The sequence below is a fragment of the Embleya sp. NPDC050493 genome, from assembly GCF_044458105.1.
Taxonomy (GTDB): Bacteria; Actinomycetota; Actinomycetes; order Streptomycetales; family Streptomycetaceae; genus Embleya.
The window spans coordinates 284821-342369 of sequence record NZ_JBITHP010000007.1; the positions used below are offsets into that span (position 1 = coordinate 284821).

Sequence of the window (57549 nt, forward strand, 5' to 3'; positions counted from 1 at the left end):
CATGCTGGAAAGCGTCGGCGTGCCCGTGGTCACCATCGAGCCCGACGCCGGTCGTCCCGATCGCCCGTTCTACGTCCGCGCCGACACGACCGCCAGCACCGTGGCCCTGCTGGATCACCTCAAGGCCGCGGGCGCGCGGAGAATCGTGTTGCTGTGGGCCGAGTCGACCTGGTCGTGGGCCTTGGAGACCCGGGCGGCCTACGAGTCCTGGTGCTGGGCGAACGGGCGAGGACGACTTGTCACGCCGGTGCCGCTGGTGGCTTTGGAACTCAGCGCCTACAGGGCGACCATCGAACTCCTGGACGGCGAAGCGCCGCCGGACGCCGTGTTCGCTTCCGCGGAAAGATACTCGACCGGTGTATTGCAGGCATGCCGGGAACGAGGGCTGCGCGTCCCCGAGGACATCCTCGTGGTCGGCGGCGTCGACGGCTCGACCGCGCGCTTGAGCGACCCTGCCATCACGGCCGTCGACCCTCGGCCGACCCGGTTGGGGGCGGCGGCCATACACATGCTCATGGAGCGCATCCAGGGTCTGACCGTCACCGAGCCGATCACCGTTCCCAGCGCGATCCACCTCAGGGCCAGCTCCACCAGGGCCAGGGCGGAGCCGTAGACACGAGGGCCGCGCGGAACCGCTCGGCCGGAGCCGCGAATTCCGTGCATCCTCGGTCGAACACGCGGGTGACGACGAGCAGGTACCGACACGCCGGTCCGGGCGCCGACCACGACCCGCCTTCGAGGTCGTCCGCCCGAGGGGCACCCCACCGGGCGACCCTTCGCTCCTGTCCGAACGACGCCCTGCGCGGGGACCACTCGGCCTTCGAGGAGCGGGTCACCCCTGCGGGCTCGTGGCGTGGCTCGGGTCGACCAAGGCCCGGTACATGCCGGGACGCCGGTCGTGCAGGTACGGGTTCGCACGTTGGGCGGCTGCCACGGCCGTCGTGTCGATCCACGCGTCGGCCATGCCGGACTCGGTTTCGATCCTCGCCAGCACCTCCCCCGAAGGACCGACCACGCTGCTTCCACCCACGTACGTCGTTCCACGCTCCTTGCCGGAGTGGTTCGCGTAGGCGACGTATATCTGGTTCTCCCACGCGCGCACACGGATCAGATGGTCCGCCACGAATGCGAACGGCTCCATCTGTGCGGTCGGAACGGCGACAAGATGAGCACCGGCGATCGCGGCGGCTCGAACGTTCTCCGGAAACTCGACGTCGTAGCAGATCATCATGGCGATCTTCACGCCGCGGTAATCCACCATCGTGAACGGCCTGTCGCCGGGCTCGAACAGGCGCCGGTCGAGATCACCGAACAAATGCGACTTCCGATGACGACCCCGTACCTCGCCGTGGGAGTCGACGAAGTACGCCGTGTTGTACATCCGGGGTTCAACGGACGAGTCGATCTCCGGAAGGCAGACGACGATGGCGACCCGGCATGACCTCGCGATCCGTCGAACGGGGTCGAGGAGGTTGCTGCGCGCGAGATCGGCGAGCGGCTGCTCGATGTCGTAGCCGGTGATGAACATCTCCGGTGTGACCAGAAGGTCGAGACCCTGGCGCCGGGCCCGTTCGGCGGTCCGACGGAGTTCGACGAGGTTGGTCTCCGGGTCACCGGGGGATCCCGGTGATTGGAGGATTGCGACCCACAGACCGTCGCCCGGTCGTCGCCGTGCGCCCGCCTCGCGATCACTCAAGACTGCCTCCCGATCGGTGGGTGGTGGATGCCCTATACCAAAGCGGGGGCGAATGCCGTCCCCCGTCGGCCGGAGCAGACACCGGCCCCATGCGCACACGGGGACCGTCGCGCACTTTCCGGACCGGTCCGCGCTCCGTGTTCGCAGACCACTTTTCAAGCCAGGGTCGTGACATTCGGAACCTAAAACGTTTTTGGAAGTGTGTCAAGAAGGTCGAGGTCACCTCACGACCTGCGCGAGCTCCCTCCCGGCGCCGCCGATCCCCACGAGGTCGATCGACCGCGGGCAGCGGTGCGGCGGGCGCCGCGGTCGGCCGCGCGGGTACCGTGGACAGGACCCGGAGGTGTTCCGATGGGCGCGGAAGACGAGGTTGGACGGCTGCGCCTGCGGGTGCGGTCGATGTACGAGGCTGCGGCGCGTATCGGTGCCGATCTGGATGTTCGGCGGACGACGCAGGCCATCGTCGACGTGCTTGTGCCGACCCTGGGGAAAGCGGCGACCGTCGACCTGTACGTGGCTGTCGTCATGGGGGAGGACTCGGAGGGTGTGGCTCCCGCGCCGCAGGGGACGATCGCGCGTTTTTCGCGGTGTGTGGCGACCAGCCCGAAGGCATGATCACGGCGGGCGAGCAGATGCCGTCACTGTCGACAGGTCCGTACGACGCGGCCCTGATGGCCGGGGACGTGGTGGTCATCGAGGATGCCTGGACGTTCATGACCTCTCGCGGACGCCGGCCATCACGCCCCACTGCTCGTCGCCCCCGGTCGAGAACCGGCCCTGTTCGAACGCCCGCCCGGGTCGCCCCTGGGCGTGGGCGGCATCCCGTTCGAGACGGCGGAGTCGGAACTGGAGGCCTCCTCGGTCCTCGTCTTCCACGGCAGCGCGTTCCTCGATCGCCAGGGGGACTCGGCGGGCGCCGGTCTGCGCCGACTGCGGCGCTCGATCGGTCGACGGTGCCGGGCGGGCCGCGCCCTGGTCGACGTGTGTCGGGACATCGTCCACGACACGGTGCCCGAGAGCGAGTCCACGGACGTGGTCCTGCTGTGCGCCCGAACGCGCTCGATATCCCCCGCGAACACGGTCCGGGCGCGCTGGACTCCTACTCCCGGATCAAGCACGTGATGAGCAAGACCACCTGACGCCCGCGACCGGGCCCACCGAGTGGTTCCCGACTCACGGCGACCGGCGCGCGCGACTGCCGGCCGCCGTGAGCGGGGCCGTCAGTGTGGCTGACACGGCGAGGGTGTTCTCCCCGGGACGTCGTCCCGAAGAGGACCGGCAGGAAGACCATGCCCGGCTATTCCTTCGGGTGCGCGGCGACGACCGAGGCAGGGCCGGTCGCGCGGGGGGCTCGCCCGCCGGTTCATCCCTGCGGTGCTTCGCGGTGCCGGCGGTTCGAGTCGCGGTGGACGGTGTCGTATTGCTCGAGGAGGGGTCGGCCACGGTCCCACGACGCCAAGTGGCCGTTCTTCTCGGCCTGTCGGCGGGCGATGCCGGACAGTGCTTCGAGGGCGATGCGGCTGCCGAGCATCGCGGTGATGTCGGCGTGGTCGTGGCCGGGGGCGACCTCGACGACCTCGACGCCGACGATGGGCAGTTCGTAGGCCAGGCGGCGCACCGCGTCCAGGAGTTGGCGGGACGTCAGGCCACCGGGCTCCGGGGTCCCGGTTCCGGGGGCCATACCGGGGTCGACGACATCGACGTCCACCGAGAGATGGACGCCGTCGCAGTCGTCCAGTGCCGTGCGTGACGCCTCGGCAAGGCAGGCCTCCAGGCCACGTTCCACGATCTCGGTCATCTCGTACGAGCGCATGCCCTGTCCGGCCATCCATTCCAGAGTCTCGGGGCCGGGCCAGTAGCCGCGCAGGCCCAGTTGCAGGAAACGGTCGCCGCGGGCCGCGCCCGATTCGAGGAGGCGGCGCATCGGCTGGCCGTGGGCGACGAGGGAACCGTGGCAGATGTCGCCGGTGTCGGCGTGGGCGTCGAAGTGGACGACCGAGACCCGGCCCCATCCGATCGCGCGGGCGATGCCGGTGACGTTGGGGAGGGCTATCGAGTGGTCGCCGCCGAGTACGAGGGGAATCCTGCCGGCGGCCGAGACGGTGTTCACCGCCTGTTCCAACGCGGCGTGCGCCTCTTGCGCGTTGCCGCTGAACATCATGACGTCGCCGGCGTCCTTGACGCGCAGGTCGAGAAGTCCGTCCACGCCCAGCGCGAGGGAGGGCCGGCTGCCCTCGTGTTCGAGGTAGCAGGCCTGCCGGATGGCCTTGGGCCCGAACCGGGCGCCCGAGCGGTACGAGGTTCCGCCGTCGTAGGGCGCGCCGAGGATGACCACCTGGGCGTCATCCCACGTCGAGTGTTCATCCAGATCGCACGGCGGGACGCCCAGGAACGTGACGTCGGGGCCGTACATTGCGCCGTAACGGGTCATGGGGGAAGTCCTTCGCATCGTGCGGAACGGGCCGCCGAGCCGACTTGTCGCGGTGCGGCGCCGTCTGAATGCTCGGCAAGCAGGTCCGTTGCTCGGCGAACGGGTCCACCAAAGCGGGACACCACGCTTTTCCGGACCCGCCTGCCCACCGCGCCTGCCCACCGCGCAGGCTCAAATCCTCACAGCCTTGCGCCATTACAGGTATGGAGGGGCGTTCGACAGGGCTCCATATGGTCTATGGAAGGCGGCGCGCCGCCCGTCCGGCTGTGCGCTTCGGTCAGGGCACCTTGCGGTTCGCTGCCGCGCGGTGCAGTTCCTCGCAGCCGCGTCACCAGGGCGGACTGTGGGCCATGGAGGGCGAGGAACCGGACGCTGCGGGAGCCGAGGTTCTGCACGGCAGGGCGGACGACGACGTCGTATCCCTCTTCCACAGCGAGTTCGGGTACGAGCGCGACGGCGGTGCCGGCCGCGACGAAGCCGTGGACCACACCGTAGTCGTCGGTCCTGAGCACGGTCCGGGGTCGGAAGCCAAGGGACTGGCAGGTCGCGAAAAGAGTCTGGTCGCTGGGGTCGTACGAGCCGCGAGAGACGATCCATCCGTCGTCGGCCGGCAGTTCGATGTCCACCGGGCCCGCCGCCCGGGCCTGGGGGTGCGATGCGGGGAGCAGCACTCGGTATGGATCGTCGAACAGGGTTTCAGACTGCACGCCGGCGCCGTACCGGGCCCTGGCTCCACCGACGTCGTAGATCACGGCGCAGTGCAGCGACCCGGCTCGTACACGTGCGACCAGATCGAGTGGCTCGGCCTCGATCAACTCGATCCGCACGTCCGAACCGATCGCGGCGTCCCGCACGGCCTGGGGGAGCAAGCGCGAGGCCGCGGAGTGGAAGGCACCGACGCGCAGCGTCGACACGCCGTGCTTCGCCCGGGCCTCGACATCCGCCTCGACCGCGTCGATCCGGTCGAGCACGGCGCCCGCATGCTCCAGAACCATCGTGCCGACATCGGTCAGGATCGCCCCGGTGGGGCTCCGTTCCACCAACTCGGCCCCCAAATGGGTTTCCAGCGCGCCGAGATGGTAGCTGATGGTCGGTTGTCCGGCGCCCACTGCGTGCTGCTCTCCTTCTACAGCGGCCCCCGCGGCCGGCTCACGAGGATCAGCGTTCTCGCCCCGGACGAAGAAACGCCCTCCGGCCGACAGCGGGCGAGTCGACCACCGGCCCCGTCTCGCTCGACCCGAACGAGGAGCGGCTGCTCGTTCTGCTCCGGCGCGACGGTCGAGCCACGCCCGCCGAACTCCCAGCCGCAACGGGCCTGCCGCAATATGTGGTCAGGCAGCCTCTGGAGACCCTGGGGGCAACCGGCGTGCTTTACTTCGACGTCCAGACGACTACCAACCCCTGGGCCAGGAAGCCAACACGACGCCCTGACTCACCGTGACCCGGCCGAACTCGCGGAGGCCGACCGCGCACTCGCGACACATCCGCAAGTCCGCTTCGCCGCCGCTGATGCGGCTTCGGCCGGTGGGCGCTGGTTCGGGACGTCATGCGTTTCGGGGATTCGCCACTTTCGGCTGCCGCACGGTGGGGCAAGCGCCCTGCCTGGCTGCCCCGAGGAACTGCTCGGCCCAGCTGCCCAGCTCCTCCAGAGCCGGCCTCAATGCCTCCCCCGCAGGAGTGAGGAGGTAGGTGACGCGCAGTGGCGGGCCGGTGTCCACCTCGCGGCTCACCAGGCCGGCCTCGCCGAGTTCGGCGAGGCGGTCGGCGAGCATGCGCTCGCTGATCCCGTTGACGGCGCGGCCCAGTTCGGCGAAGCGGCCTGGGCCGTTCATCAGGCTGGCGAGGATGACGCCGTTCCAGCGCTTGCCCAGAAGGGCGAAGACGTCTTCCACGGCGCCGCCCGCTCCTGCGCACTGCCCCGCGTCCCCCTGCTGCCCCTTTGTCATGCGCCCATGTTAGCGCCCACCGGCCTAGCAGCTGCGGAAAAGTAAGTTACTATCGTGAGATAAGCAGCTTACGAAGCTGACGCCCGGTGCCTTGATGTGCCGGCCCCACCGCATCCGCGCGCCCACCCCGAGGAGTGCCTTCCATGGCCGTTCTCCTGCACATCGACTCGTCCCTGTTCCCGCTGGAGGCCTCCGGCTCCCGCCAACTCACCAGCGCATTCCGCAAGGTCTGGGAGGAGGCGCACCCGCAAGGCAGCGTCATATACCGCGACCTGGCCGCCGCCCCCGTGCCGCACCTGGACGCCGCCACCGTCACCGCCGAGTCCGTCCCCGCACTGCGCGAGGAACTCATCACCGAATTCGAGAAGGCCGACGTCATCCTCATCGGCGCTCCCATGTACAACTTCACGATCCCCTCGACCCTGAAGGCCTGGCTGGACCAGATCATCCTGGCGGGGCGGACCTTCGGCGAGGGCGTCGCCCCGTCGGGCAAGCACGTTGTGGTCGCGGCCTCGCGCGGCGGCTCCTACCGCCCCGGCACGCCGCGCGCCGGCTTCGAGTTCGACACCAACTACCTGGAGAAGGTGCTGGACGGCGGACTCGGCCTGCAGGTCGAAACCATCACGCGCGAACTCACGATGGCGGCCGTCAAACCCGCCATGGCCGACCTGGTGCCGCTGGCCGAGGAATCGGCGCGGCAGTCGCTGGCGCGAGCCGCCGAGTCCGCGCGGCGGCACGCCGCGCTCCTGGCCTGACAGCAGGGCCGGTCGACCAGGCCTGACACCGCGGCGTCGGCCACAATTTTTCATGGGCCCCGGACCCATGGCAAGGTCGAGTGCCTTACCGCAACTCCTCCACGAATGTCGGCCCGGAAACCGCCGGCCGGCTGTTGACGAGCGGCCGGACGGCGGCGGCTCGACGCTCGCGCGCTTCTTGCGCTGGGCGCGGGTTGCGGACTCGCACCCGGCGAGATCGCCTCCGCACGCGGAACGGACTTTCGCACGACGAGCGCGGGCGCCGTCGTGTTCGACCCGCCGGATCAGGGCCGGTTGCTCGTCTGCCGGGCTTCGTGGGAGGGGCAGTTGGCGGAACTCGTCGACCGGGCGGGTCACTTGCCGCTCTTCAGGCCCGGACGCAAGGTCGCGGCCTCGCGGAACCTGATCAGCAACTGGTGCGCGCGATCCCGCCCCGAGGCACAGCTGCCCCGGTTGTCGGCGCTTCGGCACGCTCCGAGACCACACGACGACGCGATCGGCCCCGACAACGCACGCCCCCAGCCCGCACACCAGCGCGAATAACCCCTGAAACGCCGAAATCCCACACGAACCAAAGGCTCGTGCGGGATCTCGTCAATTCAATTCAGGCCATCTCAAGAACGGCCCCCAGGCCGTCGAAGGGGGAATCGAGACAGAACCGCACCCGGTCCCACAAGGGGTAGGACAGGCAGAGGAGTTCGTTGATCACGGAACCCTGTACGCCGCCGGGCAGGCTCGCCCGCAGGGCGGCGGGCTCGGGCAACGCCGCGGCGGCCCGCGCCGCCAGGGCGGCGGCGTGCGCGCGTTGCTCGGCCGTGAAACCCGGCTCGTCCCGAATCCGACAACAGAACTCGTGCCGCACCGACGCGCCGAACACCGTGCACGCCCAGGGCAACGGCGGCCTCGCGTCGCCGTCCGCGCCCTTGTGCACGTGGGCGTCCTACCACTGGGCGAACCGCTTTTGTCCCGCCCGATGGTGCCAACGTCGACATCCGCCGGTTACGGAGGCGCCGGCTGCTTGTGCCTTGCGCGATTACGCGCGGTCTACTCGCGGAGCGCGGGTACGTACTCGGTGCGCAGGGAGTAATCTCCGGCCCGCTGCAGGACATGTGCCACTGGTAAATTGGGGCTGCATGAGGGGACCCCGCCCAACTTCGCCGCCGTCCTCGACGCCGCGGATAGCGTCGGTTCGTGGTAGGGGGTGGCTCCCGCACGGGTACCGCGTCGGCGCTCACTCCCACGTCCACGGCCAACTGGTGTACGCGGCGGCAGGTGCTCTGGCCACCACGACCGAGCACGGGACCTGGGTGGCCCCCGCCCACAGGGTGACGTGGACGCCGCCCGGATTCGAGCATTCCCATCGCTTCTACGGCAGGACCGACGTCCGCCTGGTCACCATCCCGGCAGGCCTGTGCGGTGCGCTCGTGGCGTACCCCTGCGTGTCGGCGGTAAGTCCCCTGCTGCGGGAGGCCCTTCTGGTACTGACCGATCGGCGGGAGATGCCTCCCGACGCCTACGATCGGCTGCGTGCGGTGGCAATCGACGAGCTTGCCGAGGCTCCGGAGCAGTCCCTGCACCTGCCGGAACCGCGCGACGACCGTCTGCGCGCCGTCACCGATCTCCTGCACGCCGATCCCGGCCGGACCGCGACCCTGGTCGAGTTGGGGCGCACCGCAGGAGCGGGGACACGCACCCTGAGCCGCCTGTTCCACACCGAACTGGGCATGAGCTTCCACCGCTGGCGCACGATTCTGCGCATTCATCACGCTTTGATTCATCTCGCCGACGGCCGCTCCGTCACCGAGACCGCGATGGAGTGCGGGTGGTCCAATCCCTCCAGCCTCATCGAGGCGTTCACGGAGATCGTGGGCCAGACCCCGGGCAGCTTCCAGGCAGATCTGCGCGACGACGCCAAGTAGCAGCGCCTCGTCCGCCGGCCAGGGGTCGGGTCGCACAGGGTCCACCGACCCCAGGTTGGCGACTTTTCGGCATCCGGCGCACATTCGCCGGTTGGTGTGCTCCCCCGTCGGGTCCAGTGTGGTGGTCGGCGCGCCGCACCACCCGGCCGGCGCAATTGTTCACGCCTTTTGCAGGGAGCTCGCAAACACATGGTTGAAAGCGGCAAGGACACATCCGTCGTCATCGTCGGGGGCGGGGTCGCCGGACTGGCTCTCGGCAATTTCCTGTTGCGCAAGGGCATCGGTTGCATCGTCCTGGAAAAGCACAGTCGCGAATACGTCGAACAGCGGCAAAGGGCCGGCGCTCTCGACGCCGACGGGGTGCGACTGTTGCACGAGTGGGGGCTGGGAGAGGTTGTCGAACACCACAGCCACGGTTCCTCGGATTCGGGCATGCCGCTGCTGATCGACGGAGAGATGCGGCAGTGGAACATCGGCGGGGACGACGAGGACGACGTCGACGGTGCGTTCTGCCCCCAGCAGGTAATCGTCCGAAACCTCATCAGCGTCTTCCTCCGAGACGGCGGCGATCTTCGCTTCGAGGCCGGAGACGTTTCGCTGCACGACATCGACACCGCGCGTCCCCGGGTCCGCTACCGCGACGCCGCCGGCTCGACGAAGGTCCTCGGCTGTGACTTCGTCGCCGGCAGCGACGGCTACCGCGGCGTCAGCAGGACGGCCGTCCCCGCCGACGTCCTCACCTGCTCCACCCATGAGTTCGGTTACGCCTGGCTGAGCGTCATGACGGAAGCACCGGCGGATCCGCCGGCCGTGCTGGCGGTGCACTCGCGCGGCTTCGCCGCACAAATCACTCGCGGCCCGGCTGCGAGTCGCCTCTACCTGCAGTGCCCGCTCACCGACACCGTCGAACAATGGCCGGACGAGCGCATCTGGAGCGAATTGGAAACCCGCTTCGGTGGGCCTGTGGCGTCCAGGGGCCCGGTGACGAGCAAGCAGGTCGTGCCTCTTCGCGGTGTGGTGTTCAGCCCCATGAGTCATGGCAGGCTCTACCTTCTCGGGGACGCGGCCCACCTCATCTCCCCGATGAGCGCGCAAGGGATGAGTCTGGCCCTCCACGACGCCGAGGTGTTCACCCGCGCGGTCGTCCACCGGGTCGAGAAGCACGATTCCAGCCTGCTCGACAGCTACTCCGAAACCTGCCTGGATCACACTTGGGAGCGGCAGGCATCCGCCGTCTGGATGACCGAGGTAATGCACAACGCCGGTGACACCTCTTATGAAGGGGAGTTCCGCAAGCAGATCGCCCGAAAGAACCTGGAAACCATTCTGGAGCCGCTCGCACCGGATCGCCCTGCCGTGTAACTCCGAGAAGGCCGGCCCCAGCCGCCAGGGGAAATCCGGGCGAATGTCGACGACCGGGGTGTGGGGAATTTCGGTGTGGGCGGGTGCCGGGCCGATGTTGTGGGTGTGGCGAGACGGGTTTGCCCGGGGGCGGTGATTCGGCATACAGCGCGGTGCCGGTGTTGCCACCGGTCCGCTTTTCCGTGCCGCTCGCCGCGGTGCGCGGTGAGGCAGGCCGCCGACGCGGCGCCCCGGTTCGGATCCTTCCGACTGCAGGCTCGTCGATTACGACGAGGGCCGCCCAGCAGCCGTCACCGCCGACGCCGGCCACACGATCGAGGGGCGGCCCGTGCCGCCCCTCACGGGACGTAACGGCGGACGTGCGATGGCCGGGTGAACCCGCCGACGGCAGGCCGGTGATGCCGTACCGTGACGACGCGGGCCGGGGGCCGGGCCGTCGCATTTCCCGCACCACGGTGGGATCTCGACCGGGGGCGGTTCGGGCTTGTCGAAGTGCAGGACGTGGCCGTAGTAGAGGCTCGGGCCGGGGATCACTCCCATGGTGCACCGTACCTGCCGTCCGCTGCCGATCGCTCGGTCGACCCATGATCGAGGGCCGGTTCCCCGAACGGCAGGGCGCAGAAGAGCACAGTCGGGCGCACGGAAGCGCACAGAGGGAAACGAGTCCGCCCAGCGGGGGTGCCACACCGCGGTGACCTCTCGCGCCTGCCCCAGCTTCTCGGGGCCCGCGCCCGGGCGGTCGGTCGACCTGGCGTGTGCCCACCGGCTTCCCGAGGACCAACGCAGACGCTACGGCTGCTACGCCGGCATCCCGGGCGAGGGCCAGCTCGCCGTCTCCTTCCAGCTCGACCAGACCGCCCGCTGCCGACAGCTTCTCGTCCAAACGGTAGCGGTGCCACATCTTGCGGACGAAGGGGAAGTCCTTGTGCAGGCCGTCGAACCACTCCCACTCGCCGTTCGTGGGCAGAACGACGTGATCGTTTCCCGGAACGGTTCGCCCCACGGGACCGACCGGTCGGGAACTCACGTGACACACCGGCGACTCCAACCCCGAGAGCGCGCCCGCCCGCTCCGGCGGTCGCCGGGCCGCGGTGGAGTCGACCGGTGTCGGATTGGGCGAAACGCTGCCGACGGCCCGGTCGGGTGAGCACACTGGTTCGCAGCGGCTCGACGGTTGGGGGAACCGACATGGCCGGTGTGCTGTACGGGTTGGTGGTCTGGTGTTCGGTGGCGCGGCTTTCGGCGCTTGGGTGCTGAGCCGCACGCATCGGCGGGTCCGGGCGGAGGACCGGCGCCGGCGACAGATGGACGCGGTCGCCGTCGGTCTGCGGACGCTCGACGAGGTCGATGCGATGACCGGCGCGCAGTTCGAGGAACCGGTCGCCGGGCTGTGCCGCCGGGACGGGTTCACCGAGGTACGCCGGGTCGGCGGCGCCGGCGACAACGGAGCGGACGTTGTGCCGCTTCCCCGACTGCCGCACAGCGGTGATCCAGTGCAAGCGCTACACCACCAAGAGCCGGATCCCGCCGCGAGAGATGCGTGATCTGTTGGGCGCGAAGGCGCACTTCGGGGCCGACGTCGCGGTCTTCGTGACGACCACCGGGTTCACCAAGCAGTCGACCGAGTTCGCTGTCGCCAACGGCATCCTGGCCATCCACCGCGACTTCTTCGGCCTGGGGAACAAGGGCACCCCGCACGAATCGATCGCCGGCCTCAACGGCTTCGGCCAGGGCCCCACCCGTCTCCCGGGCGCGCTTGGGCTCAGGACGCGCTCGGGCTCGGCGACCGCCGCGGTGACGGCATCGCCCGCCCGCCGCGACCGGCGGGCCTCCCCCGGGTAGCCGCCATCGGCGATCACCCGGGGGCGCCGGCGGCGGCCATGGTGCCGGCCGGCTCCCATGCCTTCCACCCGAAGCCGTACTTCCGTGCGGACAACGCCCTTCGGCCGGCTGTTCACCGGGCGAGGCCGGTCGTCACCGTGATCGGCAGGGCATCAGCGGACCTTGGCGGTCGCAGTCGCTCCGGGAGCGATGGTCACGGTGACGTAGGCATAGGTCACACCGTTCACCACTTTCGTGTCGGCCTTGTGCGACTTGCCGTTCACCTCGATGGTGTCGTGGTCACCAGGGAACCGCGCTTCCCAGGTGTACTTGTCGGGACCTGTGCTGTTTGTGAGCGTCGACTTCGTGGCGCCGTCATGGCGTAGGGCGAAGGTGTTCCGGCCGACGTGCATGTCCTTGATCTGAAGCCAGTCGGTGCCGGTCGGCAGGCGGGACTGCGTGGTCAGAGCACGGCCGGGAGCATTGGGGGCGACGCCCATGAGGCCCTCCACCGTCTGGCTCACCAAGGTGTACGACACCTCGGGGTAGTCGCCGTTGGTGCCCTGCTTGCCGACAGGGTGCTGTTCGTTCCGCCGGTCGTAGACGTGCTGCATCCACTTCCAGGCGGTGTCGTTCCGCTCATGGGCGAAGAATGTGTCGGGCAGATAGGTGATGGCCTCGATGTTGTTCGGGGCGCCGCTGCCGCCGGCCTGCTGGTCGATGAAGTCGAGATAGGCGCTGTTGCGTGCGCCCGGAGCGATGATCTGCTTCATGGGCATGAACCAGCTGTTCTCCTTGCCCCAGCCGGTGAGCGCCTGGCCGTCGACGGTGTACCCCCGAACCATCTGGCTGCCCGAACCGTCGCCGCTCCAGGTCGAGTTGAAGTACGACTTCAGATCGGCGGCCTTCCGGCTGTACCGGGTGGCGAGTTCCTTGTCTCCCTTGTCGGTGGCGAGTGCCGACATGGCGAGGTAGGCCTGGTATTGGGAGCTGATCGCGTCGCCCGCCTCCGCGAGGTGCTCGTCGTCGGCTTCGTTGTAGCTGGCCGAGCCGGCGAAGATGCCGTGCCCGGTGCCCTCGGCGACGTTGTTCGGCTTCGCGCCGTCGTGCAGGTTGATGAATTCATCGGTGGCGTGCCGGTAGAAGTTCCAGAACGCCGCGTCGTCGATGTACGCGCAGTCACCGCTCCAGCGGTATGCCTTGTCGGCCTTCTCCACCAGTTCGAACGCCGCGGGGACCTCCCGGACGTAGTTGGTCGGGCTCTTGTAGTCGATCGACAGGTAGGTCTTGGCGTCGAAGTTGAACGCCCATATGGGGAAGTACTTGTGCTCGGCCGTCGCGGAGGCGGCGAAGGAACGCAGCATCGTCTTGTTCTCGCGGTTCAGTCCGAGGACGGCGGCGCCGGCCACCTGGTGGACCATGTCGCGTGAGTAGTAGCCGCTGCGGTGCGAGTATCCGGCCCAGTACGAGGGGCCATAGACACCCGACCCGGTGCCGGAGGGGTTGCCCTCGTCGACGTTGAGCCTGCCCTCGGTGCCGTTCAGCTGGACCCAGCTGTTCGCCTTGTGCTTCGACCAGTCGAAGATCTCGACGATCTTCGGGTTGGACGAGGTGACGACCGGGTCGGCGGGGGCTGCCGGCGAGACCATGACGTCGTCGGCGTTGATCCACCCGTCGCCGGACTCGAAGGCGATCTCCAGTGTGTCACCGGATCTGAGTGCCACCCGGCTTACCGTGTACCGCGCGTAGCCGGAGCGGCTGGGCAGGGCCACCGCCCCGGCCGGGCTTCCGTTGACGCGTACGACGAACGTCCCGCCCGTTCCGCCCGCGGCGATCCAGGCCGAGAAGTCATAGGAACCCGTGGCGGACACCGTCTTCGTCTGGGAGACCTTCCTGCCCGCCCCCGCGTCGAGGTAGATCAGCTTTGCGCCGCCGTGCGGGCGGTTGGTGGCGACACCAGTGCCGGAGGTGAAGTTCCAGCCGGTGGCGTCCTGTTCGAAGCCGGGATTCGTCACGGTGAGGAGTCGCGGTGCCGCAGTGGCAGCCGAGTCGCCGAGGGGCAGGGGAGCGAGGGGCGCGAGCGTCGCGAGTGCGGCAGTCAATGCGAGGCGCGCAGGTCGGGAGGGTCTCATGGCGGCTCCAGGCTGGATTGATGGGTGGGGGCAGCTCGACGCTAGCCACGATCTCCGGCCGCTCGCAAGACTCTTGCACACCTCAGTTGACGGATAAGACAGAAATTTTTCAATGGAATCTTGCAAGCAGGATGGCTGGTTGCTAGCTTCCCGGTCTGTCAGACACGGGCGGGATTTCGCGAACAAAGGTGGTCCGGTCATGAACGTCAGTCGTCGCAAGGTCCTCGGAATCGGTGGGGCTCTGGCCGCAGGTGTCGGCCTGACCGGCCTCACCGCGTGCTCCGGCACAGGCACCGCCGGGGCCGGTTCCGGGTCCGCCGGGGACGGTGAGAAGGGTGGCATAACGGTCTGGAGTTGGCAGGGCCCGGCCGCAGAACTCAAAGCCCTCGTCCCCGACTTCAACAAGCGGTACCCGGACATCAAGGTCAACGTCCAGGACATCGGCAACCCGGCCATCTGGAACAAGATCACCACGGCCATGGCGGCCGGCGGCGCGGGTCTCGCCGATGTGCTCCACATCGGCGTCGACTACCTTCCCGGGTACGTCGAGAAGTTCCCGGACGGTCTCGCGGACCTCGGCAAGCTCGGCGCCGCCAACTACAAGGACTCCTTCGCGCAGGGCATGTGGCAGACGGTGGCCCCCAAGGGCGACCGGGTCAGCGCCCTGCCGTGGGAGGCCAACTCGGCCGGGTTCTATTACCGTGCCGACGTCTTCGAGGAGTCGGGGGTGGACGCCGCCGCCCTGGAAACCTGGGACGACGCGCTCGAAGCGGGAAAGAAGATCAAGCAGAAGACCGGCAAGTACCTGCTCGGCATCGACAAGCCCGCCTCTCAGCCGGACGCCGCGAACTTCTTCCAGATGCTGCTCCAGCTGCAGGGGGCCTTCTACTTCAACCTCGGCGGCGACATCACTCTCACCTCGCCCGCGGCCGTGAAGGCCATGACGATCATCAAGGAACTCAATGACGCGGGACTGGTGAGCGACCTCTCCGGCGGGTGGAACGCCCTGATCAGCTCGATCAAGAAGGGCACGGCGGCGGTCCTGCCGTGGCCGACCTGGTTCGGCGGCATCATCGAGGAGACGGTTCCCGCGGAGGCCGGAAAATGGGGCGTACGTCTACCGCCTGCCGTCACCCGCGGAGGCACGAACGCCACGACGGTGAACTCCACACACCTCGCCATCGCAGGAAGCAGCAAGCATCAGGCCGCGGCCTGGAAGTTCGTCGAGTTCGTTCTCACCCGGCCGGAGTCGCAGGTCCAGATCTACAAGGGGAAGGGCATCGCCCCCGCCCTGATGAGGGCCTATGACGACGTCGTCTTCCATACACCGTCGCAGTTCTTCAGCGGCCAGAAGAAGGGAGAGATCTTCCTGGAGGCTCTCAAGACTCCCGCGCCCGCTTTCAACTACAGCGCCGACTACGCCCGTGCGCTCAAGGTCGTCGCCGACGCCCAGACGAAGGTCCTCCTCAAGGGAGCCGATCCTGCCTCGGCACTGCAGAAGGCCGCCGAGCAGCTGGCGGAGCAGACGGGACGCAAGGTCCTGTGACGACCACCGTCGGCGCACAGCCGCGCCCCCCGCAGGAACCGGCTCAGACCCGGCGGAGTACGCAGAGCCCGCGGTCACCGCGGCTGACCGCGCGTCGCGTCGCACCGTACGGGTTCGTCCTGCCTGCAGTGCTCCTCTTCGCGGCCTTCAAGCTCTATCCCATCGGCTGGTCCTTCGTCCTCAGCCTGCACAAGAGCGTCGGGGGCGTCGACACCTTCGTCGGAGCCGACAACTACCGACGGCTCCTGCGTGATTCGCTCTTTTGGACCGCGCTGGAGAACACCTGCGTCATCCTGGTGATCCAGGTTCCCCTCATGCTGGCCTTGGCCACGGGACTCGCCCTCGCCTTCAACTCTGCGACTCTGCGGGCACGTTCGGTCTTCCGCCTCGGCTTCTTCCTCCCGATGGTCACCGGCCTGGTGGCCTACGGAGTCATCTTCTCCGTGCTCCTCAATGAGAAGTACGGTCTGATCAACTGGCTTCTCGGGCTCGTCGGGATCGGCGAGGTGCCCTGGCTGACCGACCCGCTCTGGGCGAAGATCTCGCTCGGTCTGGTGCTCACCTGGCACTACACCGGATACAACGCCGTCATTCTGCTGGCGAGACTTCAGACGATTCCCTCGGAGCTCTACGACGCCGCCGCAGTCGACGGTGCGGGAGCCTGGGGGACGTTTCGTCACGTGACACTGCCCGGCCTGCGGCCGGCGATCCTGCTGTCCACGGTGCTTTCCACCATCGGCACCCTGCAGATCTTCGACGAGCCCTACATCCTGACACAGGGCGGTCCGGACAACGCGACGCTCACCATCGGTGTGTACCTGTACCAAAACGCCTTCATGTACTTCGACTTCGGCTATGCCTCGGCCATCGCCTACGCCTTGGCGGTTCTGATCGGAGTCCTCGGGCTGATCCAATTCCGTGTCCTGGGAGACAGAGCATGAAGAGCCGTTCGACAGGGTTCAGCCGCCTCGCTCCTGCACGCCGGCGCCGCAACAGCATCCTGCTGACGTCCGGCCTCGCCATCGCTCTCGCGGCCGTCGCCATCCCGTTCTACTGGCTCGCCATCGCCGCCACGCACAGCTCCGACGACATCTTCGGCTCGCCGCCGCCGCTGCTGCCCGGCGGGTACCTGGGAGACAACCTCGCGAGCCTCCAGGAGACGGCATCCTTCGGCAGGGTCGTGTTCAACTCGGCTCTGATCGCCGCCATTTACACTGTCTGCGCCGGAGCGGTCTGCACGCTGGCCGGCTACGCATTCGCCAAGTACCGCTTCAAGGGACGTGATGCGCTGTTCGGTGTGCTCATGCTGGGACTCGTCATCCCCACTCAGGTCACACTGGTGCCGTTGTTCAAGATGATGGCCGAGCTGCAGTGGCTCGACACCTACCAGGCCGTCATCATGCCCAACCTCGCACTGCCCTTCGGGATCTTCCTCATGCGCCAGTCGATGGCGGCCCTCCCCGACGAGTTGCTGGATGCGGGCCGGATGGACGGCTGCGGAGAGTTCCGGCTCTTCTGCAAGGTGGTCCTGCCTCCCATGAAACCGGCGCTCGCGGCACTGGGGATCTTCCTGTTCCTGTACCAGTGGAACGACTTCGTATGGCCGCTGATCGTGCTGCGAGACAACACCTCCTTCACCATCCCCGTGGCGCTCGCCTCGCTGCAGGGCGTGGATGACACCGACTACGGAGCACTTTTCACCGGGACAGCCGTCGCCTCCATCCCCATGGTCATCGTCTTCCTGGCCCTCCAGCGCCACTTTGTCTCCGGCCTGCTCGCCGGGGCCGTCAAGGAGTGAACGTGAGCATCCTGTCCCACGAAGCCGTCACCACCGCCGAGCTGGTCCAGACGTCATATCACCCACTTCTCGACACCGTGCACGTCGCCGTCCTGGCCTCCGGCACCGAGATGGCATGGACCCTGTCCGAACTTCCCGGCGGGCTGAAGATGTTGAGCGTCGACGCGCCGGGGAGGCCGGTCACGATCCGGCTGTCCGTCCCGCTGGGTGACGCGGCCGGCTACTGGCACCCCCAGGCCGACTGGAACAGGACGCTGGTGGCGGACTGGGAAGGCCGGGCCAGTGTCAGCCTCGTCGACGGGCTCGCCGCCGGGTGCCTCTACGACTACGCCGGCGCGACCATGCTCACATTCGCCGCGGCCGACCCGGTGCCGGAAGTGACCCTGCGCTTCGGGGTGTCCGAGGAGCAGGACACCTACGTCGTGCATCTGAACCTGCCGGCGGCACCCGCTGCCCGTCAACTGCTCTTCGTACCGCGTGCCGAGTCGGTCGCCGCCGCAATGCGGCTGCTGCGTAACTGGTTTGCGGCCGAAGTGCCGGCCATGCCCGTCCCGGAGTCCGCGCGCGTCCCCGTCTACTCCACCTGGTACGCCTTCAACCAGCAGGTGAACGCGGTCGCGGTAGAAAGACAGGCGGATCTGGCTGCGGGCCTGGGCTGCGGCGTCCTCATCCTCGACGACGGCTGGCAGAGCTTGGGAAGCGGCCGAGGGTATGCGGGGTGCGGCGACTGGGTTCCCGACCCCGAAAAGTTTCCCGACTTCGCCGGGCACGTGAAGCGCGTCCGCGAGGGGGGAATGCGATACATGGCATGGATTGCCCCGTTTCTCCTCGGTCCCCTCGCGACGTGCTACAAGGAGTGGGCGGCTTTCGCGCCGGCCGCTGCCGGGGTGCCCGGAGCTCAGGTGCTCGACCCGCGCCGACCGGAAGTACGCGCCCACGTCGTCCGGATGTGCGTGTCCCTGGTGAACGACTACGGCCTGGACGGCCTCAAGGTCGACTTCCTGGACGAAGCCATGGTCTATGCCGGTGACGGCCGCGGTGACATCGGGCACGCGCTCACCGAACTGCTCACCGAGCTGCGATCCGCGCTGGAAGCCGTACGCCCCGACGTGCTGCTCGAACTCCGTCAGCCGTATGTCGGCCCCGGCATGGCGGCCTTCGGGAACATGCTGAGATCCATCGACTGCCCCGCCGACGCGACAGCCAACCGGGTGCGCACCATCGACACCTCGCTGCTGGCCGTGGGAGGAGCGGTCCACTCCGACATGCTGCTGTGGGACACCTCGGCGTCGGCCGAGGCGGCGGCGCGGCAGCTCATCGGTACGCTGCACTCAGTCCCCCAGATCTCCGTCAGACTCGACACGCTGACGCAGGAGCAGCTCGAGACCACGCGCTTCTGGCTGGCCGAGTGGCAGCGTCTGCGGCCGCAGCTGCTCGACGGGATCGTCGAACCCGGCCGTCCCGACGACCTGTACTCGCTGGTCGAAGCCGTGGCAGACGGCCGGTGCGTGCTCAGCGTGTACAGCGAGCGGACCGTCCCCCTTCGGCCCACCGTCTTCCCGGAGACCGTACTGGTCAATGCGACATCCACAGACAATGTAGTTCTGGACGTGCGGGACGGCGGAGCGACAGTGGACATCGAGGTGCACGCTCCCACCGGTCGCATGACCAGACAGTCCAGGATCTCTCTCCTGCCCGGTCTGCACAGGCTGCCGGTTCCGAGCATGGGACTGGTCCGATTTCGGAGCAGCACCTGAACGGCACGATCAACCACCTGGAAAAAGGAAGTACATGAAAGTCGGCATCGTCGAGATCGCAGCGCGCGCGGGCGTAAGCGAGGCAACCGTCAGCCGGGTCATCAACCGTCGGCAGGGGGTCGCGCGAAAGACGAGGGAAGCGGTCGAGCGCGCAATGGCCGAGCTGGGCTACGAGCGCCCGGTGCAGGGCCAACTGGTGGCCGTGGTCACCGAGCACGTGTCCAACCCCTTCTTCGCCGACGTCGCCGAACGCATCGAGTCCGCGCTCGCCCCGCATGGCCTCAAGACCGTGATCTGCCCGTCCTTCCCCGGTGGTGTCCAGGAGCGCGAGTTCATCACCTCGATCGTCGACAAGGGCATCGCGGCCGTCGTCTTCCTCTCCGCATCGAACACCGTGGAGGGAGCGGACCCGGAAACCTACGAAATCCTCAGGGCCCGGCATATCCCTTATGTCGGGATCAATGGAGAGTTCGCCGACGGCGTGCCCGTACCCGTCTTCTCCACCGACGACGCGCTGGCCGCGGAGCTGGCCGTCGACCATCTGTACCAGCTGGGTCATCGGACCATCGGCATGGCTTCAGGGCCGAAGGGAAACCGTCCGGCGGACCGGCGCGTGCGTGGCTTCATCGAAGCCATGGCCAAACGCGGAGTCGAGGAGCCGGAGCGTTGGGTCAGCCGCCAGTCCTACACCCTGGAGGGCGGTCAGGCGGCTGCGAATGTCTTGCTCCAACAGGGGGTTACAGCCATTGTCGCCGCCAGCGACTACATGGCGCTCGGCGCGATCCGCGGGATCCGCCGGCAGGGCGGCTCGGTGCCCGACGACATCTCGGTCGTCGGCTACGACGGATCGATGATCACGGAATTCGTGGATCCGCCGCTGACCACGGTGCGCCAGCCGGGAGACCGACTGGCACTCGAGGTGGGCCGCAGTGTTCTGGCTCTGGTCAGCAACCGGGACGTCCCGACGGGGGAGCTTCTCTTCGACCCCGAGCTGGTGATCCGCGCGACGACGGGGCCCGCGCCGGGGGCCGGGCCCCGTGGATACCGGCAGCGGCCCCCCGACCGTGCCCAGACGTGAACCGCAGGGTTGCGGCAAGTGGGCGAGTACGCCCGGACGTCTGCCCGTGTGTGGCTGTACCACCGCTTCCCGCTGTCGTTCCGCAGACGGTCCGCATCCACTGTGCCTCGTCGCAGACCAGGACCCGGAACTCCTCGGCGAGGGCGTCCTTCGGGAGGGTGTCGAACTCGATGGGGCGCGCGGGCGGCTCACCCGGCAGCCCCAACGCCTGGAAGAGGCCGTGACGGCCCAGGTATCGGGCGCCGGGCCGTGCGGAACGAAATCGGGACGAGCCGGCGCACGGCGGTCCGCCTGAGCCGCAGCTCCCAGTTCCTCTTCGGCCTGTGCGGAGGTCGGGGAGACGAGAGGGCGGGGTGGGGCTGCGGGGGTCGAGGCCTCGAAGCGTCGTCGGCGCAGTTTCTCCGCGGCCTTGAGATCGGCCTCGAGCCGGCGGGCGGCCGCGGTGCAATGCGGCCCGGACCGAGCGGATCTGCTCACGGCTGGCCGCAGCGGCCAGGAACGCGGAGATGGCGGCCGGTGGCGACGTCGAGGGCGGCACCGGCCTGCTGGAGATCAGCGCACCCGGAGCGAACAAGGCGGCCGCCCTGGCGGCTGTCCGGCCGCGGGACGATGCGGGATCAGGGTGCCGGTACCCCGGTACCCACCGAACGCCAAGGCTCGGTCCGCCCCACACTCCGATCGGGGCGCCGCAGCAACGTGATTCGGGCCCTGCCCGTTGTCGACGTGACCCTCGGTGGTGTCGGTTCTCCGTTCCTTCCGTAGTGCCTGGAACCGGTTGTTCCCCTCCGGGGTTCCGTCCCCCGGCCGGAGCGCGCTCACGCCCGAATAGCATCTGTCAATCGCCAACCGCTCAGGCTAAGTTGCCGCCGTCAACGGGATCCCGGGCGGGTGGGGAGGACGTCACCGCCCGTCCCGGGCACCGCGCGTCGATTCGCAACGCGCGCGAGCAACTGTTCGGCCCTGCCGAAAGCATCCTGCTCCGCGACGGGCCGAATGCGCTGACCAGCCGGGCGGTCACCACGGAGGCGGGCTGCGCCAAAGGCGTCCTGCACCGGCATTTCGCGGACTTCGACGCGTTCCTCGCCGAACTCGTACTCGCCCGCGTCGCCCGCGTCGAGGAGCAGGCCGCCGCGCAGCGCGACCGAGTCGGGACGGGCGACGTCGCCGACCTCACCGACGCGCCGACGGAACTCCTCGGGTCGGTGGCCGTCGCGATCGTCGCGCTCACCTCGCGGGACGGTCTGCGCGCTCGACTGCGCCAGGCCCAGCCGACCGGCGTACCGGTCCTGAAGGAGGCGACGGTCATGATCGCCTGCTACCTCGCCGCCGAGCGCGAACGGGGCCGCATCGCCTCCGACGCCGACATCGACACTCTCGCTCCCACGCTGATCGGAGCCGGGCACCTGCTGTTCGCCGACCGAACGGGCACTGCGCCGCAGGCCGATGCCGTCCGCGGCATGGTGACCGCCGTGATCGCCGACGCCGCGTGCGAACCGCGCGGGTGAGGACACCGGCGGCCTGACGCCCGTTGAGGCCGGTGTTCATTCGCGGAGGCCCCAGAAGCGCCCGCGGAGTCCGACCTGCGCGAAGTAGGCCGCCGCCGAAGCCGGTTCGCGCCGGGTGTATCCGGGACTCATGCGGTCGGCGTACCAGCCGCGGGCGAGTTCCCACAGTGTCGCCAACTCCATGACGTACCCGGGCGGCCGACCGGTGTCCTTGAGCCACGTGTCGATGCAGTCGGTCGAGCAGAACAGACGCTGGTTGGCGCACGTATGCACGACGTCGTCCCATATCGGCTCGACAGGGGTGAGGAAATGGGCCCGTTGGTCGCCGGCGGGAGGAGCCTCCCTGCCGACGCCCCATGCGTGTGGTGTGCCGCATGCCGGGCAGCGCGTGGCAACCAGGACATCGGGCTCGTGTCGAGCAGGTGCGGGATCGCGAACGAGTCCCACGCACAGCCGCCCCACCAGAGCGTCTCGGCATCGGTCACGCGGGGACGGGGCGGATCACCGCGAGGAGATAGGCCGATTCGACGTGCACCGCGCCGCCGGACCCCTCGGCGCGGTTCCACTCGGTGAACACGGCCGCGAGGTCGTGGTGCAAGGCGAGCCACGCCCCGTCGGCCTCGAGGCGGTCGCGTTCGGCCTGCACGTGCCCGGCGGTGCGTACCCAGAAATCGGCCGCGTCCAACGGTGATTCGAACGCGAAGCCGACGTGCTCCACGGTCGCCTCCACATCGTGGCCCGCGAACAACCCGCGCACGTAAGCCTCGTCGCCCCAGCGCACCGGCGGCTGTGCGGTGACGGGCGGAGGCGGCAGGTAGGCGCCGATCGCCCGATTCGCGGCGGCCATGAGGCCGTCCGGTGTCCACGCCGCGGACACGATCCGCCCGCCCGGCGCGCAGTGGCGGACAAGGGCCGCGGCGGCCGCGGCGTGGTCCGGCGCGTACATGGCTCCGAAGACCGTCAGCACGCGGTCGTACGTGCCGGTGACGCGGTCGGTGTCGGCGTGCTGGAAGGCCATGGGAAGGCCTTCGTCGCGTGCCCGCCGTTCGGCTGTCGCCAGGAGTCGGGGCGTCGGATCGGCGGCGGTGACTTCCGCGCCGGTGCGGGCGGCGGCGAGTGCCGCGTTTCCGGTTCCGCAGCCGACGTCCAGGACGGTGGTGCCGGGTCCGGGCACGGCTGCGGCGACGGCCCGTTCGGCGGCCGGGACGAGTCGGCGGGCCATCGCGGGGTAGTCGCCCGCCGCCCAGGTCGAGGTGGTTGACGAAATGCTCACAGATCAAGCGTCGTATGCTCGGCCCGTGCGGGGCGGTACAAAAAATGGACCGGCGCGCAAACGGGCCGGCCCCCGACCGAGCCGGCGGAGGAGGTGACCGCGGACGATGCGGCGCGGAATCGAATACTGCCCGGTGACGGCCGGAGTCGAGGCGGTCGGCGACCGCTGGACCCTCCTCGTGCTGCGCGAACTGCTGCTCGGGTCGGAGCGGTTCAACGACATCCACCGGGGGCTGCCCGGCATCAGCCGGAGTCTGCTGTCCGCGCGCATGCGGCGCATGCGGGCCCACGGCCTGATCACGCGGACCCTCGACCCTGACGGACGTCCCACATATCGGCTGACCCCTGCCGGCACGGCACTCGAACCACTCGTCTGGCAACTCGGCGACTGGGCGCGGCGCTGGGCCTTCGGCGACCCCGAGCGCGAACAACTCGACAGCGGTTGGCTGGTGTGGCGCTTGCGGCAGTACGTGCGCACCGAGGCGCTCCCCGGGCGGCGCGTCGTCGTGGAGTTCGCGCTGCGACTTGCGGGTGAACCGGATGAGCGTGCGTGGCTCGTCCTGTCACCCGGGGAGGATGTCAGTGCGTGCCGCGTGCACCCCGGGTACGAGGTGGACGTGTGGGTGAGCGCCGACTGGGCGGAGATGCACCGGGTCGTGGCGGGAACCACCACATTGCAGGCCGCCCGCGAAGCCGGGCGCGTCCGGATCGACGGTGAACCCGAGCTCGCCGCCGCGTTCCCGCACTGGTTCGCCTGGCGCACACCCGCGCAGACCCCCGGGCCCGCGCCGGCTCCCGCGTCCCGGACGCCTGCCTGCGGCGCGTGTCAAGCGCAGTGACACCGAACCGCTGCCCGACCACCTGGGCAGTCAGCCCGTCGGCGACCTGCGCCGCTTCCGGTAGGCAACGCTTCTCGCCGACCTGCTCGTACACGCGGGGCGCCCCGTGGCAACCGACCGCCTGCTCGGCGACGTCCGGGGCGAAAACCTCCCGAACCGACCCACCGCCGCGTTATGTTGACAGTGCCCAGCCGGTGCCCGTCGTGCGTGATGATCGGGCCGCGGCGTAGAAGCGGACCGCCATCGGGCCGGTGACCAGGCCGTTGGAGCGGGCGACCGGGTCGGTGAGGGTGTCGGGGATCACCAGGCTCCCATCGGCGAGGATCGCCGAACCGCACAGGCCCGGCTCCCGGCCGATCTCGCTCACGCCGGGACGCCGGACGTCCTGCGGATCACCGGCGGCACACCCCTCACCGGCACCGCCACCATCCAGGGGAGCAAGAACATCGCCCTCCACCTGTACGCCGCCGCCCTCGCCTGCGACGGACCCACCATCCTGCGCAACGCCCCCGCCATCATCCACACCCACGTGTGCGCCGCGATCCCGCGCCACACCGGCGCCGAAACCCACCACACCAACGGCGAGTTCCACGTCACCCCCACCGACCGCCCGATCCCCGAGATCCACCCGTCACTGGGCGCGCGGGTCCGCGTCACCACCATCCTGGGCGCCGCCGTCCTGGCCCGCTCCGGCCACGCGAGTATGCCCCGCGGGTGGGACGCGTTCTGCCCTCTTGTCGAGCAGTGCCCTCGCCCACGTGTCGCCATCCGTGGCTGGGGCGGGCGGGCCTTTGGTGCCGGCTTCCCCCGTGGTCGACGCTGCGCGGTCCGACGCCCGCTCACCTGCGTCCGGCCGTCGGGTCACGCCCTTTGCCGGAGGGGATTCGGTTGGTGGCACGGCGCGTGGTCGACGAGCGGGGCGCCCGTCCTTGGTGCGATTCGTTCGGAATAGGTCGAAGACCGCGCAGCCCAGGCAGTGCTCGCCTGGTCCGGTGGTTGGTGCGGACGGCCGTCCGTGGCGTGCCCGGCTGTGGAGCGCGCGCCGGCCCCGGGCGCTGCGCTGCCGGGCTCATCGCGCCTGCGGTGGAGGGTCTTTCGGTGCTGTTGTCGCGGGCGGGGGCGGGGTGGGATCGTCCCTGTCGCGCCGGCTCAAGCGGAGTTCCCGTAGGCGTGGGAGGGCGCGTACGGTCGGGTCCACGGTGCGCACCAGGGTCCAGCTGAGGTCGAGGTGCTCCAGGTTGGCGAGGTGGGCGGTCTCCGGCGGCAGGTCGCGTACGTCGCATGCGCCGAGGTCCAGGTGACGGAGGCGGGTCATGCGCCCGATGGAGGGCGGGATGTCGGTGAGGCCGTTCATCGGGAGGATCAGTGTTTCCAGGGCGGTCAGGTCCCACAGGTCGGCGGGTGGTGCGGTCCGGAGTCCGTCGTCGTCGCTGAGGATGCCGTTGCCGAGGTCGAGACGGCGCAACGCGCGGAGATTCCCGATGCCTTCCGGGAGTTCGCCGACGTCACAGTGCTGCATGTCGAGTTCGCGCAGCTCGCGAAGCTCCCACAGCGCTGCCGGGATTCCGCCGGTTTCCACCGCATTGCCGTTCAGCACCAGGCTGCGGAGGGACACCAGTCGGCCGAGCTCCGCCGGGATGGCCTTGAGCGGCGCGGACCAGGAGTACAGGGCTTCCAGGCGACGGAGTTCGCCGATCGCGGCGGGCAGTTCCGCGAGTTCGTCGCTGGTGATGTTCAGCTCGCGCAGCTGCGCGAGGAGCCCGATCTCCGGCGGCAGGGCGGTGATCGGTGCGGAGATCACCAAACTCTCCAGCCGTGTCAGGCGCGCGATCTCGGCGGGAATCTCGTGGAGGTGGTCGGCATGGACGGCGAGGCGGCGCAACCGCCGCAAGCGCCACAGCTCGTCCGGTAGTGCGGGCAGATCGCATTCGCTGATGCGTACGTCCTCGATATCCGGTTCGGCCCGGGACAGTTCGGTCGCTGCCCTGTCGTATGCCCGCTGCTGCCAAGCTCCCCATCCCATGAGGCCCACGCTTGGGCATGCGAGGTTGGACGTCAAGCCGAACAACACCCGGGCGGGCCACCATCGCTTTGATCCCCAAGGTGCTTGCTGCGCGACGAACGTTCGATCGGTTCGGTCGTCGCGTGCGGGCCCGGGCCCGCCGAACGGCGGCCTGCGCCCGGATATCCGGCTGCCGCGAGCGGCGAGGGCCGAGGGCACGGTTCGCCGGCGGAGCGGATGATCGACCGCATCGTCGCGACCGCCCCGGGGACCCCGGTGCCGTCGTGGGCGCGCAGCGAACACGAGCAGGCCGCCCACGAGTTGGGGGTGACCGCCGTCCTGGTCCTGAACCGGCGCGGTGCCGCCGCGAGCCTGTCCCGGCTGGTGGACACCCGCCGCATCGACCCCGAGGGCGCGCTCGTCTACGGCTGCCTCCTGCACATCGCCGGCCGGGTGGACGCCGCGCAGTTCCGGTGGCAGTTCGCCGCCGCCGGCGGCGGCAGTTACACCGCGGCGACATGCCTGTGCCTGCTCCACCGCGGCCTGGACGAGTGGCGCGACGCCCAGTACTGGCGCGAGCAGGTCCGGACACCAGTTTCGCCCAGCCCACCGGATCGAAATCATGGGTCACGTGCGACAACGCCAGGAAACTCCCCGCGGGCAACGGCCCGGTCAACCGCGCCACGACACCGTGAGGATCCTGCTCGTCGGGCACGAAATGCATGATCGCTATCAACAACACCGCGATCGGCCGCGTGAAGTCCAACGTCGACAGCAACGCCGGATGCGCCGGAATACTCTCCGGCTCACGCACATCCGCCTGTATATAGGCGGTCGCACCCCGCGGATCCCCCTCAACAACGCCCGGGCATGCGCCAACACGATCGGATCGTTGTCCACGTACACCACCCGCGACTCCGGCGCCGCCGCCTGCGCCGCGTCGTGCGTGTTGCGGCCCTCGATGGGGATGCCCGTGCCGATGTCGAGGAACTGCCGCACCCCGCGCCGCGCCAACTCGCCCACCACCCGCAGGAGAAACCCGCGATTCTCCCGGGCGGTGGTGAACAACGAGGGGAACGCCCGCAGCGCGTTCGCCGCCGCCGCCCGATCCGCGTCGAAGTTCGTCTTCCCGCCCAGGTAGTAGTCGTACATCCGCGCCGAATGCGCCACGTGCACGTTGATCTCGGGCGTGTCCCCCCGCCCCGTCGCCCCACGATCGATCCCGCGCGTCCATACCGGCCCCCTGATCTCGATCACGCCCCACCCGCACGGGAACGAGAATGTGCTCCACCACACCATGCCTTGCCGCGCCCGACCGCGATCGAAACAGATCCACTCGATCCGATCCGATCCCGGGCGGGACGCCGGCAACCATTCCCTTCGCGGCCCCGGACCGGCGGATCGACGCGGTCGGCTCCTCGGGCGGCCGGCGGGCTCGGCGCCGGAGCCGAAGAGGACGACCTCGCGATCGAGTCCCCTCCGACGCCGATGGCACCCACGGCATCCGGCGCCTCGCCGCCCCCGGCGAACCGCCCGGACCGTTGCTCGTTGTCGACGGCTGCGAGGGCCTTCACCGGGGGAATGGGTCACGGACCGGCAGGGAGCATTCGGCGCCGACCCCGGACCGACACAAATAGGCATGCAGGGCCGCGCCGGCTCGCCGCGGGTCGACGTCTACCGCACCACGGCGGTGTCCTTGCACATTCCGCCCCGGCCGTCTTGCCGGTGGGTCAGGCGGTGGATGCGAGGAATTCCCGGACGAGGGGTACTGCGGGAGCCCCGCCCGGGCCGTCCCCGCACGGTCCGCGACGAGCAGGTCGCCGACCTGATCGCGCGGACCCTGGAGACGAAGCCGGCGAACGCCCCCCTCTGGTCGACGCGATCGATGGCCGCCCGCACGGGCTGTCCCAGTCGACGGTCTCGCGTGTCTGGCGGGCGTTCGGGCTGCAGCCGCACCGCTCCGAGGCGTTCAAGCTCTCGACCGACCCGTTCTTCGTCGACAAGGTCCACGACGTGGTCGGGCTGTATCTCGACCCGCCCGAACGGGCGTTGGTGCTCTGCGTCGACGAGAAGTCGCAGATCCAGGCCCTGGACCGATCCCAGCCGGTCCTGCCGATGATGCCCGGGGTGCCCGAGCGCCGCAGCCACGACTACGTGCGCTCGGGCACCACCACCCTGTTCGCCGCGCTCGACACGACCACGGGCAAGGTCATCGGCTCCCTCCACCGACGCCATCGCGCCGTGGAGTTCCGCCGATTCCTGAACAGGCTCGACAAGGAGATCTCCGCAGACCTCGACGTCCACCTCGTCTGCGACAACCACGCCACCCACAAGACACCGGCGGTGAGGAACTGGCTCCTCGCCCACCCGCGATTCCACCTGCACGTCACACCGACCGGATCGTCCTGGCTGAACCTCGTCGAGCGTTGGTTCGCCGAACTCACGACCAAGCGCATACGCCGCGGAGTCCATCGATCCGTCCAGGCCCTGGAGAAGGACATCCGAACCTGGATCGCCGGTTGGAACGACGACCCGAAACCCTTCGTCTGGACCAAGACCGCCGACCAGATCCTCGAATCCCTCGCCACCTACTGCCGGCGAATTACTGACTCAGGACACTAGCCTAGCCGCCACGGCGACCCACTGAGCGCGACACGACAGCCGACACTTACCGCCGCCCCGACCCGCTGTGGGCGACCAGCGCCAGCACGCGGCATGGGCTGCCCGACCCGTCGACGATCGGCAGGGGCGCGGCGATGAGGACCGCGCCGGTGACCGGCAGTCGGTCCACGTTGCGCAACTGGGTGAGGCCGTACTTGTCGGCGCCCAGGAAGAAGTCGTGGCACGGGAAGGGCGGGTCGAAGGCGAACGCGCGGCCGGCGTCGGTGCCCACGGTCTCCACGCCCATGCCCAGGATGGCGCTGTCGGCGAGGTAGCGGGCGGCGTCCGGGGTCAGTCCGGGCGTGTGCGGGCCGTTGTCGTCGGCGTTGGCGAAGTCCGTCGGGTCGTCGCCGCGTGCGGCCCAGCCGGTGCGGTAGATCAGCCACCCACGGTCGGGCAGCGTGCCGTGCTCCGATTCCCAGGTGCGGATGTCCGCGACGTCGAGCAGGTAGTCGGTGTCGGCGGCGACCTCGACGGTCTTGTCGATGACGACGGCGGGGCCGACGAGCCGCTGCGCCGGCACCTGCGACACGTCGTCGAGGTGTCGTCCGCTGACCCAGTGGATCGGCGCGTCGAAGTGGGTTCCGGTGTGCTCGCCGGTGCGGAAGTTGTTCCAGTACCAGGCCGGGCCGCGGCTGTCGTACCGGCTGATCTCCTCCAGTTCGAAATGGGCTGTCTGGCCGAATTCGGGCGGCAGGGCGAGGATCGGGGTGCCCTGGTGCAGCGGCGAGGTCAGGTCGATCACCTGGATCGATCCGTCGACCAGGCGGGTCGCGAGGGTGGTCAGGTCGTCCATGCGGGTCTCCGTGCGGTGTCGGGAGGGCCAAGGGTGGTTCTTCAGGCGGTCCGGACCTTCGATGCCGGGTCGAGGGCCGCGACGGCGTCGCGCAGTGCGGTGCCGTCCTCGTCGGCGAGCGCGGCCGACCGCAGTCGCGCGAGTGTCGCGGCGGCGTCGGTGTGCTCGGACAGCGTGCGTGCGGCGTCCATCAGGACGGCGAAGCTTTCGCTGCCGTGCTTGTGGGTGTCGCCGTAGCCCTTGAGTACCCGTGGGCACTCGGCGATCTCACAGGCCAGGGCGTAGTCGGTCGACGCGGTGTCCACGACCAGGTCCAACCAGGCGTCGATGGCGGCCTGTTCGTGGCCGAACCGACCCGAGCGCGGCCGCAGCGGCCGCATCCGTGCCATCGTCCACAGCATCGTGAAGCCGACGACGGACGTGGTGTTCACGACCATGCCGTTGCGGGTGAGCCGCGCGACGAGCTTGCCGAAGAGCGCCGACCCGGCCAGCCGGCCGCCCAGCGAGGAGGGCAGGGTGTCGGTGATCTCCTCGAGTTGCGGGTGCAGGTACTCGCGGACCTGCATCAGTTGTCCCGGCTCGGCCCGGGCCTCGTCGCGGATGCCCTCGATCCGGCGTCGGCGAATCTTTTGCAGTGCGACGTGGACGGTGTCCTGATAGCACATCCACAAGGCGGTGTGCCGGGCCGCCTCCGTGGTCAGCCTCGCGTCGCCGTCCCGGTCGCGTTCCAGCGCGGTCAGCCGGGCCACCCGGTCGAGATAGCGGTCGGTGTACGCCGGGCTCTGGTACACCGCTGTGCGCTCGCAGCCGCGGAGCAGCATCGAACGGGCCGCTTCGGGGAATCGGGCGACCCGCGCGGCCCGGTCCCGCAGGCCGGGGCCGACCAACCGGCCCGGATCGGTCCTGGCGAGCCCCCGCCGCCGCTCCTCCTCGGCGGCCGCGGCCGCGACCACCGGGTCCGGTGGGGGCTTCCTGCCGATGCTCACCGCCACCGGGCCCGGTCCCGACACGGGCTTGGCGGCCGGTTGCGGCGGGGGCTGCCGGGCCGCGTCGTACCCGAGCGAGAACGCGGCCAGCGAGGACTGCACGCCCTTGCCCGATGCCCGTACGGCATCCTCGAACCGCGCACGGGCGAACGGGAGTTCCTCCGCGCCGGCCAACGCGCCGAACAGCGACGCGCTGATCAAGCTGCCCGCCTGGCCCGACAGCTTCATGAAGTCGGCACCGACGAAACGCCGCGCGCCCCGGTGCGCCGCCTCCAGCAGCAGATCACTGTCGGCTCGCCCGTCGCCCATCGCGATGCGCTCGGTGATCGCATAGACCCGGTTGGTGGACGCGATCAGCAAGGTGCGGTCCGGCGTGCAGAAGCCGCGCTGGATCGCGCGCCCCGCCTCCATCAGTTCCGACGCGATGACGATGTCGACCTCGCCGGGCGTGGGGAAGAGGCCCAGCACCGGTTCGGGGCGACCCCCCTCGGGCGGGCCGGCGGCCGGCGGCGGGAACATCTCGGCGTAGTAGACGGTCGCCCCGGTCCGTTGGGCGACCCCGGCGACCGAGGTGCTCTGCGCGGTGTAGCCCGCAGCCTCGCCCACGGCGACGATCCAGTCCGCGAGGACGCCGCCGCCCTCGCCGCCCATGGCCAGGATCGCGATCGTGATCGGGCGTGGTCCGAAGCGTCGGTTCGACATCAGGCCACCTCGTATTTCGCGGCGCGGCGCTCGACGGGTCCGGACAGCGCGGAGATCCAGGCCGATCTGATCCCGGCCAGGACCCGGTCCCGCCGGGTCTCGTTGACGACCACGTCGGTGCGGTAGAACGACGGGCACAGCGACGCCGCATGCGCGTTCGCGCCGCACACGCCGCAACCGACACAGCTGTCCGTCACCGTCGCGACCGGGTCGGTGCGCATCGGGTCCGGGTTGGCCTTGACGGTCAGCGACGGGCAGCCGGAGATCCGGATGCACGCGTGGTCGCCGGTACAGGTCTCGGCGTCGACGCCGAACCGCTCGCGGATCACCCGCCTGCCGTCCTTGATCGCCTTGTTCGTTCGGGGTTTCTCCCGGCGCTGCCGATTCAACTGGCACTCGCTCTGCGCGACGATGACCTTGGGCCCCGGTTCCCTGCCGGTCAGCGCGTCGACGAACAGGTCGCGCAGCTCGCCGACCCGGTAGGTGTCGGTGACGGTCCTGACCCACTTGACGCCGATGCCGCGGACGGCCCTCTCGATCGGGTGCCGGGTGGATCGCCGGGGGTTGTCGGCGCCGGAGGAGAGCACGTCCTGTCCACCGGTCGCCGCGGTGTACGCGTTGTCGACGACGACGAGGAGCTGGTCGTTGTCGTTGAAGACCGCGTTCCCTACTCCGCTCGTCAGACCGTTGTGCCAGAACCCGCCGTCGCCCATGATCGCGATGGTTCGGCGGTCCGCGTCCTTCGAGTTGAGGGCGGCCGCACCGGCCGAACCGAGGCCGTAACCCATGGTCGTGGCACCGAGGTTGAAGGGTTCGTTGATCGAGAACAGATGGCAGCCGATGTCCGCGCTGATGTGGTGCAGGCCGGTCTCTCGCTCGGCGAGCTTGAGCGCGCTGAAGATCGGACGCTCGGGGCAGCCGGTGCACAGACCCGGGGGGCGGGCCTGTACCGCCTGCGGTGCGACCCGCACGGCAAACGGGCTGCGCGGGTCGCTCTCGGGCAGCAGGAGCGTCGGCTCGCCGTCGAGCACGTCCGGGAGGTGGGTGGTCAGGAACGCGGACACCCCTCCGGTGACCGCCGAGGCGGTGTACTCGCCGGCCATCGGCAACAGGTCCTTGCCGTGCAGCGCCGTGGCCACCGCGGCGCGGCGCAGGATCGCGTGCAGGTTCTGCTCGAGGTAGTCGGGCTGGCCCTCCTCCAACAACAACACCGCGCGCTTGTCCGCGCAGAAGTCGAGGATCTCCGCGTCCACGACCGGATACGCCACGTTCATCACGTACAGCGGGATCCGGGTGCGGCCGTACGGATCCGAGCAGCCGAGCAGTTCGAGCGCCCGGTTGAGGGTGTTGTACAGGCCGCCCTGGACGATGATCCCCACGTCCGCCCGCCCGTTGCCGAACACCTCGTTGAGACCGCGCTCGCGGATGAAGTCCACCGCGGCCGGCAGCCGTTGGTGGACCTTCTCCTGCTCGTGCGCGAAGCTCGCCGGCGGCAGGACGATCCGGCCGAGGTCGCGTTGGGGATTCTCGATCGCGTCCGTGACGGTCGTTGCCGGCCGCACGTTGTCCTTGGCGACGAAAGTGCCGTGCAAGTGGCAGGATCGCAGCCGCAGTTGCAGCATCACCGGGGTGTTGCTGACCTCGGACAGCTCGAAGCCGGCTTCGACCGCCTCGACGATCGCGGTGAGGTTGGGTCTGGGGTCCAACAGCCACATCTGCGACTTCATCGCGAAGGCGTGCGAGCGCTCCTGCATGATGCTGGAGCCCTCGCCGTAGTCCTCGCCAAGGATGATCAACGCCCCGCCGGTGACACCGCCGCTGGCCAGGTTCGCCAGCGCGTCGGAGGCCACGTTGAGGCCGACCGTGGACTTGAACGTCACCGCGCCGCGCAGCGGGTAGTGCACCGAAGCGCCCAGCATCGCCGCGGCGGTCGCTTCCGAGGCGCTGTTCTCGAAGTAGACGCCGAGCTCGTCGAGGATCTCGTGCGCGTCCCCGAGCACGTCCATCAGGTGGGAGATGGGCGCGCCCTGGTAGCCGCCGACGTAGGCCACGCCGGACTGGAGCAACGCCTTGGTGACCGCCAGGATGCCTTCGACCCGCAGGGTGGTGCCCGCGCCGTGGCGTAGCTGTTGGACCTCGGTGGCAAAGGACCGCTCGGCCATGGCCGGCTCCTCTTCGTGCGTTGATGGATGGTGCGGCCGTGGGGGCACGACCGATGCTCACTCGCGTCGTTGGTACCGGTTCGGATCAGCGCCGGCGCAGGCGTCGCGGCGGGTGCACGAGCTGCTGCGCCACGAGGTGTCCGGATCCGCCGCCGAGCCCGGGGCCGGGATGGGTGGAGGCGCCGATCTGCCACAGCCCGGCCACGGGGGTCGCGTGGCGGGAGGCACCGGGCAGTGGTCGCCACAGCAGGTTCTGGTCGAGTTCGGCGGAACCGCCGTAGGGGTCGCCCGCCACCGCGTTGGGGTTGTCCGAGGCCAGGTCGGGCGGGGTGACGGCATCCCAGGAGAGCAGCTTGTCCGGCAGGTCGCGCGCGTGGCGTGCCACGCGGGACAGGACCCGGCGTACATACCCCTCGGTCAGCTCCTTCGTCCAGCCGCCGGTGACGTCCAGTTCGCCCGCCGCGTCGCCGCCGGGCTCGTACGGCAGTTCCTGGAGTTGTAGCCATAGGGCGGCGGCGCCCTCGGGCACCCGCGACGGGTCCAGGACGTGCTGTTGGCCGACGACGACGGTGGGGCGGCGCGGCAGCAGGCCCGCCTCGGCTTCGGCGCACGCGATCGCGGTGCCCGCCGAACCGTCGCTCAGGTGCAGCAGCGGGACGGCGGCGAGGCGGTCGTCACTCCAGTGGAGCGGGGCGGAGAGCGCGACGTGGATCTGCATCGCGGCGCGCCCGTACCGGTAGCGCCGCGCCTGCTCGCGGACCGCGGCCGGAACCGGGGCGGTCGCGGGCAGCAGGTCCCCGTACAGCGCGGTAGGGGTCACCGAGGCGAGCACGGCGCGGCGGGCAAGGATGCTCTCGCCGCCGCAGACGACCCCGCCGACTCTGCCGTCGGTGACGATCAGGCGCTCCACCGGGGTGCCCGTGCGGATGTCCACCCGCAGTTCGCCGAGCAGCGCCTCGAAGGCGGCGACGAAGTTCGCCGCGCCGCCCGCCACCACGGGCAGGCCGAAGCCGTGCATCGTCGCGGCCAGGATCGGCAGCATCAGACCGCCCGAGGCGTGGTCGGGGGAGAGCCCGGCGTGGAGCAGCCACGGGGTCCACAGCAGGTCCACCTCGTCGCCGCGGAACTCGCTCCGGCAATACGAGCGGGCGCTGGTGAGGGTGGCGCGCAGCCACGCCTCGGTGCCGGTGAGCCGCTCTCGGCGCAGCATCCGGGCCGCGTGCCGCAGGGCCCGGGACGAGCGCGGTTCGCTGCCCAGGAGGCCGCCGATGGCGTCGGCGTTGTCGAGGAAGCGCTGCAGCATGGCGAGGTAGGCGGTGCGGTCCTCGGCGTGGGCGAACGCCTGCGCGGTGGTGGTGGCGTCGCGGTGGGCCAGCACCGCGCGGCCGTCGTCGGTGACCGTGCCGGTGACGATGCCCTCGGTGTTGCGGTACTCCAGACCGTGGCGGTGCAGGTCGTCGCCGAGGGCGGCGTAGGCCGCGCCGGACACGAACAGCGGATGCCACGAGGAGTAGGTGTCATGCAGGTAGCCGGGCAGGGTCCGCTCCTCGGTGGCGATGAACCCGCCCAGTCGTCGGTGGCCCTCGACCAGGGCCACCGACCAGCCGGCCTTGGCCAGTTCAGCCGCCGCGACCAGGCCGTTCACGCCGGATCCGACAACGACGGCGTCGACCGTGCGTGCCATGGGTACTCCTTGGGCTGGTCGTTCGGGGGAGGGCGCGACAGGGGGTGGTACCCGGGACGGTGCCCATTCGGGCGGCGCTCTCCCGCGGGGCGTCGCGCGCGGCCGAACCGGACGCCGCCGAGTCGCGCCCGGGTCCGGGGCGGGCAGCGGCGGACGGCGAAACAACGGCGTCGAGCAGCTGATCGGTCGACGGGAAAATGCGTCCGCTCATTCGGGATCTCCACGCGGGGACGGCTTCGAGGCGTGCGAACGGGAGCTCGGGGGTTCGATTTCCACGGCCGGCCATGAGTTTTCGTGGCCGGCAATTGATGTTGCCAAGAAATTACGGGCACTCGAATTGCCGCACCGTCCGCAGAACGCGGGTCGCCGTCCACTTTCCGCCGGGTTCGCCATCTTGAGGCCCCCGTGGGTTCGGGGTCGACGGGAAGTCGTGGCCTTCCGCGCCCGCCTCGCCCGTCGGTCGGTCAGTCGCGCAGGGTCTGCGAGGGGTGCTCCCCGAACTGCTCCTTGTAGGCGATCGCGAAGCGTCCGGGGTGGAAGAACCCCCAGCGGTAGGCGACATCGGTGACCGTCGTGGTGCCCGGCGCGGCGGCGGTGAGCTCGGCGCGTACCCGGTTGAGCCGCACCACCCGCAGGTACGACACGGGTGTGGTCTCCAGGTGTCGGCGGAAGCCTTCCTGGAGTGCCCGTACGCTCACCCCCACGGCCTCGGCCACGTCCTCCACGGTCAGCGGTTCGGCGGCGTGGCCCTCGATGATCTCCATGGCCCTGCGGACCGCGGGCGGTGCCACCCTCGACTGCTCGGCGTGCAGCGCGGGGCTGAAGTTGTGCGGCTGGGCGAGCAGGAGCTGCGTGGTCAACAGGCCGACGAGCTGTTTGAGGATCAGCGGTTGGCCGAGCATGCCGCCGGCGTTGTCCGCCTCGCGCCGCAGCAGGTCGACGACGCCCAGCCAGGAGCGGGCGGCGGGCGTGGTGAGGTCCATGCCGAGGTGGAACCGCACAGGTGCCTTGGGGCTGCGGCCGAGCAGTTTGGCCAGGTGGTCCTCCAGGGCGGCCCGGCCGATCCAGACGATCAGTTGCGGGTTGCCGCTGCCCCAGTGCATGGCCAAGGGGTCGGTGGGCGCCGGCACGGACGCCCGCTGCGGGGTCGAGACGATCTGCGCGCGGCCGCAGGTGATCTCCGCGGCTCCGGCGAGCGGGATCTGGACCAGGTAGAAGGCCTCCAGGGCGCCCGGGGTGATCATCACCTCCGCCCCGTAGTCGAGGTAGAACAGGCCGGTCTCGCCGAACGCGACGCCGTGCATCCGCGCGTCCAGCCGTGCCGAGCGCCCGACCACCCGCAGGTCGTGGGCGCAGAAGGCACGCCCGACCTGCGAACGCGCGACGTCCACGTCGGACGTGTGGAACCGCTCGTGGGAGCCGAGCGGGAGCAGCGTGTCGAACATGCGGACCTCCGGCCGAGAGCGCGATCCGGACAGCGAGCAGCGTGTTGCGGATGGCAGCCCCTCGGCGCCGCACCTAATTTTTCAACACCTCGCGACAACGACCAGGAGACAGCATGAGTGGATTGCCGGTCAAGACCGCGCTGATTACCGGAGGGTCGACGATTATCGGGAAAGCGGTCGTCCGCGCTTTCCGTGCGGCCGGGGTGAATGTCGTCGTCGCGGATATCGATGAGGACGGCGGTCGCGCATTGGTGGACGAGTCGGCAGGGGGCGTCCTGTTCGTGCGGACCGACATCACCGACGACGCACAGATCGCCGACTGCGTCGCCCGCGCGATCGACACCTACGGCCGCCTGGACGTGCTGGTGAATCTGGCCTGCTCGTACGTCGACGACGGTTTCGTCTCCACCCGCGACCAGTGGGGCGCGGCCCTGGACGTGAACCTCGTCAGTGCCGCGCTCATGGCCAAGGCCGTCCATCCGCACCTGCTCGCCCAGGGCGGCGGGGCCATCGTCAACTTCACCTCCATCTCCGCCAAGGTCGCCCAGCCCGGGCGCTGGTTGTACCCGGTGAGCAAGGCCGCCCTGGTCCAACTCACCCGCAACATGGCGGTGGACCTGGCAGCCGACAACATCCGGGTCAACTCGGTGAGCCCGGGCTGGACGTGGTCGAAGGTGATGGACACGCTCACCGGAGGCGACCGGGACAAGACCGACCGCGTCGCCGCTCCCTACCACCCCTTGGGCCGTGTCGGAGACCCCGAGGAGGTCGCCCGCGTCGTCACCTTCCTGTGCTCGGACGAGGCGTCCTTCGTCACCGGCGCCGACTGGGCCGTCGACGGCGGCTACTCGGCCCTCGGCCCCGAAGGTCTCGTCCCCGCGATCCCCCGTCTCACCCAGTAATTTCGACCGGAGGTCCACGCTCATGCGCAAGATAACCATCATCGGGGCCGGGCAGGCCGGCCTCCAGCTCGGCATCGGGCTCCTGGACCACGGCTACCGGGTGACCGTCGTGACCGATCGCACCGGAGCGCAGATCCGCGAGGGCCGGATCATGTCCAGCCAGTGCATGTTCGGCACCGCCCTGGCCCACGAACGCACCCTGGGCCTGAACCTGTGGGACCGGGACTGTCCCCCCGTGGAGGGCATCTCCTTCGTCGTGCCGGACGGCACCGGCGGCACGGCGATCTCCTGGGCCTCGCGGCTGGACGCCGCGGCCCGCTCGGTCGACCAGCGGGTCAAGATGCCGGTATGGCTGGAGGAGTTCGAGCGGCGCGGCGGCACGACCGAACTGCGCGCGGCCGACGTGGCGGACCTGGAGCGCTACGCCCGCGAGTCCGACCTGGTGATCGTCGCCGCGGGCAAGGGCGAGATCGCCCAACTCTTCGAGCGTGACGCCGAGCGGTCGACGTTCGACCGACCGCAGCGCGCCCTCGCCCTGACCTACCTCACCGGGATGACCCCCAGAGACGAGTACTCCGCGGTCAGTTTCAACCTGATGCCCGGCGTCGGCGAATACTTCACCTTCCCCGCCCTGACCACCACCGGGCCCTGCGACATCATGGTGTTCGAGGGCGTCCCCGGCGGCCCCCTGGACTGCTGGGCGGGAATCGGTTCTCCCGAGGAGCACCTCGCGCTCTCCCTGGAGATCCTGCGCACCCACCTGCCCTGGGAGGCCGAGCGCTGCGGCGACGTCGCACTGACCGACCCCAACGGCGTGCTCGCCGGGCGCTTCCCGCCCACGGTGCGCAAGCCCGTCGGGCAACTCCCCTCCGGCGCCCTCGTCCTGGGCCTGGCCGACGTGGTGGTGCTCAACGACCCGATCACCGGCCAGGGTTCGAACAACGCGAGCAAGTGCGCGGCCTCGTACCTCGCCGCCATCCTGGAACACGGCGAACGGCCCTTCGACCGCGCGTTCCTGCGGGGGACCTTCGAACGGTACTGGGACTACGCGCAATACGTCTCGGGGTGGACCAACGCCATGCTGGGCGCGCCGCCCGCGCACGTCCTGAAGCTCCTGGACGCGGCGTCCTCCGCTCCGCGGATCGCGCACCGATTCGCCAACGGCTTCGACGATCCGCGGGACTTCTTCCACTGGTTCATGGACCCCTCGGCGGCCGAGACCTACCTCGCCGACGCGGCGGCCTGACGCACCGCGGAAGTGGCCCGTACCCACCGGGAACAGACGACGAATCACAGGAGCGACCCATGAGAAGCGTGGCCGTCATCGGCGCGGGGCAATCCGGCGCGCAACTGGCCCTGGGCCTGTTGGGCCGGGACTACGACGTCACTCTTGTCACCGACCGGGGACCGGACGAGGTCAGGCACGGCCCGGTCATGTCCAGCCAATGCATGTTCGACACGGCCCTGCGCACCGAACGCGCACTGGGCCTGGACGACTGGCAGGAGAAGTGCCCACGGATTCTCGGTGTCTCGCTGTCCCTGGCCGGCGCCGACCCGAGCGCCGACGTGCGGTGGCAGGCACCGTTGGACGCGCCCGCCCAGTCGGTGGACCAGCGGGTCAAGTGCGCCGCCTGGATGGAACGATTCGAGGAGGCCGGCGGGAAGCTCGTCGTGCGGGCGGCGTCGGTGGCCGACCTGGACGAGTACACCCGCAGCCACGACCTGGTCGTGGTCGCGACCGGCAAAGGAGAGCTGGGCCGGATCTTCCCGCGCGATCCCGAACGGTCCCCCCACGACCGTCCGCGCCGCGCGCTCGCCCTCACCTACGTCGCCGGCGCGCGGCCCCGCCCCGGCGGGCCGGTCGTCGACCTGAGGATCGTCCCCGGGGTGGGGGAGTACTTCACCTTCCCCGCGCTCACCGTCTCCGGCCCCTGCGAGATCATGGTCTTCGAGGGGGTGCCGGGCGGCCCGATGGACTGCTGGGACGACGTCCGCACGCCCGACGCGCACCTGGCCCGCTCACTGGAGATCCTGCGGCGCTGGTTTCCCGACGAGTACGAGCGCTGCCGCACCGCGACGCTCACCGACGACGGCGGGGTGCTGCGCGGCCGGCTCACGCCCACCGTGCGCCGCCCCGTCGCCCGACTGCCCTCGGGGCGCCACGTGTTGGGCATGGCCGACGCCGTCGTGCTGTGCGACCCGATCACCGGCCAGGGAGCCAACAACGCGGCGCAGGCGGCCGAACACTACCTGGACGGCATCCTGCGCCACGGCACCGAGGACTTCACGCCCGGGTGGATGCAGCGCACCTTCGACGGCTACTGGCGCGGGTGGGCCCAGTGGGCCGTCGCGTGGACCAACTCCCTGCTGGAGGGCGTCCGTCCACACCAGTGCCGGCTGCTGGGCGAGGCGGCCGAACTGCCCGAGGTCGCACGTGCGGTGGCGGACGGTTTCGACGACCCCCGAACGCTGTATCCCTGGTGGTCCGACCCGGCCGAGGCCGAGCGCCTGCTCGCCGACAAACGCGCCGCGGTGGACGCCGCCTTCGACGTCCGGGACCTGCGCCGGGCCTTCGGGCAGTACGCGACCGGGGTCACCGTGGTCACCGCCCGCGCCGCGGACGGGCGCAAGGTGGCGATGACGGCGAACTCCTTCACCTCGGTGTCGCTGGACCCGCCCCTGGTGCTGTGGTGCCCCTCCGCGAACGCGCCGAGCCTGCCCGACTTCACGGCGGCCTCACACTTCGCGGTCAACGTGCTGGCCGCCGACCAGCACCACCTCTCCCGCCGGTTCTCCACCGCGGCCGACGACAAGTTCGCCGACACCCCCACGGCCGAGGGCATCGCCGGAACACCGCTGCTGGAAGGGGTCGTTGCCCGGTTCCAGTGCCGGACCGTGCAGTGCCTGGATCTGGGCGACCACGTCGTCATGATCGGCGAGGTCGAACGGTACGAGGCGCCGGGCGGGGAGCCCCTGGTCTTCCACTCCGGCCGCTACCACCTCGCCGCGAAGCACCCCGACCTGTGACCGACCGTCGACTCCGCACGCGCCGCCACGTGTCGAGCCGCCGGCGCACGACGCCGACGGCTCGACAGGTCACCGGTCCGAGTCCTCCCACCGGGCCAACATCGCGGCCGGGTCGTCGTCCCCGGGTGGGGGGATGTACCGCGCGCCCGGAAAGGCGTGCGCGGGCGGCGTGTAGGACCCGCGCTCGATCAGGCGGGCGATGTTGGCGCGGTAGATCTCGTCGACGTCGGCATGACGCGTCGGATCGTGGTCGAGCCACAGGTTGGCCGGATGGACGGGTCGGTCGTACATCCGTCGGAAGAGTTCGGTACGCAGGTCCTTGAGCCAGTTGGAGTTGAGGTTCATCACCCGGAACTGGCGCAGCGCCTCGATGTCCACGATGCCGGCGACGAAGCTGTTGGCCCCGGAGCCCGTGTGTCCGATCACGGCGCCGAGGTGGTCGACGATGTGCGAGTGCCCGCCCCCGATGTCGTACGGGTGCCGGGCGTCGGGGGTCACGTACACCGGCCCTACGTTGGGGCAGACCATATAGAGGGAGTTGAACTGCGCGTGTGCCCGGTTCTGCAGGAGCCACGTCCCGCCGGGGTCCGGGCCGGCCTGGGTCATCGGCACCGCCTCGCTGGGCCGGTACACGACCTCGGCGCCGTTGAAGGCCAACGCCCGTACCGCCTCCGGGTATTCGCCGTCGCTACAGCAGATGGTCCCGATGTTGCCGATGTCTGGGGTGCGCAGGACGGGGTAGAACGCGTCGATCCCGTCGCCGAAGAGTTCGACCCACCGGTCGTAGACGTCGTGCGGGGTGCACGAGCGCTCACGACACCACACGTGGTTCTTGGCCGCCCGGTGCACGATCTCGCCCTGCGGGGAGATCACGAACAGCACGTTGAAGTACCGATCGGGGACGACCTCGGGCCAGCGCGCCTTGCACTGGACGACAAGGTAGGTCCCGTAGTGTCGCGCAAGCGCGGCCAGGCGGTCGGTCTCGGGGCCGGGAATGTCGATGAACAGGTCGCGGGCGGCCGGGACGTGCGGAAGGTCGAAGATCTCGTCGGTGAAGCCGGTGAGCGCGCCCTCGGCGAGCGCGATCAGCTTCACCGGCAGGTTGATCCCGATGGTCGAGACTGCGGCGTGCACGGCGTCCTCGATCGTGTCGAGGTTGCGGGCGATGTGCCGGCGCGCCCCGATGCCGTGCACGATGGTCGACAATCCGACAGCCATGTAGGGCGCGATCGGTGCGGTGTCGCTCATGCGCCGCACCAGTCGATCGCCGCCAGCGCGTAGGTCCGGGCCGCGCACACGATCTCGTCCACGGCGCAGCGTTCGTCGTAGGCGTGCGCCAGGGCGAGGGCACCCGGACCCAGGCCGACCGCCGGGATGCCCGCGGCGCAGAGCCAGGTGGAGTCGGCCGCCGAGGGGAACGCCTCGACGGCCGGCCTGCCGGCGTAGCGACCGCCGGCTCCCGCCCGTTCGCGGGCACCCGACACCACCGTGCACAGCGGATGGGTCGGATCCACCCGCGAGCCCGGATAGCACAGCTCCCAGGTGATCACCGGCGGGTGTGCACGCAGCCAGGGGTCGGTGGCGGCGATGTGCGCGACGTGCTCCTCGATCTCGGTGCGGATCGCGTCCTGGTCCTCGGCCGGCGGATGGAACACCGCGTAGACCATGCTCATGTGGTCGGGGATGAAGGCCCCACTGCGGGAGTGTCGGGCGCCGCCGTCGACGGATCCGGGGGCGATGGTGAACTGCCCGGGCTCGAAGAGCGGATCGTATTTGGTGATGGCCCAGTCGCTCTCCAGTCGCCGCAGGGCCTGATAGATCACGAAGCCCCGGTCGATGGCGCTGGCCGCGATCGGCTCCTTCGTGCCCGGTCCGCGCAGCATCCGCCCGCGCAGGCACGAGTGGGCGCTCTTGCCGGCGACGTCGATGCGCATCACCAGGACGCCGGGTGTCGCGGCCATGACCGACATCGGCCGGGTGGAACCGGTGGGTTCGGCCACGATCGCCGCGTCGGCGGTGTAGCCGCGGGCGAGTACCGCGGAGGTACCCAGGCGGTGTTCGAGGTTCTCCTCGCCGACCACGGCCTGGAGGATGAGGTCGCCACGCAGCCGCACCCCGCACTCGCGCAGCGCGCGCGCCGCGAACGCCTGGGCGACCAGGCCGCTCTTCATGTCCACGGATCCGCGGCCGCGAATCCAGCCGTCCTCGACGACCGCGTCGAACGGGTCGCCCGAGCGCCACGCCGTCGGGTCGCCGGGCGGAACCACGTCGACGTGACCGTTGAAGATCAGCGAACGGCCGCCGCCGGTACCGCGGATCACCCCGACCGCGTTGTCGCGTCCGGGGTCGACCGCGAACACGTCGACCTCGGCGCCGGCATCGGCGTAGACGCCCGCCAGCAGGCGGGAGACCTCGCCCTCGGCCCCGACCACGTCGTCGTAGACCTCGCCGGGGAAGGTCGGAGTGATGCTCGGGATGCGGATGGCCGCGACCAGGGTGTCCAACAACTCCTCGCGCAGGTCGTCCAGGCGCGTGAGGACCCGCTCGTGTTCGCTCATCGGCCGTTCTCCGTCTCGGGTGCGTCGACGGCGCCGCCGTCCTTGAGGTCGCCGCTGTCGTACACGGTGCGTCCGCCCAGCAGGGTGCGGAGCACCTTCGTGCCCGCGAGGTCCTCGACGGCGCAGCGCGAGGGGTCGCGGTCGACGATCGCGATGTCCGCGTGATGGCCGGGCACCAGGGCTCCGATGCCCTGCCACCCCAGGACCCGGGCCGCGCCCGTCGTCCACATCTGCAGTGCCTGGCCGCGGGTGAGCACCTGGTCGGGACCGGCGTTGCGGTGGTCGCAGCCGGCGAACCGGTGCGTCTGGGCGAGCTCGATCTGCTCCCACGGGTTCTTGGGCCCCCAGTCGGTGCCGCCGCCGAGATCCAGGCCCGCGTCGAGCAGTCGGTTGAGCGGAACGAGGTCGCGCCAGACCTGCTCGCCCATCCGCTCGCCGTACATCTTGCCTTTGCCCCACGCGAAGCCCGCCGACGTGGTGACCTGGAATCCGAGGTCGCGGTAGCGGCGGACCTGGTCGGGGTGATGGTGATCGCGTGTTGCAGGATCCAGCGCCGATCGCGGAAGTCGTGTTCGCGGACCACGCGTTCGGCGATCTCGAGGAAGTCGTCGTGCTCGCGGAAGGCGCCCAGGCACATGTTGGCGCGGATGCCGCGCTCGGCGCAGAACCGGACGAAGAGTTCCTCCTTCTCGACGGACAGGAACCGCACTCCTCGGGTGGGGCGCCCGAACGGGTCGGCGTACGGCTCGTGGGTCGCGAAGTAGCCCGAGAAACAGGGTCCGCCCGGACTCATGGTGATGCCGTCGATGCGCAGCAATTCGTCGTCGAGGTCCGGTGGTTGCGCGGTCAGGCGGTCCAGGCGGGCCAGGAAGTCGGTCGGTGTCAGCGGGTCGAACGGGGCGAAGATGACCGATTCGACGTCCGGCGCGGCCAGAACGCGGAAGGTGAGCAACCCCTGGGCTCGCAGGTGCCGGTAGACGTCGATGTGCTCGGGTTCCATGGCGTGACCCTCGTACACCGTGGTCACCCCGCGCGCGGTGAAGCGGGCCATCTCCTCGAGCGTGCCCCCGACGACGCGGTCGGGATCCAGTGCGGGCAGCCGCATCAGGATCTGGGACCAGAACGGGTCGTAGGTGTAGTAGTTGGTGACCGGCCCGCGAAGGATGCCGGTGAGTTCGCCCCTCTCGTCCTTGTCGATCTCGACGTCGCAGACGCGTTCCGGAAGGAACGCGGTCAGGCCGACGGCGCGCAGGCCCGCGCTGTTGAACGCCACCACGTTCGGCATCCGCGGCGCCCACGCCTGGATCATCACCGGGTGGTCGCCGGTCGCGGTGTCCAGCGTGTGGCGGTTCGGCAGGCGCCGCTCGGCGAGATCGGCGGACGAGCGCCGGACGAAGTAGTGCGGCTCCCCGACCGGTGTGCACATGATCCACTCGCCCGGGGGCGTCCGTGCCGCCTGCGCCCGGATCCGCGCCACGATGTCGGCGTGGTCGACCGCGTCGGTCAGGTCGACCAGGCCCGCGGCCAGGGCGCCGAAGTGCAGGACGTGCGGATGCGTGTCGATCAGGCCGGGCATCACGGTCGCCCCGGCGACGTCGATCGTTTGCGCTCCCGAGCCTGCGAGGCCCGCCATGTCGCGGGCACTGCCCGTGGCGAGCACCCGCCCGGCTTCCACCACCAGCGATTCGGCGTCGGGCGCGGACGGATCGAGCGTCAATACGTTTCCACCGGTGATGAATGTTCTGGTCATCCGCTGCCTCCGGTCCGACCGGCGGATCCGGTCATCCGGTGAGGCTAGGCGGGGGACCGGGCGGACACATCGATCCAACGGTTGATACCCGACCTTGACCCCTCGGGCGAGCCGCGGTTACCGTCGGTTTCCCCTCCCGAGGTGGCGGCGAGCCCCATGCATCCCAGCAGCACGCGATCCACGATCGGCCCGCAGAGCGTTGCCGAGTTCAAGGTGCAGACGATGGACTTCCTGGCCGAGTCCGTCTCGTCGACCGGCATGGTGTTCTACTCCGTCGACCCGGAGCTGAACGCGGTCGGCCATGTCTTCCGGGCGATTTCACCCGTGCGGAACACCACCTACCTGAGCTTCTTCCATCGGCTCGATCCGTTCCACCCACGGCAGTTCGCCGCCTTGGACACGCCGCTGGCCACGCTGTACGACCTGGGGGAGCGGTTCGACGCGTCGGAGTACTACCGGCGCTTCATGCGTCCCCTGGGGATCCGGTTCGAGGCCGAGCTGTACCTGCGCCACGGCGGGGAGCTGGTCGGCGGTGTTTCGTTGTTGCGGGACGCGCGCGAGGGCGACTTCACCCCGGGCGAGCTGCGGTTTCTGCGCAAGGCCCACCCCTATCTCGAATACGCCTTCGGTGCGTGGCAGCGGCCGACGGTCGACGCGGCCCCGGTGTCGGAGTGGGAGCTGACCGAGCGGGAGTTCGAGGTCGTCGCCCTGGTGCGGGAAGGCGTCACGAACGCGGAGATCGGCCGGGCGCTGTCGATCAGCGTGCCGACGGTCAAGAGTCACCTTCAGCACGTCTTCGACAAGACGGGGCTGCGTTCACGTACCCAACTCCTGGCCCACATGCTGCGCGACCGACCGGGTACCGCGGATCACCGGGAGCGCTGACGCCGGACCACGCCGGCGAGCTCGATGCGTCCAGCGGACGCCGCCGCCTCGGATCACCCGCACCTGGGACGTCACCGGCACACCTTTCTCGCACCTGACCTGTCAAGGCGGCACCTGGAGATTTCGAGTATTACCACGAAGACCATCGAGGACCGCGGGAGTTGGATACGGGCCGGTGGCGGCGGCGATTCCCGAAAAGGAACAAGTGCCGGCCCCAGTTGAATGGGGACAGGTGTTCGGCGACGAGGTCCTCGCCACTGCCATCCTCGACCGGCTCCTGCACCATTGCGACGTCGTCGCGATCAACGGTCCCAGCTATCGACCGAAGAACCGGCTCAAGGCCATCTAGCGCGAAACCGACGTCGCCTGACAACTGGGCACGTTCGGCTGTACTTGGCTGAGCACATTCCTCAGTACGCCGACAGCTGGGACCGCACCTGCCGCCACGAACTCCTCGACCGCACACTGATCCGGAATCAGCGTCACCTGCTCCGTGCCCTGCGCGAGTTCGAACGGCATTACACCGCGCACAGGCCGCACCGAACGCTCCAGCAGGCGGCACCGCTTCGTGCGCTGCCCGAGCCGATCACCGACCCCGACGAACTCCAGCGGTTGCGCATCCGCAGACAGGACCGACTCGGCGGCACCATCCATGAATACCGACATGCCGCCTGACCAGCGCGGATGGGGTTTCCGGCACCCACACCCCAGGGCGGCCAACCCCTGGATCGCCGCCAACCGGAACTGTCCCTCGGCCTGCGCACGCGTCGCGGCGTCCAGCCGGCCCCACCCCGGACGCGACATCGGCACCCGCGTACAGCACCGCCGCCCCCACAACGCGACCACCGCCGCCGCTGCACCGACCCCGCCGGCCCACACCCACCGGTGCCCGGTTCACCCCACCCATGACGCTTCATGACCACATGGAACCCCCCGGCCGGATCGCCCGGTGCGCAAAACGGGGGATCGGCCCGATTCCGAGGGGACTCCCCACTACGAGCCCCGGTGCGGGCCGCCATCGACCCCGCACCGGGGCTCGTACCTCGACGCCCGCCTGTGCTGATAACCGCCGACTGCGGTGGTTCCAACGACCCCCGCCGTTGGACATGGAAGAAGCACCTCGCCGCCTTCGCGTTGGAAAGCGGACTCGAGATCACGGTTTGCTGCTGGAGGTCGCGCAGGCCGACCCACATGGACCGGATGGTCTCCTCAGCTCCGCGGAGTGCGCGGACTGCTGCAAACAGGACGCCGAATGGCCACCGGGCGAGGGCCGACGGCCGGGAGCGGTGCGCGTTGCGACGGTCAAGCAGGGGTGGTCGTTTCGCCATCGGCCTCGGCCTCGCCGGGCGCGGTGGCCTGGGGGGTCGCCAACGCCCGTGACGCGAGCCGAGCCGTGTGCCGGTGTCCGTTCCGTGTCGGGGTCCGGTGATCGGTCGGTCGCGTCCGGGGCCTGGGTGGCGGAGGATTCGGGGGCGTGCGGCCGGCGGCTCGACGGAGTCGACCGGGACCCGGCGACATGGCGCCACTGCACGCCCAGAACACTGCGATCCCAGCGGCCGATTCGGATCGACGCGGGCTGCATCGGTTCGGGAAAGGGCCGCCCCGAGAGCAGGCTTTGCGCTATCCGGGACGCGACGCCGGGTGATGCAGCGTGGCGGCGACGACCGCGCTCAGCAGGGCCACGGCCGTGGCGATCGTGAAGGCCGCTGCTCCGTTGTCGTTCGGATCGGTCGCGGCGCCGGCGACCGCGGTACCCAGGCCGTACCCCGCCCACGTGAAGGTGTTGAGCCAGGCGAAGACCTCGGTGCGGTATCGCTCGGGTGCCTGCTCGGCGAGCAGGATGGGCACCAGGATGTCGCGGGGGCCGCTCAACAGTCCGGACGCGGTGACCGTCATGGCGAGGACGGTGAGACCCGGGGCGAAGATCCCCGTGAACAACGCGGCGGCGTCGAGGAGGCACAACACCACGAGTGCGAGCCGCCCGTGCGGCGAACCCGCGCGGGCGCCGTAGCCGAGCGCGCCGGCCAAGGTGCCGGCCGACAACAGCGCCATGAGCAGCCCGGCCGACTCGCCGGAGCCGAAAGCGGTGGCGTCGGCGGCAGTGGCGATGCGCAGGCAGCCGAAGCCGAACGTGGCGAACGCGGCCAGTACGAGCAGGACCAGAGTGGGCCGATGGACAAGCGGACCGATGAGTCGGGCGCGCCGGCTGCCCGGGTCCGCCGGCCGTTCGGTCGTTGCCGACGCGAGTGGCATCGGTGAGGAGAGGATCAGCAGGGCCACGCCCGACAACACCGTGACTGCGGCCACCAATACCACGGTTCGGGCCGACATCACCGGCAGGAGCGCGCTCACCAGCGCGGGGCCGACGATGAACATCAGTTCGTTGACGGCGCTGTCCAGGGCGTAGGCGGCGGGCAGCGAGGCGGCGGGGACCAGGCGCGGCCACGCGTCCCGGATCACCGGCCCGGCCGGCGGGTTGGTCAAGCCCAACAGCGACGCCGCACCGATCAGCGCGGGCGCGGGCGCGTCCAGGGCAAGGACGGCCAGCAGGAGTGCGTAGGCGCCGGTGTGAGCGGCCAGATAGCCCACCAGGACACGGCGGGCGCCGAAGCGGTCGGCCAATCGTCCGCCGATCGGAGCGCACAGGGCCAGTGCGAGTGCGTGGGCCGTCAGGGCGAGTCCGGCCGCGGTGTATGAGCCGAGGTGCTCCAGGGCGACCAGGAGTAGGGCGACGCCCAGGACGGGCGGGCCGATCTTGACGCACAGGTCTGTGGCTATCAGTCGGGGTACCCCGGGATGGGTCAGGAGTCGTCGGTACGGCGCGATCACGGTAATCTCCGTTACCCTCAAAAGTGATTACGCCTATTACGAAGCGAGAGGAAGTTACTCGTCAAGTGGAGATAGCCTGTAACGTGACGGCGCAGGCGCCGTTGATCGCCGAACTTGCCAACCTCGTGACACCCACATGGCGCGGCGGAAGCCCGGCACGGCCGGCACAGGGGGACGAACTCGTCACCGCGTTCTCTGCCGCTGCGGGCGAGCGCATTGCGGCCGCGCTGCGCGACGTTCCCGATGCGGCGACGCGACTGACCACGCTGGCCGTCGCGTTGCGCGACGCCTTGACCGCGCCGACCCCGGCAGAGACGGCGGCGCGGATCAACGCCATGATGAGCCGCTACGCCGCGCGGCCCTATCTGGTCGAGGACGAGGACCAGCCGTTCCACCTGCATTTCCACGGCTCGGGTGAGACGGCTGTGGAGGCACTGGGCGGCGAGTTCGCCACCGCGCTCGCGCTCGTCGTCGACGGCTACGGTTCGAACCGCTTGGGCATGTGCGAGGCGCGTCGATGCGAGGGGGTCTACATCGACCTGACCCGCAACGGCTCGCGCCGCTATTGCGGCCCGGCGTGCACGGCCCGCGCCAAGACGGCCGCCTACCGCAGCCGGCAGTAGCCGCTCGACCGCGACCGGTGCGCAACTGCCCGTACCGTCGCATCGCAAAGATCTACGTCCGACACGTCCTCACCGCTGTCGACACCGACATCGACCGGCTCAGCGGATGCATGCCATCGGGTACGACCCCCCTGAGTACGCAGAGACCCAGTCGCTTCGGCCGTCCATGCCGGGTGTCCGAGGAGACCGCAGCGGTGCCGTCGACAGCGTGTGGTCGCGGGCCCGGGTTGCCTCCCTGACAAGTCGCGGCCAGGGCCCGCCCCACGCGAAGCGAGAGCACTTCGACAACTGGCGCACTCGTCCAGCCGCTCTCGCAGGCTCGGAGACGGACAAGTAGCCGGAGGAAGCCGCGAAGGCGGGCCGGCGGCCCCATGACGTCCAGCGTTTCTCGTTCGAGCTCGAACCGGCAGAGGCGCGGTGGAGTCTTCGTCGCCGAAGCAGCGACGTGCACATCACGATCCGGGCGGCCCGGGGCGGCCGACCCCGCCGGGATGCGGTTGGATCGTCCGCAGGTCTGGCCGCAGGCCCCCTTCGGGCACTCAACCGGCGTCGGCGTCCTGTCCGGCGGCGGGCGTGCGGCAGCGGCGTACGTAGTACGCGTACGTGAGCGACAGCAGCAGGGGCCCGCAGATCATGCCCGGCGCGATGCAGACTCTGGCCAGGATCATCCAGCCGGTGCTGTCATAGCCGACTTCCTCCAAGTCGCCCACTCCCGTCCAGGCGAGAAGGGAGGGCGTCCAGAAGGCGATCGCGGCCAGTGCGCCCAGGGTCGCGGGAATGATCGCCGTCCTCGGTCGAATGCGCTTGCCGCCGATGACGGGGAGCCACGCGGGTGCGACCTCCCCCCAGCCTCGAACGAGGCCGAAGGACAGCAGTGCCAGGCACTCGGTGATCACGCTGAGCCCGAAGACATAGGGGATCGACAGCCACAACGGCGGCAGGGATCCCTGGTCCTCCATGCCCATGTCGAAACCGAAGGCGAACGGCAGCCGCCACAGGCACTGGGGCGGCAGGAGCAGGGGGATGGCAGTCGGCCGGGCAACCGGCCGGACAGCCGATCGGACGGCCGCGGGACAGCCGGGTGGACGAAGCCATCGCCGCCGTGGACGGATGGTTCGCGGCGACGTGCCGTCCGATGTGTCGGAGGCTGCTTCTACTGTGTCCGGCATGGGAGTTGCGTCGTTGGAGCGAATACTGCGTGAGGATCCGGGAGATGTCGCCGCGTGGCGTGCCTACGGTGAGGTGTTGCGAGAGCGGGGCGATGCCCGGGGCATGCTGATCGAGTTGGATCTGCGTCTCGCGCATGAGGTGCGGGACGACAAGCGGCGGGTGCTCCGGGGTGAGATCGAGTTCCTGACGCAGGAACATCGGGAGCGCTGGGATGCTGAACTGCCGGACGGCGTAGAGGCCGTGGCGCGGGTGCACGGCTTCGCCACGAAGGTGTCCGTGGCGTGGGAACCGGAGGCGCCCGCGCGGATCGCCGAGGCCCTGGCGGGGCGCTTTGTGAGCAGGTTGCGGATCCGACCGGGCAGCGCCGCCGAGGAGGCGGACGACGAATACTGGAGCGACGAGCCCGACTTCGACGAGTACGACGTGCCACTCCCGCCGCCGCCCCACGAGGCCGATGCCCTCGCGGATCTCGATCTCGGCGGAATCCGCGAACTGGACCTTTCGCACTTCCGCTTCGCCGACCCCGGTGCTCGACACCTCGCCGCCGCGACCTCCACCGCGCGGGTTGAAACGCTCGATCTGCGCTACTGCGGTATCGGCGACGACGGCATGAAAGCCCTGGCCACCTCCGCGACTTTTGCCCATGTCCGACGGCTGCACCTGCAACACAATCGACTTACCGGCGAGGGTGTGCGTGAACTGGCCCGCTTCGAGCGGCTTGGGGAACTCGACCTCCGATACAACCGCATCGGCGCGGATGGTGCTCGGGCCTTGGTCGAGGCGCCGTTTGCCGGGTCGCTGCGGCGACTGCTCGCGCACCGCCGGGACGTCTCCGACGCTGGTGTGGAAACGCTGGCTTCCGCCGCCGGGCTTCCGAGCGCACTGCGCAGTTTCTGGAGGAGCGTATGACTGGCATCGAACCCGGCGAACTCCGTGATCGCTTCTTCGCGTTGTCGACCGGTTCGGCCGACGAAGACGAGGTGGCCCGCTACCGCGCCGAGGTCGACGCGATCGACACCGGCGCCGCCACCGTCGTCGACGGACTGGCGGTCTCCTGGCATCCGACGGCACGCTTCAAGGCGGTGCGCTTCGTTGACGCGGAGCACATCGACGCGGCGGTGCGGGAGTGGTTCGCCCGGCCGAGTACGCAAGCGCCGCATCTGGCGGCCGTGTTCGTGGACCCGCGCGAGCTGTCGTTGCGGACCTTCGAGAACATCGTGCCCTTGGACCGACTCTTCGAGGGTGTGGCGCTGGAGTTCACGCTCGACAAGCCGGTGGAACTCGCGCGAGACGCCTACTCGGCACGGTTGCGGTTGCCGGACGCCGCTCGTGCCCGCATCGAGGACCTGGACGAGCTGAACCTCTACGTCCCGCCGCTCAACGGTGGCCTCCGTGGCGGCGAACGCTTCATCTTCCACTCGGCGCTGCTGGCCGATGCACTCACCGAGGCGGTGTCCCGGGCGCTGCCCGAGGCGGTGCTCGACGGCTTCTCGCATGTCAACCCGGTGTTCCGGTGCAACCGCTTCGAACCGGGCGACGCCAACTTCCACCGGCATCGGGACACGCCCTACCACGACGCGGCGCGCGGGCACGTTTCCCGGTACACGGTGCTGCTCTACCTCACCGGTGGCTCGGGCGAGCCCGCACTCGACCTGACCGGGGGCGTCGCACTCACCGACATCGGGGCCTTCGACTGCGTCGTCTTCGACCAACGGTACGAACACGAGGGCGCGCCCTACCGGGACGGTCGCAAGGTGTTCCTGCGCACCGAACTGATCCACCACCAGGCCGAGGCCGATATCGTCCACGATCCGAGGATCGGCGCGTTGTTCGGCAAGGCGTGTTACCTGACCGGTGAAAGCGTCTTCGCCCCGGAACTCGCCCGATACGCCGATGCCTACTACAACCGCGTTGCCGCTGCACACTGGAACATTCCGTACGGCGACGACGCGCGGCGCGAGCCGTTCGTCCACAAGCGATTTCGTGGGGTGGACTTCGTCGCGAACGGCTACGACTTCTGGTTCGGACGGCGCGAGGGACTGTCGCTCGCCGCGTGCGCCGCGATCACCCTGCTGGACTACTTCAACTGCAAGCTCGGCGAGACGGCGTTTCGCGACATCTGCGAGTCGGTCGTGATCGAGGCCGAGGGCGCTGACTGGATCCCCGGCTTCCTTGCCGGGCAACAGGGCGCAGCCACAAACGTGTTCGAAGGTGAACAGGCTGCGGATGCGGTCGCGTCCTTCGACAAGTCCCTGCTCTTTCCCGAATCGGAGGAGCCGAACGGCGTCTGCTGTCCGTTCCACGATTACGACCAATTCGACGCCACGCGTTTCGACGAGGTCATCGAACTCCAGGAGGTCGCACAGGACTTCGCCAAGGCGCACATCATGCCCGCGCCGATCCTGATGCTCGGCCAGGACGTGGTACTCGATCCGGACAAGTTCGTGGTCCGGGACAATCGCATCCATGTGCTCGGCAAGGATTCGCTGACCCCGGTGAACTTCGCGGCTTGCTGGAACTCGGGCGGCATCCCGGCCAATTACCTCGACGTGATGGCCACCGTCGATGCGGCCCACTTCCTCGTCCCGCCGATTCTCTATGCCGAGACGGACGACTGCTTCCACCTGCGCTTCGACTTCTTCCGCAACACCTGGATGATCAGGCATCGACAACTGCCGGTCCCCGTCCCCAGGATCCGCGACACGGAGGAAATGGACTTCGACCCGGACGACTGGGAGACCCCGGTCGATACGGCCACGGCCTACCCCTGGATGACCGCGATCGACTCCTCACTGCTCGTGGACCCCACGGGCGAACCCGAACCGACCCCGTGGTGGGCCAACGAAAACTCACGCGCCGACGACCTCCGCAGCCACCTCCTGGACATCGAGGAGGACGAGGAGGAAGAAGACCTCGACCCGGAGGATGACGAGGGCGAGGAGGAAGACGCGAACGACTGACCCGGTCGGTGTTGCCTGAGCCGACCGTCGTCCTGAGTCCGGGTGCAGGTATCGAGCGTCGTGTCGTTCGGCACGGAGGAAGGAGCGGATCGTTTCGGGTCCGAAGTATCCGCCGTGACGGTGTTGAGCCAGGCGAAGACTTCGGTGCGGTATTGCTCGGGTGCCTGCTCGGCGGAGGTTCCAGCCGGTGGTGCCGAGGGCGTCGAGTTCGAGGTAGCGGTCGAGCGCCCGGCCCACACCGGGGCCGGAGATGTCGCGCGGCGATGGCGCAGTCGGTCCGGTTTCGAGGTCCGGCGACGGGGTTCGACCTGCGGCAGCGCGTCCAGCGCGGCGCGTTGATCGGCGGACGGGGCGGCGGCGAGCAGGCGCCAGGTGCGGCGGTGTGTGCGTTCGCGGATCGTGGCGATCAACCGCTCCAGTACGTCGCTCCCGGCAGCAGGACCTCGTTCTCGACCCCGAGTCCGCCCGCGAACGCGGCAAGACCATCGGCGATGCCAACGTCGCCGACGACGGCATGCTCACCATGGTCCTCCACCTGCGCGACCAAGACACGAGCCTGCGCGACATCGTCGAGAAGCTCGTCGTCACCCGCGGCGCGAAGAAGGCCACCATCCGTCCCGCGCCACCGTCATGTGCGTGCTCCGCGACCACGACGAACAGGCGGCTTCCCGACCCGCTCCCGACCAACCCGAATCCGCTCGCCGCCGGCGGCACCCAGCCGCACGATCGGCCGGCGGAACGCCTGAAGGTGCAGAGTTATCGACTTCGAACGCTTCCCGGTCGCGCACGCTCACGAGCAGATACGGCAAATTCGCCGGCGGAGTCTGCTCGGTCGGGAAGTGTCCTCGGGCTTTGACCGCGCGTCGGATGCGGCGTGCACGGACTCGATCGCGTTGGTGGTGCAGACGATCGTGTGGATCTCGGTGTCGAAGTCGAGAAACGGGACGAACCCGGACCAGGCATTCCTAGGACGCCCTTGCTTGTCGGGTCGATCCCCGCTCGGCCGGCATGACAAAGCGCCTCCACCGGCCGTCACCGGTGCCCGTTCTCGGCCGCCGACGAAAAAATCTGGTCTCCGTGATCCATCTGCGGTAGGTCCGCCCACAGAAGGTGCTGTGCGGTCTCGGGCGAGCTGCCGTCGAGTGGGTCACAGGGTGCGCAGGCGCAGTGGAGTCGCGTACGCGCACAGCACCACTCCCGCTGCGGCGACGGCCTCCTCGGCTCTTCGCAACACGGCGATTGCGCGCGGATCGAGTTCCGCGCACGCCAGCACCTGGCACAGTTGGACGCGACCCGGCGCGGGCGCGGAGGGCTCTCGCCGGTACGTCATGACGTGCGCCTTCAAGGCCAGTTCGACTCGGGTCCGTACCCGGGCAACCTCTCCCGATGGGATGACCCACTCGGTCAGGTCGAGCCTGGTTTGCATGTCCGCGGGCAGCATTGCCAGCCAAGGCACCGCCATGGTGGCGGCCTCCCAGGTGGGCTCCCGAGGTTCGAGATGGTGTCGCACGAGAACCATTGTCTCCCGGTGGAGAACCTGCCCCGAAGGACTCGCTGGAAGCGCTCCCGGCTCAGCGTGCTCACCGAGTGCCTGGCATTGCTGTCCTTCGGTTTCGTTGGAGGTTGGGGGGAGGTCGCACCCGTGTGGCTCCTCGGCATCGGCGGCAGACGCATTCGACCGATGGCGGCGATCATTCCGCGACCGTGGCCCACTGGGCGCGATCGTCTTCCGGACACCCGTCTTTCTCGCCTGGACGGGAGTGGACGACCCGGAGGAAGTCGGCTACGACGGCTCCGGCTGGATGATCCTGGCCAGAGTCTGCATCGCGCCGGGCATGATCTGCGGGCCCTGCTCCGGGCGCTGACGTACGCGTACTTCGTACGCCGCTGCCGCACGCCCGCCGCTCGACAGAGTGCGGACGCCGGTTGAGTGCCGAATGAGGCCGACGGGCAAACCTGCGGACGATCCAGCCCCACGTCGACGAGGTCGGCCTCGGTCGCCGCGACCCGGCAACCCTGTCACGTCGCTCCCCATCCGTATCCGGTGGCCGCCTACGCTCGTGGACGACGAGGATGACCCGGACGCCGGGGGCCCGCAGTTCGGCGAACTTGACGGCCTCGTCCAACTCGGGCCGCCCGCCGGCGCGGGTGGAAATCTCCTCGGACAAAACCCGGGCCACGCCCGCCTCGGCCGGAGGAGTCGAGCCGGGACTCCAGGGCCTGCCGGGCCGTGGAGGCCCGAGCGTACTCAAGACGTGCGTGAGCGACCGACTCCGCGCCGGTACGCGCGGGCCGGGCAGCTGGGTCCGGACAGAGCCGGGCTTGCGGACAACGGGGGTCGGCTTCGCGCCCGCTGTGGCTGCCGCCCGCTGCCGCGCTGGAACATCGCGGGGACCGTGACAGTGGCTGCCTGGGCCGCCCCACTCCCTGGCGGCGTTGAGCGTCTCCCGTACCCGCGTGAGTTCCGACGGGGCGCCCTCCACCGGCCGGCTCGCGCTCAGCTCCTCTGGCAAGGGGTGTGTTGCCGGTTGGATCTCGTGGTCAGGACAGGCGTCGCAGGGCATCGCCGATGGTCGCGATGCCCTCGGCGATCTCGGTGGGCGTGCGCGCGGCGTAGCCGAGGACCAGGCCCGGTCGGGTGGGCCGTTGGCTGTGCCAGGACAGCGGTTGCACTTTGACGCCGCGCGCGAGTGACGCGGCGGCGAGGTCGACGTCGGCGAACTCGCTCGCGAAGGTGATCATCAGGTGCAGACCGGCCGCCGCGCCGTGGACGACCGCGCCCGGCATGTGGGTTTCGATCGCGTCGATCATGGCGTCCCGGCGGCGGCGGTGGCGGCTGCGGAGGAATCGCAACTGGCGTTCCATGTGGCCCGACTCCATCAGTTCGGCCAGGACCAGTTGGGGCAGTACGGCGTTGCCGAGGTCGGCGAACCGTTTGGCGTCCACGAGAGCGTCCCGGTACTTGGGCGGTGCGAGCAGCCATCCCACCCGGAGGGCGGGGGCGAGGAGCTTGGACACGCTGCCCGCGTAGCAGACGTGCTCCGCGAGCATCGACCGCAGGGCGGGAACGGGAGGCCGGTCGTAGCGGTGTTCGGCGTCGTAGTCGTCCTCGATGATCAGCCCGCCCTCCGTGCCGGCCCAGCGCATCAGGTCGCGGCGCCTCTCGCCGCCGAGCACCACGCCGGTCGGAAACTGATGGGCGGGTGTCAGGAGCACGGCCGCGGCGCCTTGGGCGCGCAGCGCTTCGACCCGGATTCCGTCGGCGTCGACCGGGATCGGCGGAGCCTCCAGTCGCCAGTGGTTAAGGTGCTGGCGGGCCCCGAGTGACCCGGGATCCTCGACGGCGACCTCGTGGATCCCGTCGTCACGAAGCACCTGGGCCAGCAGGCCGAACGCCTGAGCGGTTCCGGCGACGATGATCACCTCGCCCGGGTCCACCAGGATCCCGCGGTTGCGGGCCAGCCAGTTCGCGACGGCGTGCCGCAACGCCGGTGTGCCGCGAGGATCCCCGTATCCGAAGTCGGACGGCGCGAGGCCGCCGACCACGGTGCGTTCGGCGCGCAACCACGCCGTTCGCGGAAACGCTGCCAGGTCGGGCATGCCGGGCGACAGGTCGACGCGAGACGGTGCCGCCCGCAACGCGTCGTAGATGTCCGCGCCGGGAGCGGCGACGAACAGTGCGCTCATCGACGGCGGGTCGACGGTCTCCTGCGGGCCCCGTGCCGCCGGCGCGGACACGGGAGCGGCCACGACGACCGTTCCGCCCCGCCCGCGCCCGGCGACGTGTCCGTCGTCGATCAGCCGGCGGTATGCCTCGGTGACGACGCCACGAGAGACGCCGAGTTCGCCCGCCAGGACCCGCGTGGCCGGCAACCTGCTTCCCACCGGCAGCCGGCCGTCCGAGATCGCGAGCCGCAGTCGCCGCGCCAGCCAGTCGGCCAGCCCGCCTATCGGCGCGTCGCCGACGTTCAACTGAAGGAAGTCCGACCCCAACATTATGGACCGGTCGACAGCATCGCCATTGGACCTGTTCATCGGACCAATGTAACGCGAGGGTGAAGTCATGAACATCGATCCGGCCACCGCCCCTCCCGCCGTCGACGAACAGCCCTCATCACACGATCTCGCCACGCAGGCGCATGGCATGCGGAGGCGAGCTGTGGCGGAGGGCGGCTACGTGCACGGATACTCGCCGGTCGAGGCCCGCCGACTGAACGACCAGGCGGACGCCCTGGCGGCCCTGCTGCACGCCGGCACGACCTATCCGGCCGGCAGCCGCGTCCTCGAGGCCGGTTGTGGGGTGGGAGCGCAGACGGCGCGCCTGGCTTCGGGCAGCCCCCGGGCGCAAATCACCGCGGTGGACGTCTCCGAGGACTCGCTCGCGCAGGCCCGCGCCCACGTGGCGGCCAACGTGCCCGAGGCCCGAGTGCAGTGGCGGTGCGCCGATCTGTACGAACTGCCCTTCTCCGACGGGATGTTCGACCACGTGTTCGTGTGCTTCGTCCTGGAGCACCTGAAGGACCCCGAGGGCGCGTTGGAGGAATTGCGGC

At 69.8% G+C, this 57549-nt stretch carries 45 protein-coding genes and 8 pseudogenes (2 of these 53 cut by a window edge); 29 read left to right on the forward strand and 24 right to left on the reverse strand.

Translation table 11 applies throughout. The features are described 5' to 3' along the window. Positions 1–613, forward strand: the 3' portion of a protein-coding gene (locus ACIBM5_RS17140) for a LacI family DNA-binding transcriptional regulator (RefSeq protein ID WP_396007598.1). 425 nt of this gene lie to the left of the window's left edge; only the last 613 of its 1038 coding nucleotides appear in the window; the start codon falls outside the window, past its left edge; its stop codon occupies positions 611–613. A gap of 219 nt (positions 614–832) precedes the next feature. Here ACIBM5_RS17140 and ACIBM5_RS17145 read toward each other — a convergent pair whose 3' ends face one another. Further along, entirely contained in the window at positions 833–1696 is an 864-nt protein-coding gene (locus tag ACIBM5_RS17145) for a carbon-nitrogen hydrolase family protein (protein ID WP_396007599.1), read from the reverse strand. Between the two features lie 351 nt (positions 1697–2047). Between ACIBM5_RS17145 and ACIBM5_RS17150 the strand changes: the two genes are divergently transcribed. Both ACIBM5_RS17150 and ACIBM5_RS17155 read left to right on the forward strand, forming a co-directional pair. Then, positions 2048–2311, forward strand: a complete 264-nt coding sequence (locus tag ACIBM5_RS17150) for a hypothetical protein (protein ID WP_396007600.1) — start codon at positions 2048–2050, stop codon at positions 2309–2311. A 117-nt stretch (positions 2312–2428) separates the two neighbouring features. Then, positions 2429–2818 (forward strand): annotated as a pseudogene (locus tag ACIBM5_RS17155) (SpoIIE family protein phosphatase); the annotation flags it as partial. A 241-nt stretch (positions 2819–3059) separates the two neighbouring features. On the opposite strand, the gene speB reads toward ACIBM5_RS17155, so the two are convergent. The 3 genes from speB to ACIBM5_RS17170 form a co-directional block, all read right to left on the reverse strand. Continuing rightward, a complete protein-coding gene (speB, locus tag ACIBM5_RS17160; RefSeq protein WP_396007601.1) occupies positions 3060–4127 on the reverse strand; it encodes an agmatinase in 1068 nt (355 codons plus the stop codon). 179 nt (positions 4128–4306) lie between these two features. Beyond that, the gene (locus ACIBM5_RS17165; protein ID WP_396007602.1) at positions 4307–5236 is read right to left on the reverse strand and encodes a LysR family transcriptional regulator; all 930 of its coding nucleotides are present in this window, start codon (positions 5234–5236) and stop codon (positions 4307–4309) included. 435 nt (positions 5237–5671) lie between these two features. Beyond that, positions 5672–6073, reverse strand: a complete 402-nt coding sequence (locus ACIBM5_RS17170) for a winged helix-turn-helix transcriptional regulator (RefSeq protein ID WP_396007603.1) — start codon at positions 6071–6073, stop codon at positions 5672–5674. Positions 6074–6216: 143 nt separating this feature from the next. Between ACIBM5_RS17170 and ACIBM5_RS17175 the strand changes: the two genes are divergently transcribed. Continuing rightward, complete coding sequence (locus ACIBM5_RS17175; RefSeq protein WP_396007604.1) at positions 6217–6828, forward strand: FMN-dependent NADH-azoreductase; 612 nt, start codon at positions 6217–6219, stop codon at positions 6826–6828. Between the two features lie 604 nt (positions 6829–7432). Here ACIBM5_RS17175 and ACIBM5_RS17180 read toward each other — a convergent pair. Continuing rightward, positions 7433–7759, reverse strand: coding sequence for a hypothetical protein (locus tag ACIBM5_RS17180; protein ID WP_396007605.1), 327 nt, complete (start codon positions 7757–7759; stop codon positions 7433–7435). A 202-nt stretch (positions 7760–7961) separates the two neighbouring features. Here ACIBM5_RS17180 and ACIBM5_RS17185 point away from each other — a divergent pair, with 202 nt between their 5' ends. The 4 genes from ACIBM5_RS17185 to ACIBM5_RS17200 all read left to right on the forward strand — a co-directional run bounded on the left by ACIBM5_RS17185 (position 7962) and on the right by ACIBM5_RS17200 (position 11951). Beyond that, positions 7962–8747, forward strand: a complete 786-nt coding sequence (locus ACIBM5_RS17185; RefSeq protein WP_396007606.1) for a helix-turn-helix domain-containing protein — start codon at positions 7962–7964, stop codon at positions 8745–8747. A 189-nt stretch (positions 8748–8936) separates the two neighbouring features. Further along, a complete protein-coding gene (locus tag ACIBM5_RS17190; protein ID WP_396007607.1) occupies positions 8937–10109 on the forward strand; it encodes a 4-hydroxybenzoate 3-monooxygenase in 1173 nt (390 codons plus the stop codon). A 1352-nt stretch (positions 10110–11461) separates the two neighbouring features. After that, positions 11462–11653 carry a restriction endonuclease gene (locus tag ACIBM5_RS17195; RefSeq protein WP_396007680.1) on the forward strand — a complete coding sequence of 64 codons (192 nt, stop codon included), beginning with the start codon at positions 11462–11464 and terminating at the stop codon, positions 11651–11653. After that, positions 11565–11951 carry a restriction endonuclease gene (locus ACIBM5_RS17200; protein ID WP_396007608.1) on the forward strand — a complete coding sequence of 129 codons (387 nt, stop codon included), beginning with the start codon at positions 11565–11567 and terminating at the stop codon, positions 11949–11951. Before ACIBM5_RS17195 ends, ACIBM5_RS17200 begins: the two co-directional genes overlap by 89 nt. 152 nt (positions 11952–12103) lie before the next feature. Here ACIBM5_RS17200 and ACIBM5_RS17205 read toward each other — a convergent pair whose 3' ends face one another. Beyond that, a complete protein-coding gene (locus ACIBM5_RS17205; protein WP_396007609.1) occupies positions 12104–13945 on the reverse strand; it encodes a hypothetical protein in 1842 nt (613 codons plus the stop codon). Between the two features lie 316 nt (positions 13946–14261). Here ACIBM5_RS17205 and ACIBM5_RS17210 point away from each other — a divergent pair, with 316 nt between their 5' ends. The 6 genes from ACIBM5_RS17210 (at position 14262) to ACIBM5_RS17235 (ending at position 21746) form a co-directional block, all read left to right on the forward strand. Further along, positions 14262–15608, forward strand: a complete 1347-nt coding sequence (locus ACIBM5_RS17210) for an ABC transporter substrate-binding protein (RefSeq protein WP_396007610.1) — start codon at positions 14262–14264, stop codon at positions 15606–15608. Between the two features lie 128 nt (positions 15609–15736). After that, the gene (locus tag ACIBM5_RS17215; protein ID WP_396007611.1) at positions 15737–16549 is read left to right on the forward strand and encodes a carbohydrate ABC transporter permease; all 813 of its coding nucleotides are present in this window, start codon (positions 15737–15739) and stop codon (positions 16547–16549) included. Then, positions 16546–17406 (forward strand): carbohydrate ABC transporter permease, encoded by an 861-nt coding sequence (locus tag ACIBM5_RS17220; RefSeq protein ID WP_396007612.1) that lies wholly within the window; start codon positions 16546–16548, stop codon positions 17404–17406. The genes ACIBM5_RS17215 and ACIBM5_RS17220 overlap by 4 nt, the downstream gene beginning before the upstream one ends. Positions 17407–17408: 2 nt before the next feature. Then, positions 17409–19163 carry a glycoside hydrolase family 36 protein gene (locus ACIBM5_RS17225; protein WP_396007613.1) on the forward strand — a complete coding sequence of 585 codons (1755 nt, stop codon included), beginning with the start codon at positions 17409–17411 and terminating at the stop codon, positions 19161–19163. 34 nt (positions 19164–19197) lie between these two features. Further along, complete coding sequence (locus ACIBM5_RS17230; RefSeq protein WP_396007614.1) at positions 19198–20241, forward strand: LacI family DNA-binding transcriptional regulator; 1044 nt, start codon at positions 19198–19200, stop codon at positions 20239–20241. Positions 20242–21170: 929 nt separating this feature from the next. Continuing rightward, positions 21171–21746 carry a TetR/AcrR family transcriptional regulator gene (locus ACIBM5_RS17235; RefSeq protein ID WP_396007681.1) on the forward strand — a complete coding sequence of 192 codons (576 nt, stop codon included), beginning with the start codon at positions 21171–21173 and terminating at the stop codon, positions 21744–21746. Between the two features lie 36 nt (positions 21747–21782). Here ACIBM5_RS17235 and merB read toward each other — a convergent pair whose 3' ends face one another. Both merB and ACIBM5_RS17245 read right to left on the reverse strand, forming a co-directional pair. After that, on the reverse strand, positions 21783–22208 hold the full coding sequence (gene merB / locus ACIBM5_RS17240; protein WP_396007615.1) for an organomercurial lyase: 426 nt from the start codon (positions 22206–22208) through the stop codon (positions 21783–21785). 19 nt (positions 22209–22227) lie between these two features. Next, a complete protein-coding gene (locus ACIBM5_RS17245) occupies positions 22228–23019 on the reverse strand; it encodes a class I SAM-dependent methyltransferase (RefSeq protein ID WP_396007616.1) in 792 nt (263 codons plus the stop codon). Between the two features lie 106 nt (positions 23020–23125). On the opposite strand from ACIBM5_RS17245, the gene ACIBM5_RS17250 reads away from it, so the two are divergent. Beyond that, positions 23126–23857, forward strand: coding sequence for a winged helix-turn-helix transcriptional regulator (locus ACIBM5_RS17250; protein WP_396007617.1), 732 nt, complete (start codon positions 23126–23128; stop codon positions 23855–23857). 172 nt (positions 23858–24029) lie between these two features. Here the strand turns inward: ACIBM5_RS17250 and ACIBM5_RS17255 are convergent, their stop codons facing one another. Both ACIBM5_RS17255 and ACIBM5_RS17260 read right to left on the reverse strand, forming a co-directional pair. Next, positions 24030–24224 carry a hypothetical protein gene (locus tag ACIBM5_RS17255; RefSeq protein ID WP_396007618.1) on the reverse strand — a complete coding sequence of 65 codons (195 nt, stop codon included), beginning with the start codon at positions 24222–24224 and terminating at the stop codon, positions 24030–24032. A 702-nt stretch (positions 24225–24926) separates the two neighbouring features. Continuing rightward, a complete protein-coding gene (locus tag ACIBM5_RS17260; protein WP_396007619.1) occupies positions 24927–25880 on the reverse strand; it encodes a leucine-rich repeat domain-containing protein in 954 nt (317 codons plus the stop codon). 216 nt (positions 25881–26096) lie between these two features. On the opposite strand from ACIBM5_RS17260, the gene ACIBM5_RS17265 reads away from it, so the two are divergent. Next, positions 26097–26585, forward strand: coding sequence for a hypothetical protein (locus tag ACIBM5_RS17265; protein ID WP_396007620.1), 489 nt, complete (start codon positions 26097–26099; stop codon positions 26583–26585). Here the strand turns inward: ACIBM5_RS17265 and ACIBM5_RS17270 are convergent. Next, positions 26518–27500 (reverse strand): annotated as a pseudogene (locus tag ACIBM5_RS17270) (SAM-dependent methyltransferase); the annotation flags it as partial. The gene ACIBM5_RS17265 and the pseudogene ACIBM5_RS17270 overlap by 68 nt on opposite strands. A gap of 88 nt (positions 27501–27588) precedes the next feature. Here ACIBM5_RS17270 and ACIBM5_RS17275 point away from each other — a divergent pair. Then, positions 27589–28481: pseudogene (locus tag ACIBM5_RS17275) on the forward strand (IS630 family transposase); the annotation flags it as partial. Positions 28482–28527: 46 nt separating this feature from the next. Here ACIBM5_RS17275 and ACIBM5_RS17280 read toward each other — a convergent pair. The 5 genes from ACIBM5_RS17280 to ACIBM5_RS17300 form a co-directional block, all read right to left on the reverse strand. Next, positions 28528–29316 carry a cyclase family protein gene (locus ACIBM5_RS17280; RefSeq protein ID WP_396007621.1) on the reverse strand — a complete coding sequence of 263 codons (789 nt, stop codon included), beginning with the start codon at positions 29314–29316 and terminating at the stop codon, positions 28528–28530. Between the two features lie 41 nt (positions 29317–29357). Continuing rightward, positions 29358–31004, reverse strand: coding sequence for an indolepyruvate oxidoreductase subunit beta family protein (locus tag ACIBM5_RS17285; protein ID WP_396007622.1), 1647 nt, complete (start codon positions 31002–31004; stop codon positions 29358–29360). Further along, complete coding sequence (locus ACIBM5_RS17290) at positions 31004–33166, reverse strand: thiamine pyrophosphate-dependent enzyme (protein ID WP_396007623.1); 2163 nt, start codon at positions 33164–33166, stop codon at positions 31004–31006. Before ACIBM5_RS17290 ends, ACIBM5_RS17285 begins: the two co-directional genes overlap by 1 nt. 85 nt (positions 33167–33251) lie before the next feature. Continuing rightward, complete coding sequence (locus ACIBM5_RS17295) at positions 33252–34850, reverse strand: phytoene desaturase family protein (RefSeq protein WP_396007624.1); 1599 nt, start codon at positions 34848–34850, stop codon at positions 33252–33254. Between the two features lie 464 nt (positions 34851–35314). Beyond that, complete coding sequence (locus ACIBM5_RS17300; RefSeq protein WP_396007625.1) at positions 35315–36295, reverse strand: AraC family transcriptional regulator; 981 nt, start codon at positions 36293–36295, stop codon at positions 35315–35317. Between the two features lie 113 nt (positions 36296–36408). Between ACIBM5_RS17300 and ACIBM5_RS17305 the strand changes: the two genes are divergently transcribed. From ACIBM5_RS17305 to ACIBM5_RS17315, 3 genes are read left to right on the forward strand one after another with little or no spacing between them, the layout of a single operon-like run. Beyond that, positions 36409–37197: an SDR family oxidoreductase gene (locus ACIBM5_RS17305; RefSeq protein ID WP_396007626.1), complete on the forward strand. Its 789-nt coding sequence runs from the start codon at positions 36409–36411 to the stop codon at positions 37195–37197. Between the two features lie 22 nt (positions 37198–37219). Then, positions 37220–38443, forward strand: a complete 1224-nt coding sequence (locus ACIBM5_RS17310; RefSeq protein WP_396007627.1) for a styrene monooxygenase/indole monooxygenase family protein — start codon at positions 37220–37222, stop codon at positions 38441–38443. 59 nt (positions 38444–38502) lie between these two features. After that, the gene (locus tag ACIBM5_RS17315) at positions 38503–40224 is read left to right on the forward strand and encodes a styrene monooxygenase/indole monooxygenase family protein (protein WP_396007628.1); all 1722 of its coding nucleotides are present in this window, start codon (positions 38503–38505) and stop codon (positions 40222–40224) included. 69 nt (positions 40225–40293) lie between these two features. Here the strand turns inward: ACIBM5_RS17315 and ACIBM5_RS17320 are convergent, their stop codons facing one another. From ACIBM5_RS17320 to ACIBM5_RS17330, 3 genes and pseudogenes are all read right to left on the reverse strand, one after another. Beyond that, entirely contained in the window at positions 40294–41472 is a 1179-nt protein-coding gene (locus ACIBM5_RS17320; RefSeq protein WP_396007629.1) for a nitrilase-related carbon-nitrogen hydrolase, read from the reverse strand. After that, the gene (locus ACIBM5_RS17325; protein ID WP_396007630.1) at positions 41469–42782 is read right to left on the reverse strand and encodes a M20/M25/M40 family metallo-hydrolase; all 1314 of its coding nucleotides are present in this window, start codon (positions 42780–42782) and stop codon (positions 41469–41471) included. Before ACIBM5_RS17325 ends, ACIBM5_RS17320 begins: the two co-directional genes overlap by 4 nt. After that, a pseudogene (locus tag ACIBM5_RS17330) lies at positions 42779–44532 on the reverse strand (amidohydrolase). Before ACIBM5_RS17330 ends, ACIBM5_RS17325 begins: the two are co-directional and overlap by 4 nt. Before the next feature lie 156 nt (positions 44533–44688). Between ACIBM5_RS17330 and ACIBM5_RS17335 the strand changes: the two are divergent. From ACIBM5_RS17335 to ACIBM5_RS17350, 4 genes and pseudogenes are all read left to right on the forward strand, one after another. Continuing rightward, positions 44689–45417, forward strand: coding sequence for a response regulator transcription factor (locus ACIBM5_RS17335; RefSeq protein WP_396007631.1), 729 nt, complete (start codon positions 44689–44691; stop codon positions 45415–45417). Between the two features lie 220 nt (positions 45418–45637). Continuing rightward, positions 45638–45766: pseudogene (locus ACIBM5_RS17340) on the forward strand (ATP-binding protein); the annotation flags it as partial. 71 nt (positions 45767–45837) lie between these two features. Then, positions 45838–46092, forward strand: a pseudogene (locus ACIBM5_RS17345) (integrase core domain-containing protein); the annotation flags it as partial. Positions 46093–46473: 381 nt separating this feature from the next. After that, positions 46474–46581 (forward strand): annotated as a pseudogene (locus ACIBM5_RS17350) (hypothetical protein); the annotation flags it as partial. Between the two features lie 456 nt (positions 46582–47037). Here ACIBM5_RS17350 and ACIBM5_RS17355 read toward each other — a convergent pair. Then, positions 47038–48246 carry an MFS transporter gene (locus ACIBM5_RS17355; RefSeq protein ID WP_396007632.1) on the reverse strand — a complete coding sequence of 403 codons (1209 nt, stop codon included), beginning with the start codon at positions 48244–48246 and terminating at the stop codon, positions 47038–47040. An 83-nt stretch (positions 48247–48329) separates the two neighbouring features. On the opposite strand from ACIBM5_RS17355, the gene ACIBM5_RS17360 reads away from it, so the two are divergent. Further along, on the forward strand, positions 48330–48869 hold the full coding sequence (locus ACIBM5_RS17360; protein WP_396007633.1) for a CGNR zinc finger domain-containing protein: 540 nt from the start codon (positions 48330–48332) through the stop codon (positions 48867–48869). Positions 48870–49408: 539 nt separating this feature from the next. On the opposite strand, the gene ACIBM5_RS17365 is transcribed toward ACIBM5_RS17360, so the two are convergent. Further along, positions 49409–49834, reverse strand: a complete 426-nt coding sequence (locus ACIBM5_RS17365) for a hypothetical protein (RefSeq protein WP_396007634.1) — start codon at positions 49832–49834, stop codon at positions 49409–49411. A gap of 307 nt (positions 49835–50141) precedes the next feature. On the opposite strand from ACIBM5_RS17365, the gene ACIBM5_RS17370 reads away from it, so the two are divergent. From ACIBM5_RS17370 to ACIBM5_RS17380, 3 genes are all read left to right on the forward strand, one after another. Beyond that, on the forward strand, positions 50142–50948 hold the full coding sequence (locus tag ACIBM5_RS17370; RefSeq protein WP_396007635.1) for a hypothetical protein: 807 nt from the start codon (positions 50142–50144) through the stop codon (positions 50946–50948). Continuing rightward, positions 50945–52999, forward strand: a complete 2055-nt coding sequence (locus ACIBM5_RS17375) for a hypothetical protein (RefSeq protein ID WP_396007636.1) — start codon at positions 50945–50947, stop codon at positions 52997–52999. Before ACIBM5_RS17370 ends, ACIBM5_RS17375 begins: the two co-directional genes overlap by 4 nt. 382 nt (positions 53000–53381) lie before the next feature. After that, positions 53382–53855, forward strand: a complete 474-nt coding sequence (locus tag ACIBM5_RS17380; protein WP_396007684.1) for a hypothetical protein — start codon at positions 53382–53384, stop codon at positions 53853–53855. Here the strand turns inward: ACIBM5_RS17380 and ACIBM5_RS17385 are convergent. From ACIBM5_RS17385 to ACIBM5_RS17395, 3 genes and pseudogenes are all read right to left on the reverse strand, one after another. Next, positions 53824–53963, reverse strand: a pseudogene (locus ACIBM5_RS17385) (transposase); the annotation flags it as partial. The gene ACIBM5_RS17380 and the pseudogene ACIBM5_RS17385 overlap by 32 nt on opposite strands. Before the next feature lie 183 nt (positions 53964–54146). Further along, on the reverse strand, positions 54147–54509 hold the full coding sequence (locus ACIBM5_RS17390; RefSeq protein ID WP_396007637.1) for a hypothetical protein: 363 nt from the start codon (positions 54507–54509) through the stop codon (positions 54147–54149). A 1031-nt stretch (positions 54510–55540) separates the two neighbouring features. Continuing rightward, positions 55541–57034, reverse strand: coding sequence for a PLP-dependent aminotransferase family protein (locus ACIBM5_RS17395; RefSeq protein WP_396007638.1), 1494 nt, complete (start codon positions 57032–57034; stop codon positions 55541–55543). Between the two features lie 109 nt (positions 57035–57143). Here ACIBM5_RS17395 and ACIBM5_RS17400 point away from each other — a divergent pair, with 109 nt between their 5' ends. After that, positions 57144–57549, forward strand: partial view of a methyltransferase domain-containing protein gene (locus tag ACIBM5_RS17400; protein WP_396007639.1) — the 5' portion only. It continues 479 nt past the right edge of the window; only the first 406 of its 885 coding nucleotides appear in the window; the start codon lies at positions 57144–57146; its stop codon lies off the right edge, out of view.

Excerpts from the sequence above, each read along its gene's own strand:
- ACIBM5_RS17320 (WP_396007629.1), bottom strand. The coding sequence starts at position 41,472 with ATGAGCGACACCGCACCGATCGCGCCCTACATGGCTGTCGGATTGTCG.
- ACIBM5_RS17170 (WP_396007603.1), bottom strand. The coding sequence starts at position 6,073 with ATGACAAAGGGGCAGCAGGGGGACGCGGGGCAGTGCGCAGGAGCGGGC.
- ACIBM5_RS17220 (WP_396007612.1), top strand. The coding sequence starts at position 16,546 with ATGAAGAGCCGTTCGACAGGGTTCAGCCGCCTCGCTCCTGCACGCCGG.
- ACIBM5_RS17300 (WP_396007625.1), bottom strand. The coding sequence starts at position 36,295 with ATGTTCGACACGCTGCTCCCGCTCGGCTCCCACGAGCGGTTCCACACG.
- speB (WP_396007601.1), bottom strand. The coding sequence starts at position 4,127 with ATGACCCGTTACGGCGCAATGTACGGCCCCGACGTCACGTTCCTGGGC.
- ACIBM5_RS17185 (WP_396007606.1), top strand. The coding sequence starts at position 7,962 with ATGAGGGGACCCCGCCCAACTTCGCCGCCGTCCTCGACGCCGCGGATA.
- ACIBM5_RS17195 (WP_396007680.1), top strand. The coding sequence starts at position 11,462 with ATGACCGGCGCGCAGTTCGAGGAACCGGTCGCCGGGCTGTGCCGCCGG.
- ACIBM5_RS17150 (WP_396007600.1), top strand. The coding sequence starts at position 2,048 with ATGGGCGCGGAAGACGAGGTTGGACGGCTGCGCCTGCGGGTGCGGTCG.
- ACIBM5_RS17375 (WP_396007636.1), top strand. The coding sequence starts at position 50,945 with ATGACTGGCATCGAACCCGGCGAACTCCGTGATCGCTTCTTCGCGTTG.
- ACIBM5_RS17260 (WP_396007619.1), bottom strand. The coding sequence starts at position 25,880 with ATGGGATGGGGAGCTTGGCAGCAGCGGGCATACGACAGGGCAGCGACC.
- ACIBM5_RS17175 (WP_396007604.1), top strand. The coding sequence starts at position 6,217 with ATGGCCGTTCTCCTGCACATCGACTCGTCCCTGTTCCCGCTGGAGGCC.
- ACIBM5_RS17335 (WP_396007631.1), top strand. The coding sequence starts at position 44,689 with ATGCATCCCAGCAGCACGCGATCCACGATCGGCCCGCAGAGCGTTGCC.
- ACIBM5_RS17325 (WP_396007630.1), bottom strand. The coding sequence starts at position 42,782 with ATGAGCGAACACGAGCGGGTCCTCACGCGCCTGGACGACCTGCGCGAG.
- ACIBM5_RS17230 (WP_396007614.1), top strand. The coding sequence starts at position 19,198 with ATGAAAGTCGGCATCGTCGAGATCGCAGCGCGCGCGGGCGTAAGCGAG.
- ACIBM5_RS17190 (WP_396007607.1), top strand. The coding sequence starts at position 8,937 with ATGGTTGAAAGCGGCAAGGACACATCCGTCGTCATCGTCGGGGGCGGG.
- ACIBM5_RS17295 (WP_396007624.1), bottom strand. The coding sequence starts at position 34,850 with ATGGCACGCACGGTCGACGCCGTCGTTGTCGGATCCGGCGTGAACGGC.
- ACIBM5_RS17250 (WP_396007617.1), top strand. The coding sequence starts at position 23,126 with ATGCGGCGCGGAATCGAATACTGCCCGGTGACGGCCGGAGTCGAGGCG.
- ACIBM5_RS17315 (WP_396007628.1), top strand. The coding sequence starts at position 38,503 with ATGAGAAGCGTGGCCGTCATCGGCGCGGGGCAATCCGGCGCGCAACTG.
- ACIBM5_RS17285 (WP_396007622.1), bottom strand. The coding sequence starts at position 31,004 with ATGTCGAACCGACGCTTCGGACCACGCCCGATCACGATCGCGATCCTG.
- ACIBM5_RS17395 (WP_396007638.1), bottom strand. The coding sequence starts at position 57,034 with ATGAACAGGTCCAATGGCGATGCTGTCGACCGGTCCATAATGTTGGGG.
- ACIBM5_RS17305 (WP_396007626.1), top strand. The coding sequence starts at position 36,409 with ATGAGTGGATTGCCGGTCAAGACCGCGCTGATTACCGGAGGGTCGACG.
- ACIBM5_RS17310 (WP_396007627.1), top strand. The coding sequence starts at position 37,220 with ATGCGCAAGATAACCATCATCGGGGCCGGGCAGGCCGGCCTCCAGCTC.
- ACIBM5_RS17290 (WP_396007623.1), bottom strand. The coding sequence starts at position 33,166 with ATGGCCGAGCGGTCCTTTGCCACCGAGGTCCAACAGCTACGCCACGGC.
- ACIBM5_RS17365 (WP_396007634.1), bottom strand. The coding sequence starts at position 49,834 with ATGGGCATGGAGGACCAGGGATCCCTGCCGCCGTTGTGGCTGTCGATC.
- ACIBM5_RS17280 (WP_396007621.1), bottom strand. The coding sequence starts at position 29,316 with ATGGACGACCTGACCACCCTCGCGACCCGCCTGGTCGACGGATCGATC.
- ACIBM5_RS17265 (WP_396007620.1), top strand. The coding sequence starts at position 26,097 with ATGATCGACCGCATCGTCGCGACCGCCCCGGGGACCCCGGTGCCGTCG.
- ACIBM5_RS17210 (WP_396007610.1), top strand. The coding sequence starts at position 14,262 with ATGAACGTCAGTCGTCGCAAGGTCCTCGGAATCGGTGGGGCTCTGGCC.
- ACIBM5_RS17370 (WP_396007635.1), top strand. The coding sequence starts at position 50,142 with ATGCTGATCGAGTTGGATCTGCGTCTCGCGCATGAGGTGCGGGACGAC.